Consider the following 56,772-nt stretch of genomic DNA (forward strand, 5'->3'; position numbering starts at 1 on the left):
GCGAAGGCACCGCTGCGACCGGGGGCATATCGGAACAGCACGATCGGTGGACATGGGCCGCTGTGGCCGCGGTCGTCGGAGACGATCGCCCAGAAGTAGCCCTTGTTCGTTTGGCCCCGCCCGGGATCGAGTACTGGGGCCGTGGTTTCGTCCATGAACAGACGATCCGCGATGGCCAGGCGGCGGCACATGTGGTCTGCGATGGGCTGAAGATGGAAGCAGGCGCGGCCGGACCAGTTGCCCATTGTCGCCCGATCAAGGCGGATGCCCTGGCGCGCATAGATCTCGGCCTGACGGTAAAACGGCGTATGGTCGCCAAACTTGGAGACGATCACGTGCGCGATGGCCGCTTCGGTCGGCAGCCCGCCGGGCACGACGTGCTCCGGTGCGTGCGCCTGCACGACGGTGCCCGAGCAGCGGCGACAGATATATTTCGCGCGGCGCGTGACCAACACCCGCCATTGCACTGGGATCACATCGAGGCGTTTGCTGACGTTCTCGCCAATCTTCGTCTTGGCGCCGCAACCCCACGGACAGAGCGTGCTCGCAGGTTCGATGATCCGTTCCACTCGCGGCAAATGGGCAGGCAAGCAGCCGGGACTGCGATGAGAACCTTGATCCGGCGCGCTCCGCGACCGACCCTGGATCACCGCCTCGGCTCTTTCCTGCGCGGCGTCCAGGATGCCTTGTGCGGTCTCCACGTCTTCGAGCGGCAAATGATATTGATCTGATCGTAGCTTCTCGGAGTTTGCGCCGAACTTGTCGCGTCGCAATTCGCCGAGAATGTGAAACGCCATCCGGAACTGCCCCCTCAGTTTTCCATGGCGCGCGACACCGAGAATGACCTCCAGCCGACGCCGCGCTTCCTCCGACGCCGCCAATGCCCCCTGATGCTCGCTCTAGGTCGCTTGCGTTTGCGCCACAAGCGCTTTCAGTTTTTCATTTTCGTCGCGCAGCGCCGCGATGCTCATGGGCTATTTCGAGCACATCGTCGCCGCGCATGCCACGTTCAAAATAGCTTCCGAGTCATTCTGCCGCAGTCATCCCGCCGCTTGCGGGCGTCGCGCTTCCTCCGGGCGGACCAGCCTCCATCCAGACCCTCGAATAAGGCCGCGAACATCGCCGGCGACATGCGCATCGCGCCGTCCGCGATCGCTGGCCAAACGAACTTGCAACCTTCGAGGCGTTTGTGCACCAACACCAGGCCCGTTTGGTCCCAGACCAAAATCTTGATCCGGTCCGCTCGTTTCGATCGGAACACGAAGGCTGCGCCACTGAATGGGTCGAGACGACACATCTCCTGCACCTTCGCCGCAAGCCCATCATGGCCACAGCGGAAGTCGATCGGCCGCGTTGCAGATCTTCAGATCAGCACCGGCCGCAATCATCGTGACGCTCGCAGCGCGCGGATCACCCGGGACAGCTGTTCGGCATCAATGGCCGTATCCGTTCCGCAGCACGACATCACCGATCGCGATCTCAAGCTTGATCGCCGGAGTCTGACGCTCCTCCAACGCAGCTTCCACGACCAGCGGCGCGAATGTCGGCGGGGACGCCCCGCACGGCGGCAACATGCCTCGCTGTCGAAACCGCCGCCGCCAATCGTAGATCTGCCAGCGCGTCGCTCCGTGCTTGCGCGCAACCTCGGACACCTGGGCACCGGGCAACAGACTCTCGGCGACGATCCGAGCTCTCTCAGCTTCCGAACGCACGCGGCGCCCCGACGGTCCTTCAAGAACTTCCAGCCGGCTCACCAACCGCGCCGATGGGCCGTCCGAATGGACGTCCTTTTCGCTGTCCAATCCCATCACAAACCTCCGTCCAAGCCGGAGGCTTCTTCGCATAGTTATCCATATCCCGAAGCAAGGGTTCCGGCTAAGCGCTTACAAAAGATCGCCGCTGCCAGGAGATTTACGACGCCACCAGCGATGTTCTCAAGGTGCTGCGAAGGGGGTTCACGAAGCTGGAAGCCGACGGATGGCAGATCGTGAACCCTGCCAAAGCCGGGGAGGCGACAGCTAGGGTAGATTAAGCCAGATCGGAAGGAATCTCTGAAACCGTATTGTCGGCGCGAAGGACACCAGCTTTGATTAAGACTTCGCGATACAAGCCGATAAACTGGCTTACAAGGCCCCATTCCTTACTAGGCATTTCTGCGCCGATCAGAATGACGAGGACCCAGAGCAGGTCGTGATAAGTCTGCTTAAACATGCCGATGAGTTCTTCGAGAGAATCGTCCATAACAATTTGGCCCCACGCATCAGTCGCGTAGAGAAGCTTGTTTCGGTAGTCGGCCCGTTCGAGCAAGAACTGCTTTAGCGTGAGGTTGCGGCTATCTCGGATGTTCTCCTCTAAGTCCGCCAGCAAGGATGGGATAACATCGTCACCATAGGTTTCGTCCTGAGAAATCATGACGGCAAGAGGGGTATGCCGGAAGATCTCCTCGCCCTTTGCCCCGTAAATCGACAGTTTGATGCTCGTCCCATCGATTACGGGTTTGGCGCTCCAACTGATGAACTCAAGGCCGCCTGGTGAAAAGTTCTTGAGCATATCTCCCAGGATGAAGCGAAATTGCGCAATCACCGGATAGACCGACAGCTTGACGACGTGGTTCTTGAATTTGCGAACAAAGTCTCTGTGTTCAGGGAACTTGTCATCGTTGAGCTTGAGCCACTCAAAGATTGCGACGACTAATTCTTCTTCAGCTGCAATCAGCCTAACGGCACCCGTTTCCTCATCAAGGCCGATCAAATCCGAGGCTCGGTTGTAGTGCGTGAGAGCCCTTGCGACTCGCGAGATTACTTTGGTTGGTGCATGGGCGAAGAGAAACGCGATGATGTCCTCCCCGACCAGCTCATCGAAAGCCGTCGTTTCGAGCGTCTTCGTTTCGGGTTTGGTATCTATGGATTCTGACATGAACGAATGCTTGGCAGGGGCAATTAGAAGTAGCCAATGGCCCTCAGCAGCCGCCGCACTTCCAGGTTAAGCAGCATATGCTCTTCGGAGGTCAGGATGCGCATGTGCGCCACTACGATGCGAATAGGGCGCAGGCGGTTGAACGCTTCACGTACGGCTTCCTGGCGCTTGAACGTCTCCTTGAAGCAGTCGCGCCAGTTAGCGTTGCCCAGGATAATGTCGTTGTAGTCGGCAAAGTCGGCATAGTGGATGATGGGCTGTTCAGGGCGTCCCTCCGCTATCTCCTTAGCTTTTCTCTCTTGCCACTGTTCGTACATGCCGCTCGGTAGGCGTTGCTCCCAGCGGGGGTGCACTGCCTGGAGTCGGCTGACGATGAAGGCGCGTAGCCGGGTCTCCAGGATATAGATCCAGTCATATCCTTTGCGATTGCCTTCCGGGACGTCCTCACTTGGTGGGGGCGCCAGATCTGCATGGACGGTGCCGAGGCTGATGTTGGTGGCGGCCAGTGTCGCATCGAAGCTCTGAGCCGGGAAATCCGTAAGCTCCGTGTTGAACCCTTGGCTCACATAGGCCGCAACCCGTGCGTCCGGATCGTCCAGCATTGCGGTCGGATCGAGGATGGTATCGCGCCAGTCGCCCAGGTCGACGCGGAGGCTCCTGACGAGCCCTGCATTGAACGGGGGCGCAATGTTGACCGCTGCGCCGATCGTGGATAGCTCGGCAATGGCGCGGGCGGAGTGCAAGCTGTCCTGAAGCTTGATGATCGGCAACGATAGCTTAGAGAGCTGGTCGAACTGTCGTGTGATTTCAGCGATGCCTTGCAGTGGCCGGCTTGCTGCGCTCACCATCTCGCTGATCCGTGTCCAGTCAGCCTGGTTTGCTACGCGGAATTGGTCGTTGAACATGCGTGCGTTAATTTTCACGCTTTCTAACGCTTCAGAAATCTGTTGAGCACTTGAGAAGCTCGTGCCGACGGGCGCGAGGGTGTCAGAGATTATGCGGGCGGCCTCGGCAAACCGTGAGGTTACGCTATTTACCCCAAATACCTCGTGGAGCTGTCTGGCACTGGCCACGCTGGCGTTGATTTGATCCAGCGGGCCTGTGATGCCTCGAATGGTTTCCGTGAGGCGTGAACCTATGCTGGCGGCTTCAATGAGCTTCCGTGTGTTATCGATGTCTCTCATTGCATTGGCCAGCGCAGAGCTCTCAGGGGAAAGATATTTCTGCAGTTCCATGGCCGTCGTTGCTCGACGCATCATGTCGAGCTGGTCCAATAGCTCAGCACTGGAATGGCCAGGGAGGGGGTCGTAGGGCGACTTCATGAGTCGGAGTTTGAGCCTGAGTCTGGCGCAGGTCAATCAAGCGGCCAAAACGGAGGCGCAGTTACCGGGTTTGGTTATTTGCGGCTAGCTCAGGGGGGGCACAGCTTGGGTGGCTGAGCGGATAGCCAAGGCGATAGCAGATATTCTCTCCCAGTCGGTGGCTCGTCTAAGTTGATTAATTGTGTGATCTATGTCACGTTCGGGTAGCTCACGTGGGTCAGCAGTGCGTCCGAGCCAACGATCCGGTTATGATTGCAGCCATCGCTCTCTCCCATGGCGTTAGGTGCACTGTCACCGCAATCTCGTAATGCCAAAATCACCAAAATCACCAAAGTCGATTGTCGAGCAAAATGAGCCACGCGTTACGCCCTACTAAAGAAGAGTTAGCAAAGGTGCGTGGGGTGTCTTTCGCGAATGCCATGGCGGGGATCACGAAAATAACAGTGCCGGGCGTAGTGGGGTTTCACACGCATTTCGAAATTACAGAGATATTTGAGTTCTCTAATACGACCCGCAAGGCAACCAATGTATTCACGATCATGGTGGCTGAAGAACACGCGGCCGACACCAGTGAGAGCCCGGTTTGGCTCGGCAAGCGCATGCACCTGCCTCACTTCAAGGACTCCTTTTTCGGCGTTCGCAGAACTGTAAAGCCGATTGCGGCTATACTGCCTCGTCTCAGCGACATCATTGATGGTAGTTGGCGGTCCTCAAGCGACACCATAGAACTCGGCGAGATGGGGGCGGGTGCACCTGCATTCGTGCCACCGGACAGTTCATTCGATGTCCCTTGGAACAGGCTGCTTAAAAACAATTTCGATAACGGGTCGCATATATTCGAATTTTTCGACCAGACTAAGCAAAGCTTACGTCCGTTCTTCGATACGCCTCGGTTACTATTAGACCTCTCCGCCAAAATCATGGAGCGTGTGCCGATCCGTATCGGTAGCATGTCGGATAAGCTAGGCAATATCGTCGTTCAGATACCTGTAAGCATCGTGTTGGCACGCTTTGCTCAGTTGCCTGCATCGGGAGATACTCACGTTACCCTTGCTTGGCACCCTAGTGCGACGCCGCGTCCATTGCGGGCGGTAAGCGCAACGGAGTTCGATAACGTCATCGACGGATATGCATCGCAAGACATCGCCTCGCCTCAAGCCACCTTGCCAACGGCGGCAGGCGATGGACAGATGGAGAGCTACCTCTGGGATGACCATGAAGGTATCCTTCTCGCGGCCCAGGGCCGCACAGGATTCATCAGGCAGATCAATTTTGGCATTCATACAGTATCAAGGAATGCGGAGCCTCGGGCCTTCAAGATCAGGGATGACGAGGGAAAATATCAGCTCGTAGAGATTCCTGTTTCAAGTGCGATCAATTCTACGGTTGGTCCGCTCACCGATCAGCGCGCCTTTGATTGGACGCGCGCGCGCATCTACCGCGAGGAAAATGCTCGCCTTCTTCAGGAAAGCTTGTTCAAGCAATATACGCCCGGAGAGGCGTCGTCATCTCATATGCATGAAGCGGCACTCGAGGATATACGTCGGCTAATCAACCGTCACGGTCGGCACGGTGCCTGGCTGTGGGACCCGTATCTTTCCGCCCATGACGTTCTAAAGACCCTGTTCTATTGCACGCACAGTGGAGCCGACCTGCGTGCCTTGACGGCGGCAAACGAGCCATTGCCGTCTGTTCGCACGAAGCCGACCGTCAGATCCCTCATGCTCCACGCTCTTGCGGTCCTTCACGCTAAAGTGCCGTATCTGCGGCCACCGCCCCCACTAAGCTTTGCTGAACGTCAACGGCAGGAACTCAAGGCCGCCGAATCGAATGATATTGGCCTTCGCTTTGAGTATCGAATGAAGGCAGGCCAGGAGGGTTGGCCCTTTCACGACCGATTCCTTATCTTTCCAAAAGAAGATGGTAGCGCGCTCGCATGGTCCCTGGGGATCTCCGTGAATCAGATTGGGCGCTCACACCATATTCTGCAGCGTGTTGATGATGGCCGTCGCATCATGGATGCTTTCCTCGACCTATGGGATGAATTGACGAGGTCCGAGCATCTGATCTGGAAAACTCTATGACCCATCCTGTTTTGGCGGACGTTCTGGCCGACGCACGCAGGGCGGGCTCTGCTACGGGCCCGAGAGATTTGTTGGCAGCCCTTGCAGGCATCAATCGACCAATGGACTTGCTGACCAGCTGGGATGCATGCGAGACGCTATGTAGCTCGTTTAGTGGCGAGTACAGCTTTATTCAGCTCGCCAGGGTGGCCGGGGTAAGGCCCTGTGCAGCTGATATGGAGAAATGGAGCGCGCTTTTACGGTGGATGGTTGAAGAACTGACAGGCTGGAGTCCGGCGGGCGACCCGCATCAACGGACACTTGCTACCGTTTTTGTGGCCGGGGCAATGAGCGACATCGACCATGAGCTATGGAAACTCTTGTCGAACCCCTTTGCGGCGAATCATCATCTCGTCGGAATACTGCAAGCCATACTTCGATCATGCAGCGTAACCATCGATGTTTCGCAAGGTACCCGATCTCCGATTTCCACAAAGGCCGCCGTGGAACGTTTGGCAGTCGCCAATGCGACGAAGGATTGGAAGGGGATCGACGAATGTCTGGATGGTTTCGGTGACTACATTTCTGCATCGCTTCTTCAAGCGCAGGCCACCCGTATTCTTATGCGATGCGGGCAAAATGACCTGCTGAGTGTTATCTCGGGAATTGACGAGGCTCTTCTTGCCGTCTCGTTTGTAAATGCTGTTGCTGATGAAGAGTCCTGTCTCACGCTGGCAGTTGCGTGTTCAAGTCCGTATTTTGAATTTGCCGTACTTCGGAGCGCTGTATATCGCGGCGGCCAGCCGACGCTTACAGTCCATGGGCTGGATGCATTACTCTTAAAAATGTCGGCTGAACCGAGCCGGTGGTGTACGCTCATGGATGTTTTCAATCGCTATCCGGTTCGGTATCCTCGACTACAGGAAGCGCTCGGTGCGGCTCTTGCGGGCGTCTCGTTGGGGGCGATGGAGTCATATATCGCTGCTATCCAATTAAATGATGTCGCGTTAAATGACGTAGGTAGAGAGAATGTAGCTACTTGCTTGCGTGCATTTCAAGCGCGTGCCAATCGCAGCCAACGCGAGGCCATGTGGCAATTGGCCTATGATCGTTGGTCGACATGGGGGTTCGATCGATCCGATCCCAGTGCTCATCTGCAAGAAATACGGGCGTCGCTCCTCGATTATGCGGTTGTCGGATATGCCATCGAATGCCTCGGGCCGAAAGCAGCGATACAGGCACGCACAGATATCGTGACGAAAGCCCTTAGCCTGCATCAGAACTGGTACGGCTCGTCATCGGAGATAATTACGGATTGGAAAAGGTCCTTGTCGTTGCTTCAGCCGTTTGCGCATGCCGAGTATGTTCTCGCAAACAGTCAAGAGGACTGGTTGTGCAAGACGAGGATGTATCTCCCAACCGACTCACAGACTGATTATCTCAAATTGAAGTATCGTATGCCGTGACAGCTTTGGTTCGACGAGCCGCGTATTCATGGCTAACGCCAAACTTCGCCGCCCTTGACCTTGAAGCTGATAGCTTCCGCGTAAGGTTGAATGACCTCGCTGGGAATCGCATAGGTGATTGGCATTGATTGGCCTGCCGTCTCAAGGCCGCTGGTCACCATGCCGAGAATGGTGCCTGAGGTCGGATCGCAGACGACTCCACCGCTTATGCCCCCCATCGAAATCGTGCTGATCTGGATGAGACGTGTCTCGGTTTCCTTGGTGGCCGGGATAATTGCGCTGACAATGCCGTCGTAGAAGGTCGGTTGGACGATGCCTCGATTAGTCGAGAGGGCCAGGAACATATCTTTCCCCAATGGATAGCCGCCTATAAGCACGCGGTCGCCGACTCCCAGTTGCGTGGAGTCTCCCCAAGTTACGGGGGGAACGTCATAGGGAATCGCGTCATCGCCGACCGCCGTGCTGATCAAGATACCGATATCGACATCAGGATTTCCCCTTTGGATGCGGGGATCGACGAAGCTGAACTGACTTTCAACGGGCCAATAGCCCTTGACCCATACGCCATCCGCGCGTTGATGCGTCGTTTGGATGTACGAATGGCCCTCTTTTACTTTGAGAGCTTCACAGACGTGCCAGCACGTCACCAGTTTTCCGCGCCCAACCTGGAAAGCCGTGCCCTGAATGTCCATCAGGTACTTTTCGTAGTCCGGCTCGCCTAGCGCAGCCATGATTCCGGCGTCCCGCGACGGCAATCGCCCTGGGAAATTGCCCCGGGCAGAACGGAACGGGCAAGAGTAGCCACAGGTGTCTGGCGGCCGAAAGAGGACCAGGGGATTTTTGAAAAGCGCTCTCGCAAAGTGTCCGTCATGCCGTAACTGCCGGTCCCGTGTAGAGGCGCGGAAACCACCTATCGACGACAGCGAGAGGGAAGCCCAGTCGCACAGCCGAGCGCGAGGTCGGAGAGACCAGGAAGCCTTTTGCAATAAGGGAGTTGAGGACCGTTCTGGCTTGGCGTTGCTGGTAGCCGGTAAGCTCGGGGGCTTTGCGGTGCCGAGCCGAAGTCAATCTTTCGCTGCACATCGATGTGAGCGCGGGCTTCGAGCTGGAGGTTGCGTTTCTCGGGCTCGGCACTGTAGTCCCCGGCCAGGGCGCGATCGATGTCGACCGGGTGGGTATGATGCCCCTCGATGAGGTTGCTGTAGTAGCAGTTCATCGACCGGACGAGGTCGCCGATGGCCTGCTGGATGACGGGGTGAAGGCGGCCCGCCAAGGCGTTGCCCTTGGCAACGAGGTCGGTGGCGAGGTCTGAGAGAGCCTTGTTCTCTTCGGGGAAGAGGGGCTCCATAGTGACGGGGGAAGTCAATTTTGCCGCTTTCTTTGCCGGTTAATCTCCGTATATTACAATAGCTTGTTGCCGCTTCTTCTGCCGGTTGGCAATTCAATTCGGAGGAGAGGGGAGGGTGCTGTCGCTTCCCGGAAGGACAAAGCTTCGGGCCCGATGAGCTCGGTAGCGAGCGATAACAAACCCCTCGCGCCCAGCTGGGAGGGTCGTCAAGGCGTTTGCCTAAAAGTGTGACATATGTCACATTCGGGTATATCTAAAGTGCTAATTTAGCACATATTCTAGCACAAAAATATTTTCATGGCGGTTTATGTAGAAATATCAGTTCATTAGTCCTATCGTTGGGCGGCTCATAACCTGAAGGTCATAGGTTCAAATCCTATCCCCGCAACCAGTACCCACTAGACTCTAGTGTCCTGAGTCACAAGTTCGCAATCATAGATTCGCAGTAGATTCGCGTCGCCGTGCCGGGGATGGAGGCTAGCAGCGACGGAGGATCTGATGGCGGTCCAGCAACTTGCACCCCTGACATTGAGCGATGAAGAGCGTGCCCAACTGAGGTCGCTGACGATGCGGCGGAAGACGGCGCAGGCGCTCGCTCTGAGAGCCCGGATCGTGCTGACCTGCGCGGAAGGCGGTCAGAACAAGGAAGTGGCGGCCAAGCTGGGCCTGGACCGATCGACGGTAGGCAAGTGGCGGCGGCGTTTTGTGGAGCGGCGCGTGGACGGGCTGCACGACGAGCCGCGCTCCGGGGCGCCGCGTTCGGTTGACGATGCCCGCATCGAAGCCGTGATCGTGAGGACGTTGGAGAGTTGCCCCGAGAACGCCACCCATTGGAGTTCCCGCGACATGGCGAAGGCCAGCGGCCTGTCGGTGTCGACGGTGCAACGCATCTGGCGGGCCTTCGGGCTCCAGCCGCACCGGATGGAGACGTTCAAGCTCTCGACCGATCCAAACTTCGTGGCCAAGGTGCGCGACGTTGTGGGCCTCTACGTCTCGCCGCCGGAGCACGCCATCGTTCTATGTGTGGATGAGAAGTCCCAAATCCAGGCGCTGGACCGCAGTCAGCCGATGCTGCCGATGCGTCCCGGCCAGCCGGCCCGAAGAAGCCATGACTACACAGGCACGGCACCACATCGCTGTTCGCCGCCCTCGACATTGCGAGTGGACGGGTCATCGCCAAGTGCTATGGACGCCACCGTGCTGCTGAGTTCCGCAAGTTCCTCGACGAGATCGAAGCTGCCGTGCCGCGTGAACTCGACGTTCATCTCGTCATGGACAATTACGCTACGCACAAGACCCCAATGATCCGGAGATGGCTGGCTAAACGGCCGCGTTGGCACGTGCACCTGACCCCGACCAGTTCGTCATGGCTCAACCAGGTCGAGCGCTTCTTCGCGCTCCTCACCGACAAGAAGATCAGGCGCGGCAACTATCGAAGCGTCGCCGCTCTCAGGGCTGACATCACTTCGTTCATCGAACGACACAACGCCAATCCAAAACCGTTCCGATGGACTAAGTCCGCCGATGACATCCTTGCTTCCATCGAACGCTTCTGCCGATACAATGCCCCCGCAAAACACGACCCAATGTCGCGAACTTCTGGTTCAGGACACTAGGCGGTTATCGTCAAGGCGGTACATGAAGGGGTGTCCACGGAAGCCGCCGCGCAGTCGGCGGACGTGAAGAAGCCTGCGATGGCGGAGGCCGCCGAGCGGTTGCCGGCCGACAGGGTTTGGTTGCCGCAGGTATTGCGTCTACCACATCGGACGCCGGCATCACACGGCGCATGATTTTAGACTGAGCAAGGGGCCAGGCCGCGCACGCGGCCTTAAATTCCCAAGGTTCAGCGCCTACCATCGCGTCCGCAAATCTTTCGTCGAATGCGCCACGGCCGGATTGACTTCCCTGCCTACGCGCAGCAAGTTACAACCTTTACGGGCAGCATCGAGCCTGCCTAATGTATTGAACAGTTTTACATTCGTTCGGGACGTGGGACCGGGGGGCCTCACCTTGCGTACAATTTTGCTTGCTACTGCCTCGGGGCTAGTTGTTTTTGCATGCGCCGCCAGTGGCTGCGTGCAAATCCCGCGCCGAGATGGAATCGCTGCCGTGGACGTCAATGCTGTCGTCAAACGGATTAAGTGCGACCTTAACAGGGCTGTTCTGGATAAGGCGTACACTCTCTTTCCGGAAGAAAAGCTACCCGAACGGCGGCAGCCCTTCCTCTTTTTGCGCTCGTGGGCCGCCAAGATTCGACTGACGGTCGCCATCGACGATAGCTTCCAGATCAATCCGGGGGCCTCGTATACGCAGCCACTCCGTACGGTGAACAACGTCGCCCAAACCTTCACGATCGGCGCGGGAGGTGGCTTGACGACGCAAGCGATCAGGCAGGAGGACGTAGAGTTTCTTATGTCCTTTAAGGATCTCGATGCGGAGAACGACAGCGGACGTTTGAAAACCGGGCTCTACGACTTCTGTCGTCCGGAGCCCGGATTGCTGCTTGAGAGCGACCTGGGTCTAGACCGTCTCATTGACGCGGCTCTTAAGCCCGTCGAGACCGGCGTCTTGCGACCAGGCAACAATTTTGGACCGGGCGCGTCGCCGCCTCCTGCCATTCCCAAACTGGACCTCCCGACAATCGTTGCCGAACGGCGAAAGGTCGATCCGAAAGCCATACCTGAGGATTCCATACGAACGATTGCGGCCCAGTCCGAAAAGATGAGGCAATTCTCAACTCAGCTCATTCAGAAATTCAACATTCCTGACCTGGCGGATAAGACCACCCAGGAACTGAAGGAGACACCGTCGCCGAAGAATGAAAGCGCGGAACGGATCAAACAGATTCTTGCGAACTCGGCCGAAGCCACCCGCATCGAGACGAAGACGCAGGCCATCATAAACAATGTGGTGAAGCCTCGTTACAGTATTGCGCAGGGAGCGCTCGACGGATCGTGTCTAAAGCCGGTCGCTGAAGCGCAATTTGAGGCCATTGCACAATCAGCCAACGTTTCGACGTTCGTAATCAACATCGACAAAGCAGCCGAACTCGCTTCCGACCGGCCGACTGCCGCACCGCCATCCAAAGCCGACGAGGAAAGATTGAAAGAAGCCGCAGAGCAATCCGCGGCTGATCTTAAAAAATTGATCGAGGCCCGCGACAAGGTCATCGTCGCCACCAATACGATGAGAGATGCCATGCTCACCTGTTTGGTCGAGACCAAGAAGATTCAAGAGGCAAAGAAGAGAGAAGGCCCGGCGGTCTTCGATCCGGTGTCAACCATAAGTGAAACAGTCAATTTCTATATAACACTGACGGGAGGCGTCACACCGACCTGGAAATTGGTGCGGGTGACCGCACCCACCTCCGGAAATTTCCTTTCAGGCACGCGCAAGGATACAAATACTCTGATCCTAAGTATGGGGCGCCCCACCCCTGGGTCCAGCGCCGGACCTACGTCCGCCATTGACCAACAGATTCTCTATTCGATCCTCGGACAGGCGATCCCGGCATCGAGGCCGTAGAACCATTTCGCTCGTGCTGGCTTACCATCGCGACGGAGAGCGTCGTGGATAGCCACGATGGCCAGCATCGCAGCGATAGCGCCGATAGGTGAACCTTGTTCACGGACGACTGCTTACTTGGCATGACCCTCTCGCGAGAAGGTGGAAGGACCACCGGGGTCACGCCTGAGTCACAAAACATCCTCGGATGAGTGCCCCGCGAGAACGTCTGATCGTGATCGAAGCGCTGAAACCAACGGCGGACGAGACCGCCACCCGCATGCCAAAGACGGGAGCCCTCGGGCGGAGCCTCCTTGCCTGCCCGCTCGGTCCTGCCGCCCTCGAATTCTCCCGACCAGCCGCGATGGCGCAGCCGATAACAACGGGAGAAACTCAAATGCTCAACGACACCCAAACCGATAAAATCCGCAGCCTTAACGACAGTCTCCGGCGCAACCTGTCATTGGCTGTAACGTCCTGCTTACCCCGGGGCATGACCTGCCTCGAACCGAATCGTCTGGCCGAGTTGCTCGAAGCGGTGCGCAGGTTCGACAGCTTCACGCGGGATAACGATCCGCACGGCGAGCACGACTTCGACGCCATTGACGGGAATCCCGAAGGTGCTGCGGGTCGCGCTGGAAGGGACGTAGAAATCTACGGTTGTTTACGCTATAGCCCTCCAACGCCCCAATGAAATCAAGGCGCTGTGTTGCGATTTCGGCAAGCCAGAGTTTTCCGGCATCGTCTATCACGCCAACTATTTGCGCTTCATGGAGCGCGGACGGACCAATCATCTGCGGCTGATGGGCGCCGAGCAGCAGGCATTGTTCGAGCAGGCCGAGGCGGAAGACACAAGCTTCGCCTTCGTGGTGCGCTCGATGCATCTGGATTTCCTCAAGCCTGCCCGGATGGACGACGTGCTCGATGTCGTGACTTGGCCGGTCGCGGTAAAGGGCGCCTCGATCATGCTGGCGCAGGAGGTGCGGCGCGGGGAAAACGTGCTGGTCAAAGCCGAGGTACGCGTCGCCTTCATCAGCGGCGGCCGCGCCCAGCCGATCCCGAAATCGATCCGCGCCTTGATGAAGGCTGATCTGATTTCGTGATCGGGCGATAGCGGGCGGCCCCTCGACTCCCCCGCGCGCGGCGATAGATTGCACTCCCGCCAACCGATGAGGTCCTCATGTCGCGCCCGCCGCTTCCGCCCTTTACCCGTGAGACCGCAGCGCAAAAGGCCCGCATGGCCGAGGATGCCTGGAATTCGCGCGACCCGGTGCGCGTCTCGCTCGCCTATACCGAGGACAGCCGCTGGCGCAATCGCTCCGAAATGTTTCAGGGGCGTGAAGCCATCGTCGCATTCCTCACCCGCAAATGGGAGAAGGAGCACGACTACCGCCTGATCAAGGACCTCTGGGCGTTCGACGAAAACCGCATCGCCGTGCGCTTCCAGTACGAATGGCACGATGCGAGCGGCCAGTGGTATCGCTCCTACGGCAACGAGCAGTGGGAGTTCGACGAGCACGGCCTGATGCGGCGGCGCGAAGCGTCGATCAACGACGTGGTGATTACGGAGAAGGACCGGCGGTTTCACTGGCCGGCACCGGGGCCGAGGCCGGCGGATGTGGCGGGGTTGGGAACCGATCCGTTCTGAGATTTCAAGCCTCATGGTGAGGAGCCGCGAAGCGGCGTCTCGAACCATGCGGGCCCCCGTTGCTGTAGCGGGGCCTCGATCCTTCGAGACGCGCGCAAATGGCGCGCTCCTCAGGATGAGGAGATGGGCCTGCGCGCCAGAAATCTCGTAATCGCCCCACCAAGCTTGGCGTGGTCCATCGGCTCCGCCAGCGACTCCTTCGCCGTGGCAACGACGGCGTCCGGCGCCTTGCCGTCGCGCAGCTCGCAGCACACTTGCGCAAACTCCACGTCGAACTCCGGATGCGGCTGCACGGTGAGCGTCGCGCCGTTGGCGTAGAGCAGGCCGGCGTGCGGGGTGAATTCGGAGGAGAGGATCGTCAGCGCATCGTTGGGCGGCTCGATCACCTGGTCCTGATGCGAGCAGGCGATGGCGACCGCTTCGCCGTCGACGACGCCGTTGTCCGGCAGCACCTGATAGACGTGCCGGCCGATGCCCCAGCCCTTCTCCGACTTGCGTACGGTGCCGCCGAGCGCCTGCGCGATCAGCTGATGACCGAAGCAGATGCCGACCATCGGTGTCCTGCTGGCGTAGGCCGTGCGCACGAAATCTTCCAGCGGCGCGATCCAGTCGAGCCCGTCATAGACGCCGGCGGCGGCGCCGGTGATCAGCACCGCCTCCAAATTGCGCGGATCGGGCAGCGCATCGCCGCTCGGGATGCTAACGATGTCGATCGTGGCTGTCGGATCCTCAGCGCGGACCATGCGCTTGAACATGTCGGGGAACGAACCGTGGCGCTCGCGATATTTCTGTGGGACCTGCCCGGTCTCGATGATAGTGATGCGTGCCATGCGCCCTCTGGTAAAGCTCAAGCCTGGTCGCTTTCTGACCCATGTTGCTGGTGTGGCGCTGTGCGCTCCAGCAGCACACTCTCTTTCCGGACCTCGTTGAGAAACGCCTTGGCCAGGCGCGACAGCGGCTCGGCTTCCGACCATAGCATATAGGCCACCGCGTGCGTCGTCGGCGCGAACGGCCGCACGACGAGGCCGGTCCCGCCGTTCTGCCGCGGCGAGAAGGGATCGACCACGGCGGCGCCGACGCCGGCGGCGGCGAGCACGCAGGCCGTGTTGCAGTAGCGCACCTCGACGGTCGGCTGGAACGGCGCGCCGGCGCGTGCGAAACTGTCGCGCACGGCCTCACCAAGCCGCGTGCCGCGCTCGAGCCCGATGAAGGGCAGGCCGGACAGGTCCGCGGCCGAGATCACGGGCCGGTCGGAGAGCGGGTGCTGCGGCGGCAGCACGCACACCATCTCGCCGGTGTGCACCACCTCATGGGCTATGCCCGGATGATGTGTCAGCCCGAGCGCGAAACCGAGCTCGGCGACGCGGTTGAGCACGCCTTCGATGATGCCCTCATAGCGCCGCACGTCGAAGAACACCCGCGTCTCCGGGCGGCGGCGCAGGAAGGCTGACAGTGCCGAAGGGATGATGCTGTAGGCGAGCGGCGGCGTCGCGACCAGCGCGAGATGCCCGGAGCGGTTCTCGCGCAGATCGCGCACGCGGTTCTCGAGCTTTGCGTGCAGCGCGAAGATCGCCTCGCTCTCCTTGTAGAGCGCCATCGCTTCCGTGGTCGGAAACAGCCGGTTGTTGACGCGTTCGAACAGCGCAAAACCCGCCTGCGCCTCCATCGTCTTCAGCGCGTTGCTGACGGCGGGCTGCGACAGCGCCAGTTCGTCGGCGGCCGCAACCGTGGTGCGGTGGCGGATGACGGCGCGGAGAATCTCGAGCTGGCGCAGGTTCATATCACTGCCGATTATACTCTGGGCCAAAACATCATAGCAGGACGAATTGATTTTGCAGCCCCGCTTCCGCGTAATGGCAGCGGATTTGCACGTCGCATCAAAGGGTTCATCCGCCCATTGAGGCGGCACTGCGCACAGATTGGAGGCAATCTTGGTTCGTGTCCTTCGCGCCGCCGCCGCACAGATGGGGCCGACGCAAAAAGCCGATACACGCGAGCATACGCTGTCGCGGATGCTCGCGCTGCTGGAGGAGGCGGCCGGCCGCGGCGCCAGCCTCGTGGTGTTTCCCGAGCTTGCCTTCACGACCTTCTTTCCGCGTTGGCTGCTCGAAGGCGAGGCGCTCGACCATTATTTCGAACGCGGCATGCCGAACCCGAACGTCGCCGCCTTGTTCGACCGTGCGCGTGCGCTGCGCGTCGGCTTCTATGTCGGCTATGCCGAGCTGACGCCGGATGGACGGCGCTACAATTGCGCCATCCTGGTTGACCGCGATGGCGAGCTGCTCGGCCGCTATCGCAAGGTGCATCTGCCGGGCTCGGTCGAGCCGCGACAAGGTGCGCGCTACCAGCAGCTCGAGAAACGCTATTTCGAATATGGCGATCTCGGCTTTCCGGCCTTCCGCTCCGGCTCGGCCTGGGCCCACGCCATCATGGGCATGATGATCTGCAACGATCGCCGCTGGCCGGAATCCTGGCGCGTGCTTGGCCTGCAGGGCGTCGAGCTCGTCTGCATCGGCTACAATTCGGCGGCCTATGATCCCAATGGCGGCAGCACGGAAGATGCCTCCTTGCGGACCTTCCACTCTACGCTGGTAACGCAGGCCAACGCCTACATGAACGCAACCTGGGCGATCTCGGTGGCGAAGGCGGGCGAGGAGGACGGCTCCGGGCTGATCGGCGGCTCCTGCATCGTCGATCCCAATGGCCGCATCGTGGCGCAGGCCGCAACGCTGACTGACGAGGTGATCGTCGCCGACATCGATCTCGACCTCTGCCGCCAGGGCAAGGACAAGATGTTCAACTTCGCCGCGCACCGGCGGCCGGAACAATACAGGGTAATCACCGAACGCGCCGGCGTCATCGAACCCGCGGTTCTCGACGCGGACTGACAGGATGTTCCAACAACGTTGGCAAAGGAGCCGATATGACGCGCCTCTCGTATTTCCTCGGCATCGCAGCGCTGGCGGCCGCGACGTCCGCGCAGGCGGCGGAGCTTCCGGCCGAGATCAAGCAGGCGGGCGCGTTGAAGCTCACGGTCAACTCCACTTACGCGCCGATGGAATATCGCGATCCCGCGACCAATGAGCTCGTCGGGCTCGACGTCGATCTGGCGAACGAGTTCGCCAAGCGCCTCGGCGTGAAGATCGTCTGGAGCGAGACGCCGTTCGCCGAATTGATCCCGTCGCTTCAGACCAAGCGCGCCGATTTCATCATCTCCGGCATCTCCGATCGCGCCTCGCGGCGCGAGACCGCAGATTTCGTCGATTATCTCGGGACCGGCCCACAGTTCTTCGTGATGGCGGAGAACGAAGCCAAAGCTGCGACCGATCTCTGCGGCAAGAAGGTCGGGACCACCCGCAGCACCAGCTTCCCGGTCGAGATCGAGAAGTGGAGCAAGCAGAATTGCGAGCCGGCCGGCAAGCCGGCGATCCAGTACGTCCCGGGCGAGAACTCGATCGACGTCCGCAACCAGCTCAAGCAGGGCCGCATCGACGCCGCGGTACAGGGCAGCGAGACGCTACCTTATGCGCAGACGCAGGAACCCGGCAGATACCGCGTGATCGGCGAGCCTTTTGCCAAAGGATATCAGGGCATCATGTTCCGCAAGGACGATTCGGCCCTGCGTGAGGTGGTGACCGAGAAGCTCACCGCGATGATAGCCGACGGCTCCTACAAGGCTGTCCTCGACAAATGGGGTCTCGGCGCCAACGCGGTCGCCCAGCCCATGCTGAACGCGGCGGCGCAATGATGCCGGCACCGGCACTCGCGGAGGGTTTTCCCGATCTGTCGGGGATGCGGATCGCGCGCAAGCCGCATTGGTTTCGCTGGCTCAGCGCAGCGCTGATCGTTGCTGTGCTCGCATTGATCGTTCGCGCCTTCGCGGGCGGCCAGATCGAATGGTCGTATGTCAGCCGCTTCCTGACCGTCAAGGTCATTCTGGAAGGCATCGTCAACACCATGGTGATGGCGGTTCTGGCAATGGCGCTCGGCATCTTCCTCGGCGTGGTCGTCGCGATCATGCGGCTGTCGCCCAATCCGGTGCTGAAGACCGTCGCCGCCGGCTACACCTGGTTATTCCGCGGTACGCCGCTGATCCTGCAACTGCTGCTGTGGTTCAATCTCGCGCTGGTGTTTCCGACCATCGGCATTCCCGGCCTGTGGAGCGCGCGCGCCGTCGACGTCATGACGCCGTTCCTTGCCGCGCTGCTCGGGCTTGGCATCAACCAGGGTGCCTATACCTCCGAAGTGATGCGCGCCGGCATGCTGTCGGTCGATATCGGGCAATATGAGGCGGCGCAGGCGATCGGCATGGGACGCTTGCGTGCGCTGCGCCGGATCGTGCTGCCGCAGGCGATGCGAGTGGTGATCCCGCCGCTCGGCAATGAGTTCATCGGCATGGTGAAGGCGACCTCGCTCGCCAGCGTCATCCAGTATCCGGAGTTGCTGCACAACGCCGAAAACATCTACTACGCCAATTCGCGCGTGATCGAACTCCTGATCGTGGCCGGGCTCTGGTACCTGCTCGTCGTCTCGGTCCTGACGCCGCTCCAGATGCTGCTCGAGCGCCGTTTTGCGCGCGGCACGTTGCGGCTCGCGCGATGACAAAACCCCTCGTCGCGATCCGCTCCGTCAGCAAGAGTTTTGGCGAGTTTCAGGCTCTCAAAAATGTCTCGCTCGACATCCGGCCCGGCGAGGTGATGTGTCTGATCGGCGCCTCCGGCTCGGGCAAGACCACGCTGCTCCGCTGCATCAACCAGCTCGCCGCGATCGACAGTGGCGGCATCTGGCTCGACGGCGAGCTCTTGGGCGTGCGGGAGCAGGGCGGCCGGCTGCATCGGCTCAGCGAACGCGAGATCGGGCGGCAGCGGCTGAAGACCGGCATGGTGTTCCAGCGCTTCAACCTGTTTCCACACAAGACCGCGCTCGAAAACATCACCGAAGGTCCGCTCCAGGTCCAGAGCCGAAAATCCGACGAGGTGCGTGCGGAGGCGATCGAGCTGCTGCGGCGCGTCGGATTGTCGGCCAAAGCGGACTCGTATCCCGCCCAGCTCTCCGGCGGCCAGCAGCAGCGCGTCGCGATTGCCCGCGCGCTTGCCATGAAGCCGATGCTGATGCTGTTCGACGAGCCGACCAGCGCGCTCGATCCCGAGCTCGTCGGCGAGGTCTTGGCGGTCATGAAGGAGCTGGCGCGAAGCGGCATGACCATGATGGTCGTGACGCACGAACTCGGCTTCGCACGCGAGGTCGCCGACCGCGTCGTCTACATGGACCAGGGCGCGATCATCGAGCAGGGGCGCGCATCCGATGTCTTGGGCGCGCCGCGCGAGGAGCGCACCAGGGCATTTCTTTCGGCAGTGATCTGAAATGGGGACGTGTTGATGAAGAGACTTTTGGTAGCTGTGGCGCTGTTCGGTGCCATGAGTGTCTCGGCGATGGCCATCGAGCTGCCGGCGGAGATCGCCAAGCGCGGCAGCATCAAGGTGGCGGTGGTGCCGAACTATCCGCCGATGGAGTTCCGCGATCCCGCCACCAACGCGCTGTCGGGCTTCGATATCGACCTCGGCGAGGCGCTCGGGCGCAAGCTTGGCGTCAAGATCGAATGGACCGAGACCAGCTTTGCCGAGTTCATGCCGTCGATTTCGACGGGCCGGGTGGATGCCATTCTGTCCGGCTTTACGGACTATGCCAGCCGGCACGAGATAGCATCCTTCGTCGATTATTTGCGCAGCGGTCCAAAGTTCTTCGTGCAGCAGTCCCGCGCGTCCGAGTTCAAGGACATGGCGGCGCTATGCGGCAAGAAGGTCGGCGCCAGCCGCCGGACCATGTTTCCGGCTGAGATCGACAAGTGGAGCCAGAAGAATTGCGGCAGCAATTCGATCCAGTTCGTCGGCACCGACGGCTCGGCCGATGCGCGTAACCAGCTCAGGCAGGGCCGTATCGACGCTGCCGTGCAGGGCAACGAAACGCTGCCCTATCTGATGGACCTCGAGCCGGGCACCTATGCGCCGGTCGGCGAGCCCTTCGCGACGCAGTTCACGGGCATCGCGCTGCCGGTCAAGGAAAAGGCGTTGCAGCAGGCGGTGGTCGAGGCGCTCGATGCGCTGATCGCTGACGGCATCTATCGTACCCTGCTTGCCAAGTGGAAACTGAACGACAACGGATTAGAGAAGGCAACCATCAATGCTGGACAGTAAGGCACTCAAGAGCATCCCGCTCGTTCCGGCCAACACCGCGGATCCCGCGCCGGAATACCCGTGGCCGAAGCCGTACAAATCGGCGATGTTCCTCTCCTTCGACGTCGACGCCGAGAGCGCGTGGACCAGCAAGGACGCCGTTCACGCCCAGCGGCTCATCACCATGAGCTATGGCGGCTACGAGGCGCGGGTCGGCACGCCAAAACTGCTGGAGCTGCTCGACCAGCTCGATCTCAAGGCGACGTTCTTCGTCACGGGCTGGTCGGTCGACGCGCATCCGGCAATGGCGGAATCCATCCTCAAGGCCGGTCACGAGATCGGCCATCACGGCTATCATCACTTGCTGCCTGATCCCGGCGATCCCTGGATCGAGGAGGAGCTGGAACGCGGCTTCGAGGCGCTGAAGCGCCGGCTCGGTGTCAGGCCGACCGGCTATCGCGCGCCTTACGGCGAGTTCACCGAGGAGCTGCGCGTCGCGCTGGTGCGTCATGGCATCGTCTACACGTCCTCCTTCCGTGATGACGTTCGGCCCTATCGCCATCGCCTTGCCGACGGCAAGCCCGGCACGATCGAGCTGCCGGTCACGGCGAGCTATGACGACTGGATGCACGGGCTCTCCGCGCGCTTCAGCCCGCGCTCGATCTTCCCCAAGGAACATGTGCTCTCGATCTGGAAGGACGAGCTCGACGAAACCAGAGACTGGGGCGCGATGGTGACGACGGTGCTGCATCCGCAATGCAGCGGCCGTCCGATGCGGCTGCGCCTGCTGCGCGAGTTCCTGACTTACGCAAAGTCGTGCCCGGATGTCTGGATCACGACCGGTGAGAAGATCGCGGCCAACTTCCTGCGCCACGAGGCCGGAAAAAGCTGAGCCACGCCATGACCCGCATCCTTGTCATCAACCCCAACTCCTCCGCGTCGGTGACGGCGGCGATCGACGACGCGGTCGCGCCGCTGCGCATCGCCGGTGGGCCCGACATCGAGGTGGTTGGCCTTGCCGAGGGGCCACCGGGCATCAGCTCGCAGCGCGATGCCGACAGCGTCGTGATGCCGCTGGTCAACCGCGTGTCGCGCGACAATGCGGATGCGTTCGTGCTCGCCTGCTTCAGCGATCCCGGCCTGCATGCGGTGCGTGAAGCCGCCGGCGGTCGCCCGGTGATGGGCATCGCCGAGTGCGGCATCTTTCGCGCGCTGATGCTGGGCGAACGTTTCGGAATCATCGCGCTGTCGCCATCGAGCATTCGCTGCCAGCAGCGGATGGTGCGGGTGATGGGCGTCGATAGCCGTTATGCCGGAAGCTGGTCGGTCGGCGCGAGCGCGGCGGAGACGGCAGGCGCGGACATCCGGGGACGGTTGATCGAAGCCGGCCGCGCGCTGGTCACCCAATGCCGCGCCGATGTCGTGGTGATGGGCTGCGCCGGCATGGCCTCGCATCGCGCAGCGATTGCGGAGGCCATCGGCGTTCTCGTGGTCGAGCCGACGCAACAGGCGGTCGCGGCCGCGATCGGTGCCGTCTTGCTCAACGGATGAGACGCGAGTGATGAGGTCTGGCTTTTCTGACACCGTTCTGGCCGCGCACTGGCTGCAACCTCTCCCGCTTGCGGGAGAGGTCGCGCCGAAGGCGCGGGTGAGGGCTCTCTGCTCTTGGGGGTCCTCGCCTGCGGAGGCACCCTCTCCCCAGCCCTCCCCCGCAAGCGGGGGAGGGGGCGCACCGACGCTGCGGCTGGACATCGCGTCACACAGGAGCCATCCGTAATGCCTATCTCTCGCCGCTCGCTCCTTAGGGCCGCAGCCGCTGTACCGGCGCTGTCATTCCCCGGCATCGCCCGCGCCGAATCCCAGACCACGCTGCGCTTCATTCCGGTGATCGACCTCGCTTTCGTCGATCCCATCTATTCCACGGCACAAGTGTCGCGAAACCACGGCTTCATGGTCTACGACACGCTCTATGGCATGAGCTCCTCCCTGCAAGTCTCGCCGCAGATGCTGTCGGGCCACGCCATCTCCGGTGACCAGCTCCAGTGGGATCTGACGTTGCGCGACGGCCTGTTCTGGCACGACGGTGAGCGCGTGCTCGCCCGCGACTGCGTCGCGAGTATCCGCCGCTGGGCCGCGCGCGACGGCTTTGGCGGTGAGCTGATGGAGGCGACCGACGAGTTGTCGGCCGCTGACGACCGCACCATCCGCTTCCGCCTCAAGCGTCCATTCCCGCTGCTGCCGCAGGCGCTCGGCAAGGCCGCGATCAACGCGTGCTTCATGATGCCGGAGCGGCTCGCGAGTCAGGACCCGTTCAAGCCGCTGACCGAAGTGATCGGCAGCGGCCCGTTCCGCTATCTCGCCGACGAGCGCGTGCAGGGTGCGCGCAACGCCTATGCCAGGTTCGAGCGCTATCAGCCGCGCACGGATGGCAAGCCGGATTGGACCGCGGGCCCGAAGATCGTGCATTACGATCGGGTGGTCTGGACCACCACGCCCGATGCCGGCACCGGCGTCGCCGCGCTTCAGACCGGCGAGCAGGATTGGCAGGAGACCACGCCGCACGATCTGTTGCCGATCATCAAGGCCGCCGGTGATATCGAGACGCGCATCCTCGATCCCCGCGGCTATGCCTGCATGCTGCGCCTCAACCATCTTCAGCCGCCGTTCGACAACCCTGCCGTTCGCCGCGCGCTCCTGGGGGCGATCGATCAATCCGCCTTCATGACCGCGGTGGCCGGTACCGACCCGAACTTTCAGGTCTCCCCGATCGGCTATTTCGCGCCGAATACGCCGATGGCGAGCGAGGTTGGCCTCGACGTGTTCCGCGGCCCGCGTGACTACGCCAAGGTGAAGGCCGACCTCAAGGCCGCGGGGTATAATGGCGAGAAGATCGTGGTGCTCGTCCCCACCAACTCACTGGCGCAGAAGCCGCTCGGCGAGATCGCCGTCGATTCCTTGCGCAAGGCCGGCATGAACGTGGAATATGCCGGACTTGATTTCGCCGTGGTGTTGCAGCGCCAGCTCAAGAAGGACCCGATCGGGCAGGGCGGCTGGAGCGCCGCGGTCGGCAACTGGCAGGGCATCGACTGGCTCAATCCGGCCGGCAACACCAACATCCGTGGCGAGGGCAAGGTCGCCGGCTGGTATGCGAGCGAGAAGATGGCCGGCCTGCGCAGCCAATGGCTCGCGGCCTCGGAGCTCGCCGAGCAACAGCGCACCTGCCGCGAGATCCAGGCGGTGGCTTTCCAGGAAATCCCCTATATTCCGATCGGCCTGTACAAGCAGCCGACTGCCTATCGCAAAGCTATCACCGGCATTCTCGACGGCACCGCCGTGTTCTGGAACGTACGCCCCGCATGAGCACCTCAGCAATTTTCGGCAGCTATGTGCTGTCACGCAAGGACGGCGCGCAGGACGTGTTGCGCGACCACTGGGTCCTGATCGAAGGCAAGACCATCGCCGCGGTCACGCGCGACAAGCCGCAGGCTGACGAGGTGCATGACCGCCCCGGCCGCTTCGTGCTGCCGGGCCTGTTGAACTTGCACAATCACTGCTTCTCGGAAGCGGTGGCGCGCAGCCACACCGAGGACGGCAATGGCCGCAAGAACAACCAGAGCATCGTCTACACGGTGCTGCTGCCGCTGACCAAGCGCGGCGCCGATATCTTGTCGGCGGAAGAGCGTATGGCGGTGGCGCGGCTCGGTATTCTTCAACTCCTGAAGGGCGGCGCCACCACGGCGATGGAGCCGTTCCGCAATTCGATCCCGGAGATGTTCGACGCCGCCGAGGAGATGGGAATTCGCTTCTACGGCGCGCCCTATCTGTTCTCGACGTCGGACGCCAAGGCCGGCCCCGATGGCATCGTGCACTATTCCGGTGATGACGGCACCGCCGACATGGCGACTTGGGATGCGCTCTACCAACGCTGGAACAATCGCGGCGACGGTCGCATCGGCCTTGCGATGAGCCCACACGCCACCGACACCTGCGGCCCCGATCTCTTGAAAGCCTGCGCCACGCGGGCGCGCGAGCTTGGGGTGCCCATCACGACCCATATGGCGCAGAGTCGCGCCGAGGTTGAAACGATCGGCAAACGCTATGGCGGCCGCACGCCGGCGCAATATCTCGACTGGCTGGGCCTGCTGGCGCCCGATCTGATGGCGGCGCACTGCATGTTCAGCACCGACGACGATCTCAAGCTGATGGCCGCGCGCGGCATGACGGTTCTCAACTGCCCGCGCGTGTTCGCGCGCGCCGGCGTTACCGCCGCGTTCAGCCGGTTTGCGGAACACGGCGTTCGCACCGTGGTCGGAACCGATGGCTACAACATGGACCTGCTCGGCGAACTCAATGCCGCGTCGTTGATCTCCAAGATCACCTCAGCGCGGGCCGATGTCGCGAACTCACCCGAATTGATCGAGGCGAACACGGCAATTGCCGCCGATGTCATCAAGCGGCCTGACCTCGGCCGCATCGAGCCCGGCGCGACCGCCGACCTCACGATCGTCGATCTCACCCATCCGCATCTTCAACCGCTGTTTGACCCGCGCCGTGCGCTGATCGCGCTCGCCAATCGCGCCAATATCGATCAGGTCATGGTGGACGGTCGCATGCTGGTCGATGCTGGCCGTTATCTCGGCGCTGACGAGGCGGCGATCACAGCTGCCGGCACCGCTGCGATCGGCAAGATCTGGGACCTGCCGGAGGCTCAGGCCGCGTTCACCGGCTGAGCGTTCTCCTGGGAGCCACGAAGAAGGTGCGCTCCCTCTCCCGCTTGCGGGAGAGGGCAGGGGAGAGGGCTCTCTCCATACTGGGACACTCCCGATCAGGAGAGAGCCCCCACCCGGCGCTTCGCGCCGACCTCCCCCACAAGCGGGAGAGGTTGCAGCGAGCCCGTGGCGAAATCGCTTCAACCCAAACGCGTTCTAATCCTCGAATTCGGCGAGCGCCTTGCGCATAGTCTCGACCAGATCCAGCGCCACCGGCGAGGGGCTGCGCTGCGCCGGAAAGACCGCCGAGAATTCGAAGTCGATGCGAGGCAGGAAGCGGCGCACGACGACGCCGCGGGTGGAAAATTCCTGCGCGGTGAAGGGATCGCAGATGGCGACGCCAAGCCCCGACGACACCATGCCGCACATGATCTCCGACAGCGTGGTCTCGACCCTGAGCACGCGGCGGACATCGTGGCGATGGAAGACCTGGTCGACGAGATGCCGGCTCGACGAGCCCGCCGACAACGAGATGAAAGTCTCGCCCTCGAAATCGCGGGGCTCCAGCACTTCCTTTTCTGCGAGGCGGTGACCGGTCGGCAGCACCGCGACGCGGGCCGGCGCTGGCAGCTTCTGGCTCGGCAAGCCGGAATGCGCGATCGGCACTTCGGCAAAGCCGACGTCGCATTGGTTGTTCAGCACCCAATCGACCACGATCGGCGAGATCACGCCGAAGAAGGCGAGGTTGAGGTTGGGCCGCTCCTTCAGGAAGTGCCCGGTGAGCCGCGGCAAATAGCCGTTCGACAGCGCCGGCAGCGCTGCGATCCGCAAGGAGCCGGTGCGCCGGCCACGGATTTCTTCTGCTGCCGCGGTGATGCGTTCGAGGCCGACGAAGGAGCGCTCCACCTCCGTGTAGAGCGCCATCGCCGCGGCGGTCGGCACGAGGCCGGTGCCGCGCCGCTCGAACAGCTCCATCTTCAACAGCGCCTGGAGGTCGCGCAGCAACCGGCTGACCGCCGGCTGCGTCACTTTCATCAGCGCCGCCGCCTCCGTCACGCTGCCGGTCAGCATCGTCGCCCGGAAGGCTTCCACCTGTCGCGAATTGATCCGCGCCATCCCGAATTCCATTCATAACATTTAGGCATGCAGAGGGTGCCATTATTCATTGGACGACGGAAGCCCGGGTTTGCGATCTTTTTCATCAGGACTGGAGACAGCCCGCTTTTTCGGCAGATTGGAGGGTTCGAGCCTCCGAATCGCGCCAAAATCCGCAGCGCAGGGGCCGGAGCCCTGGTCGGAGAGGGATCTGCGCGGAAGGAAATGCGGAAGACTTCGGCCAACGAGACTCGTCGGCACGTCACCTCATCCCGGTATGGAGATCGGACCACATGAAGACTTTTCGCCTTCTGACAGCGGTCAGCATCGCGGCCCTCATCGCCGCCCCGTCGGTCGCCACGGCCCAGCAAAAGACGCTCTATGTCGCCGGCTATGGCGGCTCGTTCGAAAAGACCATCCGCGACGAGGTGATCCCGGCTTTCGAGAAGGAGAACGGCGTCAAGGTCGAGTACGTCGCCGGCAATTCCACCGACACGCTGGCCAAGCTTCAGGCGCAGAAGGGCAACCAGCAGATCGACGTCGCCATCGTCGACGACGGCCCGATGTACCAGGCGATCCAGCTCGGCTTCTGCGGCAAGCTCGAGGGACTGCCGGCCGATCTCTACGACACGGCGCGCTTCAAGGACGATCGCGCGGTCGCGATCGGCATCGTCGCCACCGGCCTGATGTACAACACCAAGGTGTTTGCCGAAAAAGGTTGGTCGCCACCGATCTCCTGGAACGATCTGAAGGACACGAAATACGCCAAGCAGCTCGTGATCCCGCCGATCAACAACACCTATGGCCTCGAAGCGCTGGTGATGTTGTCGAAGATGAATGGCGGCGGCGAGTCCAATGTCGATTCCGGCTTCAAGATCTTCAAGGAGCAGATCAATCCGAACGTGCTGGCCTATGAGCCGTCGCCGGGCAAGATGACGGAGCTGTTCCAGTCCGGCCAGGCCGTGATCGCGGTGTGGGGCACGGGTCGCGTGCAGAGCTTTGCCAATACCGGCTTCCCCGTCGACTTCGTCTATCCGAAGGAAGGCGCCGCGACGCTGCTGACCACCGCCTGTCCGATCACCAAGCCGAACGCCTCGCCGCTTGCGTCCAGCTTCGTCAAGATGCTGCTCGAACCCAAGATCCAGCTCGTGATGCTGAAGGACTACGGCTATGGCCCGGTGCTGAAATCGCTGGTGATCCCGCCCGAGCTCGGCAAGATGGCGCCGATCGGCGAGCGCGCGGCAAAGCTCTATAATCCGGACTGGACCGTCATCAATGAGAAGCGCGAGGAATGGACCAAGCGCTGGAATCGCGAGGTCGAGCGCTGATCGGTCATACCGGAGACAGTGCGATGGCCTATCTCGAGCTCGAAGGGGTCGCCAAGCAATTCGGAGCGCAGACTGTCGTCGACGACTTCAGTCTCGCCGTCGGGAAGGGGGAGTTCGTCTCCTTTCTCGGCCCCTCCGGCTGCGGCAAGACCACGACCCTGCAGATGATCGCGGGCTTCCTCGATCCCAGCCGCGGCGCGATCCGGCTGGAAGGCAAGGATCTGACCGCGATCCATCCGGCCAAACGCGGGCTCGGGATCGTGTTCCAGAGCTACGCGCTGTTTCCGCACATGACCGCGGCCGAGAATGTCGCCTTCGGCCTCGAGATGCGCAATGTGCCGCGCGGCGAACGGACCGAGCGCGTTCGCGCCGCGCTCGCGATGGTCGGGCTTGCCGGCTACGAGGATCGCCATCCGCGCCGCATGTCCGGCGGCCAGCAGCAGCGCGTGGCGCTGGCGCGCGCGCTGGTGATCAAGCCGAGCGTGCTGCTGCTCGACGAGCCGCTGTCCAATCTCGACGCCAAGCTGCGCGAGGAGATGCAGATCGAGCTGCGCCAGATCCAGCGTACCATCGGCACCACCACGATCCTCGTCACCCACGACCAGAACGAGGCGATGTCGCTGTCCGACCGCATCGTGGTGATGAGCCAGGGCAAGATCGAGCAGATCGGCACGCCGCAGGAGACCTATGAGAAGCCGGCCTCGGCCTTCGTCTCGCAGTTTTTGGGCAAGACCAACGACTTTGCCGCGACGATAGATCGGGCGAGTGCGCCTGCGCGATTGATCGCCGGCTCGTGGAGTGCGCCTGCGCCTGCCGGGCGCAATGGTCCCGTCACCATCAGCATTCGCCCCGAGCGGATCGACTTTGGCGACGCAGGCCTCAGTGCAAAGATCGTCACGCGCATCTTCCAGGGCAATCACTGGCTGTTCCAGTGCGAGAGCGAATGTGGCCCGGCGACCGTGATCCGCCAGAATGACGGCCGGTCGCAGCCGGCCGAAGGCGAGGCAGTTCACCTCACCTGGCGGCCGGAGGACATGGGCGTGAGGGGCGTCGCATGAGCGCTTCCGCCGAGGAACGAAACGCACGCACGCCCTGGGCCCTGACCGCGCCGGCTTTGATGCTGTTCGTCGGCGTGCTCCTGATTCCGCTCGCAATGACCGTGATGCTGTCGTTCCACGATTGGGGCCAGTACAAGGGCATCGAGCCCGTCTTCATCCTCAAGAACTGGCACGAGATCGCAACCGATCCCTATTACGCCGAGATGTTCGGGCGGACGTTTCGCATCGCGATCCTGACCACGCTGCTCACCGCGCTGCTCGGTGCACCCGAAGCCTACATCCTCAATCGCATGGGCGGACGCTGGAAGAGCGTTTTCCTGCTGGTCATCCTGGGGCCGCTGCTGATTTCCGTGGTGGCGCGGACGCTCGGCTGGGCGCTGCTGTTCGGCGGTAACAACGGGCTGGTCAACAAGCTGTTGATGTCGGCCGGGCTGATCCGCGCGCCCATCCCCTTCATGTTCACCGAAACCGGGATGGTGGTCGCGCTTGCGCACGTGATGATGCCGTTCATGGTGCTGTCGGTGTGGGCGGCTCTGCAGCGTCTCGACCCGCAGATCGAGAATGCCGCGTTGTCGCTCGGCGCCGGCCCTGTGACCATAATCCGCCGCATCATCATGCCGCAGATCATGCCGGGCGTACTGTCAGGGGCGATCATCGTGTTCTCGCTCTCGGCCAGTGCGTTTGCGACGCCCGCCATCATTGGCGGCCGCCGGCTCAAGGTCGCGGCGACGCTCGCCTATGACGAGTTCCTCAACACGCTGAACTGGCCGCTGGGTGCGGCGGTCGCCACGCTGCTGCTGGCCGCGCTGGTCTTAATCGTCGTCGGCAGCAACGCACTGATCGAGCGTCGTTACGCGGAGGTGTTCCGATGAGCCGGAACGGCCCGCTTGCGCTGATCTTCCACACCGTCTTCGTCATCGTCATGGTGGCACCGATCCTCGTCGTCTGCCTCGTCGCGTTCACGCCAGAAGGCTTCCTGTCGCTGCCGACCAACGGCTTTTCGTTGCGCTGGTTCAGGGCGATCGCCAACTATCCCGAATTCGTCCATGCTTTCTGGGTCAGCCTTGGCCTTGGCGCATTATCGTCGTTCGTCGCGCTATTATTCGCGGTACCGGCGGCGCTCGCGATCGCGCGCTATCGGTTCCGCGGTCGAGATGCGCTCGCGGCCCTCTTTCTCTCGCCGCTGATGATCCCGCATGTCGTGCTCGGCATCGCCTTCCTGCGCTTCTTCACGTCGGCGGGCCTCGGCGGCAGCTTTGCCGCGCTGATCATCGCGCATGTCATCATCGTGTTTCCGTTCGCGCTGCGGCTGACGCTTGCGGCGGCGACCGGCATGGATTTGTCGGTCGAGATGGCGGCGGTCTCGCTCGGCGCCGGCGGCTGGACGCTGTTCCGCCGCGTGACGCTGCCGTTGATCCTGCCCGGCGTCATCAGCGGCTGGGCGCTCGCCTTCATCCAGTCCTTCGACGATCTCACCATGACCGTCTTCCTTGCGGCACCCGGCACCGAAACACTGCCGGTCCGAATGTTTCTGTACATCCAGGACAACATCGATCCGCTGGTGACGTCGGTCTCGGCCTGCGTGATCGCGATCACCATGACCGCCCTCATTCTGCTCGACCGCTTCTACGGGCTCGACCGCGTGCTCGCCGGCAAGGGCGATACAGGGCGATAGGAGAATCCATGCGAATAGATTACGACGTCGCCGTCGTCGGCGGCGGATTGCTCGGCTCCGCGATTGCGTGGGGCCTGGGAAGGCTCGGCAAGAAGGTGGCCGTGCTCGACGAAGGCGACATCACAAAGCGTGCTTCGCGCGCGAATTTTGCGCTGGTCTGGGTACAGAGCAAAGGGCTTGGCATGCCGGCCTATACCGTTTGGACGGTGCAGGCGTCGCAGGCGTGGAGCCGGCTCGCGTCCGAGCTGAAGCAGCAGACCGGCCTGGATGTCTCTCTTCAGCAGAATGGCGGATTTCATCTCACGCTCGGCGAGGACGAATTCGGCCAGCGCGCTGAGCTGGTCAAGCGCATGCACAACCAGACGGGCGCCGCCGACTACAAGATGGAGATGCTCTCCGCCTCCGAAGTGAAGAAGTCACTGCCGCTGATCGGCCCCGAAGTTTCCGGCGGAAGCTATTGCCCGCTTGACGGTCACGTCAATTCGCTGCGGACCTTTCGTGCGTTCCACACCGGCTTTAGGGCATTCGGCATCGACTATTTTCCGGAGCGTCCGGTCTCGGCGATCAGCAAGAGTGGCGACGAATTCCGCCTGACGACGCCGCAGGGCGAACTCCGTGCCGCCAAGATCGTGCTCGCCGCCGGCAATGCCAACCAGACGCTGGCGCCGATGGTCGGTCTCTACGCCCCGATGGGCCCGACCCGTGGCCAGATCGTAGTGACCGAACGCACCATGCCGTTCCTGCCGCATCCGCTGACCACGATCCGTCAGACCGACGAAGGCACGGTGATGATCGGCGACAGCAAGGAAGACGAGCTCGACGATCGCACGCTGAAGCACTCGATCAGCGCCGTGATGACCGATCGTGCCCAGCGCATGTTCCCGCATCTCGCGCGGCTTAACGTGGTCAGGAGCTGGGCCGGCATCCGCGTCATGCCGCAGGACGGCTTTCCGATCTACGACCAGTCGGAGACTCATCCCGGCGCCTTCGTCGCCTGCTGCCATTCCGGCGTGACGCTCGCCTCCAACCACGCCTTCGAAATCGCGCGCATGGTCGCGCAGGGCGCGCTCGAGCCGGAGCTGGTCGGCGCGTTCTCGGCCAGCCGGTTTGGCGGCGCGGGCGCTGCGAACAACAGCGGCTACTAGGGACATTGAAGGAACCAAGATGTTCAAACGATCCGAACAGGACAAGCGACCGCCAGTGCAGATCTTCGTCGACGGCGTTGCCGTCGCGGCGCGGCAGGGCGATACCGTCTCCGCGGCGTTGCTGGCCTCGAACTGCGATGCGCGCCGTTGGACCGCGGTGAGCGGCGCGCCGCGTCTGCCCTATTGCATGATGGGCGTGTGCTTCGACTGCCTCGTCACCATCGACGGCGTCGGCAACCGCCAGGGCTGCCTTGTGCCCGTCGCCGAGGGCATGCAGGTCGAGATCCAGAAGGGCAAGCGGGAGATCGGAAAATGACTGTGGCTCCCAAGCGCGAAGACTACGATGTGGTGGTGGTCGGCGCCGGGCCTGCCGGCCTCGCCGCCGCCGCGACATCCGCCGAAGCCGGCCTGTCGACGTTGCTGCTCGACGAGAATATCGGCCCCGGCGGCCAGGTGTTTCGTGCCATCGCCTCGACGCCCGTGACCGACCGCAAACAGCTCGGTGAGGACTATTGGGTCGGTTCCGATCTCGTGCAGGCGCTGCGCGCAGGCAGCGCGGAGGTCATTCACCGCGCCACGGTCTGGAGCCTCGACCGCAATCTCGACATCGCCGTCTCGATCGGCGGTGCGTCCGCCTTCGTCAAGGCCAGGCGCGTGATCCTCGCGACCGGCGCGCTGGAACGGCCTTTCCCGATTTCCGGCTGGACGCTGCCGGGCGTGATGACCGCGGGCGCCGCGCAGACCATGTTGAAATCGTCGGCCCTGGTGCCCGACGGCCGCACGGTGATCGCGGGGCAGGGACCGCTGCTCTGGTTGCTCGCCGCGCAGATTTTGCGTCTCGGCGGCCGCATCGATCGTATTCTCGACACCACCGAGCGCGGCAATTATTTTGCGGCTCTCCCCCACGCCTTCGCCTTCCTGACCTCGCCCTATTTCGCCAAGGGCCTGTCAATGATGCGCGAGGTGAAGGCGAAGGTGCAGGTCGTCTCCGGTGTCACCGGGCTTTCGGCATCTGGCGACGGCCAGCTCGCGAGCGTGAGCTATGTCGCCGGCGGCAAGCGAGAGACCGTCCTTGCGGATCTCTTGCTGCTGCACCAGGGCGTCGTGCCCAACGTCAATCTGGCGATGTCGGCCGGAATCGAGCATCGCTGGGATGATCTGCAATTGTGCTGGTCTCCGGTGCTCGATGCCAGCGGAAATTCGTCGGTCGCCGGCATTGCGATTGCCGGCGACGGCGCCGGCATCGGCGGCGCGAACGCAGCCGTGGTGCGCGGCCACATCGCGGCGCGCGCGGCGGTGGAAGCATTGGCGCCCGCGGCCGCTGCGAAGCTTCCAGCAATGGCGAGCCTCCGCGCCGATCTCGCCAAGGCCGAGCGTGGCCGCGTCTTCCTCGACACGCTGTTCCGTCCGGCGCCGCAGTTTCGCATTCCCGCTGGCGACACCATCGTCTGTCGCTGCGAGGAGGTCACCGCAAAGGATATTCTCGACGCCGTCGCGATCGGCGCGACCGGGCCGAACCAGCTCAAGGCTTATCGCCGCACCGGCATGGGGCCGTGCCAGGGCCGGCTCTGCGGCCTCACCGTCACCGAGCTGATGGCGCAGGCGCGGGGCAAGAGCCCGCAAGAGATCGGCTATTACCGGCTGCGCGCGCCAGTCAAGCCGATCACGCTCGCCGAGCTTGCCGCGGTTCCGAAGAGCGAAGACGACATCAAGGCGGTGGTGCGCGGATGACGAAAAACGTGGATGCGATCGTCGTCGGCGGCGGCATCCACGGGTGCTCGACTGCGCTGCATCTGTGTCTCGCCGGCCTGAAGCCCGTGCTGATCGAGAAGGACTATGCCGGCCGGCACGCCTCCGGCGTCAACGCAGGCGGCGTGCGCCAGCTTGCGCGGCACATCCCCGAAATCCCGCTTTCGATCCGCTCGATGGGAATCTGGGAGAAGATCACCGATCTCCTCGACGACGATTGTAGCTTTGAGAGCTATGGCCAGGTCCTCGTCGCCGAGAACGAGGAGGAACTCGCGGTGTGTCGCGCACGTGTGGCCGAGCTCAACGCGCTCGGCTTCACCCACGAGGAGCTGATCGATGCGGCCGAGCTGCGACGCCTCGTGCCCGCAGTCGCCGAGAGCTGTCCCGGCGGTGTGGTCTCGCGCCGCGACGGCGCCGCCAATCCCGCGCAGGCGACGACGGCGTTCCGTCGCAAGGCGGAGCAGCTCGGTGCGACCGTGCGCGAGGGCATTGCCGCCACGAACATCCGGCACACCGATGGCCTCTGGCACGTCGATGTCGGCGCCGAGAGCTTTGCCGCGCCGGTGCTCGTCAATGCCGCCGGCGCCTGGGCCGGGACCATCGCAGCGGCGCTTGGTGAGCCCGTTCCGGTCGAGACCGTGGCGCCGATGCTGATGATCACTTCGCGCGTGCCGCATTTCATCGACCCCGTCGTGATCCTGCGCGGGCGCAAACTGTCCTTCAAGCAATTCAAGAACGGCACGGTGCTGATCGGCGGCGGCCATCTGGCAACGCCCTACCAGGATCGTAACGAGACAGTGCTGGACTGGAAGAGCCTCGCGACCAGCGCCCGCACCGTGTTCGAGTTGTTCCCGGTGATGCGCAGCGCGACGATCGTCCGCGCCTGGGCCGGCATCGAGGCCAAGACGAAGGACGATCTGCCCGTGTTCGGGCCGAGCAGCCGCCACAAGGGCCTCTATCACCAGTTCGGCTTCTCGCTCCACGGTTTCCAACTCGGCCCCGGCGCGGGCGCCGTCATGGCGGAGCTGATTGTCAATGGCGGCACCCAGACCCGCATCGGCGATCTCGGCATCGACCGTTTCCATCCCTCCACGCTCTAGCAACAAGAGGACATCATGAGCATTACCCGCAGCATCCGCACGCCCATCATGCACCGCGCCGTCGAAGCCAACGGCTTCGTCTTCATTGGCGGCACCATCGCCGACGACACCTCGGTGTCGATGGGCGAGCAGACCCGCAACATCCTCGGCAAGATCGCGGGCTATCTGAAGGAAGCGGGCACCGACAAGTCGCGCGTTGTGAGCACCTCGATCTTTGTCACGGATCTTTCCAAGAAGAAGGAGATGGACGCGGTCTGGACCGAGTTCTTCGGCGACAATCTGCCGACCCGTGCCACCGTCGGCGTCGCCGATCTCGGCGGCAGCGCGCTGATCGAGGTCGTGGTCACCGCGCTCAAGGGCTGATCGCGCAAGCCGCGGCGGACGTCGGCGCTCCGCGCGCCGTCGCCCCTGCGAGCCTCGCCTTGATCTCGCGCTTTGATGGGACTAGTTAGAAGCTCCTCAAACAGGATATTCGAGAGCCATGGATTTTACCCCGACCGCAATGCCGACCTGCCTTGCTCACGGGGAATTCCATGCCTGCTTCAATCATCCTGTCGAACCTGTCGCTGTCCACGCCTGACGGCCGTCCTCTTCTCTCCGGCATCGATCTGACGTTCCGCGCCGAGCGGACCGGCCTCGTCGGCCGCAACGGCGTCGGGAAGACGACGCTGCTCGCGTCGATCTCGCGCGAGCACATCGCCCAGTCGGGGCGCATTGCCGTCAACGGTACGGTCGGTCTGCTGCGGCAGGACGTCCAGCCCTTTGCGGGCGCGAAGGTAATCGATCTGTTCGAGGCGCGAGCCGCGTTCGATCTTCTTCGTCGTGCCGAGCGCGGGGATGCCTCGGCTGAGGAGGTCTCGGATGTCGATTGGACCCTCGAAACGCGGCTTGCATCCGCCCTTGCGCGTGTCGGTTTCGACGTCGCTCCGGAGATCGAGCTCGCCGGCCTGTCGGGCGGGCAGATCACGCGGGTTCGTCTCGCCGCGCTGATCTTCGCGGAGCCGGACTTCCTGCTGCTCGACGAGCCCACCAACAATCTCGATCGGGAGGGGCGCGCGGCCGTGATCGATTTCCTTGGTTCCTGGCGCGGTGGGGCGATTGTCGTCAGCCACGATCGGAGCCTGCTCGAAACGATGGATGCGATCGTCGAGCTGACGTCGCTCGGAGCCACGCGATACGGCGGCAATTGGACCAGTTATCGCGGGCAGAAAGCCGTCGCTCTCGCGGCTGTCAGGCACGACCTCGCGCATGCCGAGAGGCGGCTGTCCGCGATCGATGGGAACGCGCAGCGGGCTGCGGAGAGGAAAGCGCGCAAGGACAGCGGGGGTAAGAAGAAGCGCGCCAAGGGCGACATGCCGCGAATCCTGGCCGGCGCGCGCAAGGACCGCAGCGAAGACACCGGCGGCAAGAACGCGCAGATCGCCGAGCGGCGGCGTGCGGATGCGCTTGAGGCCCTCGACACGGCACGCCGGCGCATCGAGATTCTTCAGCCGCTGTCGGTGAAGCTGCCCTCGACTCAGCTGCCGGCCGGCAGGGAGGTAGTCTGGCTCGATTGTGTCAGTGCCGGCTATCGGCCGGACCGGGAAGTCTTGCGCGAGCTATCGCTCGCGATCGTCGGTCCGGAGCGCTTGGCAATTGTCGGGCCCAACGGTTCCGGCAAGACGACGCTGCTGAAACTCATCGCTGGCGAACTACGTCCGCTCTCCGGCACCGTGCGGGTCAGGCCCGACCTTGCGCTGTTCGATCAGAAGGTCAGCCTGCTCGATCCCGCGGTCTCTATCCTGGACAATTTCAGGCGCTTCCATCCGAAGGCGGGTGCAAATGAATGCCATGCCGCGCTGGCCCGGTTCATGTTTCGCGCCGATGCCGCCTTGCAGATCGTAGGACATTTGAGCGGCGGGCAGATGTTTCGCGCCGGCCTCGCCTGCGTGCTGGGCGGAGCGATGCCGCCGTCCTTGCTGATCCTCGACGAGCCGACCAATCATTTGGACATTGAGGCAATCGAAGCCGTCGAAGCGGGCTTGAGGGCCTATGACGGCGCGCTGCTCGTCGTCAGTCATGACGAGGCGTTCTTGCAGGCGATCGGGATCACGCGCAGGGTCGAACTGGCCGGCTAAGTCCGCTGCCCATCGTTGATTAACAAAAACCCGACGCCCTGCCCCCAGCGCGTCGGGTGAAAAAATGACTATCAATCCGTGATCCCAACGCAGCAGTTGTGACTCGCGTTGCGCCAATTTACCACTCCGGGAAACTACCGCGTTGGAACCGGACTCCGCCAAACCTGCGCCCGGCCTAGGAGGCGGCGCTGCCGCCCGGTTCAAGCGCCTCACCCATCTCCAGCGGATGGGCCATGGTCTCGTGCAGCGCATCACGGTCGAGCTCGCCTTCGGAGATGCTGATGACGACGCAGGCGACGCCATTGCCGATCAGATTGGTGAGCGCGCGGCACTCGCTCATGAACTTGTCGATGCCGACCAGGATCGCGATCGACTGGATCGGGATGTCGGGCACGATCGAGAGCGTCGCTGCGAGCGTGATGAAGCCCGCTCCGGTCACGCCCGAGGCGCCCTTCGAGGTGATCATGGCGATGCCGAGAATGCCGAGCTCCTGCCAGATGGTCAGATGGGTATTGGTCGCCTGCGCCAGGAACAGCGTCGCCAGCGTCATGTAGATGTTGGTGCCGTCGAGGTTGAAGCTGTAACCGGTCGGAATGACGAGGCCGACCACCGAACGCGAGGCGCCGAGATGCTCCATCTTCTGGATCATCTGCGGCAGCACCGTCTCCGACGACGAGGTGCCGAGCACGATCAGGAGCTCGTCCTTGATGTAGGCGATGAAGCGCAGGATCGAGAAGCCGGCGAGCCTTGCGATCGCCCCCAGCACGACCAGCACGAACAGCATGCTGGTGAGATAGAACGTACCGATCAGGGCGGCCAGGTTGAGCAGCGAACCGAGGCCGTAGGCGCCGACGGTGAAGGCCATCGCGCCGAACGCCCCGATCGGGGCGACGCGCACGATGATGCGGATGATGCCGAAGAACATCTTTGCGGCCTTGTCGATCGCTTCCGCAATGGGCTCGCCGGCCTTGCCGAGAAAGGCGATGGCGAAGCCCGACAGGATCGAGATCAGCAGCACCTGCAACAGATCGCCGCGTGCGATGGCGCCCAGATAGCTGTCGGGGACGATCGCCATCAGATGGGCGACGATGCCTTCTTCCTTGGCCTTGGTGACGTAGGTCGCCACCGATTTCGGGTCGATCGTGGCGGGATCGATATTGAAGCCATGTCCGGGCTGGAGCACCTCGCCGACCAGCAGGCCGACCGCGAGCGCCACGGTCGAGACGGTCTCGAAATAGATCAGCGACTTCAGCCCAACCCGGCCGACGCGCTTGAGGTCGCCCATCGAGGAGATGCCGTGCACCACCGTGCAGAAGATCACCGGCGCGATCATCATCTTGATCAGCGCGATGAAACCGTCGCCGAGCGGCTTCAGGGCCTTGCCGAGATCGGGATAGAAATAGCCAACGAGCACCCCGAGCGCGATCGCGATCAGCACCTGGATGTAGAGAATCTTGTACCAGGGCTGGTGCCGGCGGTGGATGGCTGGCTGGATCGCGATCTGTGTCATAGAATAGGCCCCGGAACGTATTGATCTTGTTTGATTTGCATCATGTGATGGCCGCTGCAGAAGCGACAATCACATTTTTGTCTGTTCGCACGAAGATCGGTCGCTGCACCGCAACTGGGGGGAACATGCCGATTGCAACGGGCTCCGACGAGCGAGCGCAAGGCTATTTCCCGCATTGGACTCTGAAGTCCTCCGGCGTGATCATGCCCGAGGAGCGGCTGCCGCTTGGCCAGACCGTGGTCTCCGGTCTCCAGCATTGCGTCGCAATGTCGGGCTCGACGATCATCGCGCCGTTGCTGATGGGGTTCGATCCCAATGTTGCGGTGCTGTTTTCCGGCATCGGCACGCTGATCTTCTTCGTCATCGTCGCGGGGCGCGTGCCGAGCTATCTCGGCTCGAGCTTCGCGTTCATCGCGGTCGTGATCGCCGCAACCGGCTACGTTGGGCACGGGCCGAACCCGAACCTGTCGGTTGCGCTTGGCGGCATTGTCGGAGCCGGCGTCCTCTACGGCGTGATCGCGCTGATCGTGATGTGGTCGGGAGTTGGCTGGATCGAGAAGCTGTTGCCGCCGGCCGTCACCGGCGCCGTGGTCGCCGCGATCGGCCTTAATCTCGCGCCGGTGGCGGTGAAGGCCGTGAGCGCCAATGCGTTCGACACGGGAATCGGGCTCGCGACCGTTCTGATCATCGGCGTGGTTGCCGTTGACGCGCCTGGCCTGTGGCGCCGCCTGCCGATCATTCTCGGCGCGATCGGCGGATATCTTTTGTACCTGCTGTTCGCGAACGGCTTTGGCTTCGGCAAGCCGATCGACTTCACGCAAGTTTCGGCCGCGCCGTGGATCGGCCTGCCGAGTTTTACCACGCCGACCTTCCAGACCGATGCGATCGTTCTGATCGCGCCGGTCGCGATCATCCTCGTCGCCGAGAACCTCGGTCACATCAAGGCAGTCGGCGCCATGACGGGCCGGAGCCTCGATGACTATCTCGGCCGCGCCTTGCTCGCCGACAGCCTCGCGACCATCGTGGCGGCCTGCGGCGGCGGCACCGGCGTTACCACCTATGCTGAAAACATCGGCGTCATGGCGGCGACGAAGGTCTATTCGACCTTGCTGTTTGCCTTCGCGGCCCTGGTGTCGATCGTGCTCGGCTTCTCGCCGAAGTTCGGCGCGCTGGTCCTGTCGATCCCGGGCCCTGTCATCGGTGGACTCTCGATCGTGCTGTTCGGATTGATCGCCGCGATGGCCGGCCGGATCTGGGTCGAGAACAAGGTCGACTTCTCAAGTCCGGCAAACCTGATCACCGTCGCAGTCGCGCTGACCGCAGGCGCCGGCGACCTCACAGTCAAATTCGGCGCCTTCACGATCGGCGGGATCGGCACCGCAACCTTTGGCGCCATCATCCTGTACCAAATTTTGACATCGCCATTCGCGCGCCGCGCTGAATGAATCGCAGCGATGCGCTGAGGGATGGAACAAAAGGCCGGTTCCGTCGCTGATCAGGGCATCCCGGAGAGAACCCATGCCACAAACCGATCGCTCGACCTCGTTTCACTCGCGTCTTGTCGGCCAGTACGCGCTGGTGACCGGCGCCTCCCAAGGCATTGGCCGTGCCGTCGCAATCCGGCTCGCGCAGGAAGGTGCGACCGTCGCCATCAACTATGTCGATCACCCTGAAAAGGCCGAGGAGACGCTCGCGCTGGCACGGACGGCATCGAGCGATCGGGGCCACGGCAGGCTCGATCATGCAATCGTCAAGGCCGACGTGAGCAATGAGCAGGAGGTCGCGGCGATGTTCGAGATGGTTTTGGCGCGCTGGAAGCGCCTCGACTGCCTCGTCAACAATGCCGGCTTCCAGCGGGAATCGCCGAGCGAGTCGCTCGACATCGAAACCTATCGCCGCATCATCGACGTCAATCTCAACGGGGCCGTATTCTGCGCCCAGAAGGCGCTCGCGCATTTCGTGGCGCGCGGCGCAGGCGGCAGCATCATCAATTGCTCCAGCGTGCACCAGATCATCCCGAAACCCGGCTATCTCGCTTATTCCATCAGCAAGGGCGGCATGGCCAATCTGACGCGCACGCTGGCGCTGGAATTCGCGAGCCGTGGCATTCGCGTCAATGCGGTAGGTCCCGGCGCGATCGACACCCCGATCAACGCGGCCTGGACCGGCGATCCGGAAAAGCGCAGTGTGGTCACCAGCCACATTCCGCTCGGCCGCGTCGGCACGCCGGAAGAGATCGCCGCCGTGTTCGCCTTCCTCGCCTCCGATGAAGCCAGCTACATCACCGGCCAGACCATCTACGCCTGTGGAGGTCTGACGCTGTTTCCCGAGTTTCGCGACAACTGGGCGAGCTAGCGGGCGTCCTGGCCCATCTGGCAAAACCGAGTGCAGCAGACTACATCTGCGCCATGACAAATCATCCGCTCCGCGATTTCGTCGGCCGGCACGAAAATCTGTTCGTGCTGACCGGCGCCGGCTGCAGCACCAATTCGGGCATTCCCGATTATCGCGACAGTCACGGCAATTGGAAGCGGACCCAGCCCGTGAACTTCCAGGCTTTCATGTCGGAAGAGCATACGCGCCGGCGCTATTGGGCGCGCAGCCTGATCGGCTGGCGGCGGTTCGGCCAGGCGAGGCCGAACGATGCGCATCACGCGCTGGCCCGGCTCGAGGCGAGCGGGCGTTGCGGAATGCTGCTGACCCAGAACGTCGACCGGCTGCATCAATCCGCCGGCCACCGCCAGGTGATCGACCTGCATGGCCGGCTCGATCTGGTCCGCTGCATGGGCTGCGGAGCGAAGACGCCGCGCAATGAATTCCAGGACAAGCTCGGCCGCGCCAATGCCGCATGGCTCACGCTCGATGCCGCGGATGCGCCGGACGGCGACGCCGATCTCGAGCACGCCGACTTTTCGTCGTTCAAGGTGCCGCCTTGCGAAGCCTGCGGCGGCATCCTCAAGCCCGATGTCGTGTTCTTCGGCGAGAACGTCCCGCGCGACGTCGTCGCTACCGCGCAGGATCATCTGGCGCAGGCCGACGCCATGCTCATCGTCGGCTCGTCCCTGATGGTCTATTCCGGTTTCCGCTTCGTGCAGGCTGCCGCGCACCGGCAAATCCCGATCGCTGCGGTCAATCTCGGACGCACCCGCGCCGATGATCTCCTCACGCTGAAGGTCGAGGAGCGCTGCGAAGCGGCGCTTGCATTCCTGCTCTGATGGCGCAGGCTGCGAACGCGCCTTGCCTATTGCATAGGTGCCAAGCAGAATAGCTGGACACAGCATGTTCCTGTCGTCCATGGCATGGAAATTGCTGCGCTTTCGTCCTCAGTCTTGACGATCAGCACGGAGAATTTGGAATGCTTGAGGGAGCCGAGGTGCGGCTTGCCGTCGATATCGGTGGCACGTTCACCGACATCGTGCTGGACGTGGGTCAGGATCGCAAGACGCGCAAATTGCTGACGACGCCGCAGCGGCCCGAACAGGCGGTGCTCGACGGCATGCGGCTCATTCTCGCTGATGCGCGAGCGCATATCAGCGACATCGACGTCTTCATTCACGGCACCACGCTCGCGACCAACGCCATCATCGAGCGTCGCGGCGCCAAGACGGCGCTGATCGCGACGGAGGGCTTTCGTGACGTGCTCGACATCGGCACCGAGAGCCGCTACGACCAGTATGACCTCAGCATCGACAAGCCGAAGCCGCTGGCGCCGCGGTCCCTGCGCTTCACGGTGCCGGAGCGTATCGACGCCCACGGTGGCGTCCGCCTCCCGCTGGACGAAGCGGCGGTGCGCGCGCTCGCGCCGAGATTGCGCGCGCTGAACGTCGAGAGCGTCGCTGTCGCCTTCCTGCACTCCTACGCCAATCCCGAGCACGAACGCCGCACGGCCGCGATCATCAGCGAGGAGATGCCCGGCATTTCCGTGACCGTGTCTTCCGCGGTGTGCCCGGAGATCCGGGAATATGAGCGGACATCGACTGCGGTGGCCAACGCCTATGTGCAGCCGCTTATCGATGGTTATCTCGCCCGCATGTCCGACGCCCTGCAGGTCGAGCAGTACCGCGGCGCGATCTATCTCGTCACCTCCGGCGGCGGTGTCACCTCGATCGAGACGGCGCGGCGTTTTCCGGTGCGTCTCGTCGAATCCGGTCCGGCCGGCGGCGCCATTTTCGCGGCGCAGATCGCGGCGCGTCTCGGCGAGAGCAAGGTGCTGTCCTTCGACATGGGCGGCACCACGGCAAAGATCTGTCTGATCGAAAAATACCAGCCCGAGACCTCGCGCGTGTTCGAGGTCGATCGCGCCGCGCGCTTCCTGAAAGGTTCGGGTCTGCCGGTGCGGATTCCCGTGATCGAGATGGTCGAGATCGGCGCCGGCGGCGGCTCGATCGCCCATGTCGACGCGATGAAGCGCGTCACGGTCGGCCCCGAGAGTGCCTCCTCGGAGCCCGGACCCGCCTGCTACGGCCGCGGCGGCCTGCGCCCCGCCGTGACGGATGCCGACGTTGCGCTCGGCCTGATCGACCCCGACGCTTTTGCGGGTGGAACGATCAAGCTCGACCCTGAGCTATCGAAGCAGGCGCTGCTGCGCGCCGTGGGCGAGCCGCTGGGTCTGTCGGCTGAGACTGCGGCCTATGCCGTGCACGAGGTCGTCTGCGAGAACATGGCGAGTGCGGCCCGCGTGCATGCGGTCGAGCGCGGCGAGATTGTCGGTCAGCATACGCTGATCGCCTTCGGGGGCGCGGCACCGCTGCATGCGGCGCGCGTCGCCGAGAAGATCGGCGTCTCCCGCGTGATCGTCCCTTCCAATGCCGGCGTCGGCTCGGCCGTCGGCTTCCTTGCGGCTCCGATCGCCTATGAACTGGTGCGCAGCCGTCATGTCCGACTCGACGATTTCGACACCGATGGTGTTTCCGACCTGCTCCAGGAGATGGTGACCGAAGCGCGTGCGCTGGTCGAGACGGGTGCGGCCGGTGCGCCGGTGCGCGAGCGCCGCGCCGCCTTCATGCGCTATGTCGGCCAGGGCCATGAGATCTCGATCGAACTGCCGAACCGCCGGTTGGCGACGGCCGACCTGGCCGGCCTGCGCCAGAAGTTCGAGGCGGATTATGCGGCGATGTTCGAGCGGTCGATCCCGGGTGCGGCAATCGAGGTGTTGAGCTGGTCCGTGCTCGCGACGACCGAGGCGCGCAATCCGGCTATTGTCGCGGCCGTTACGCGCAAGCCCGCCGGGAAGGCGACCGGCAGCCGCAAGTTCTTCGATGGCAGGGCCGGGGAGGTGATCGAGATCCCGCTCTACCGCCGCGAGGACATGGCGCCTGGCGCGACGATTGCAGGCCCCGCCGTGATCGCGGAGGACGAGACCTCGACGTTCGTCTCTAACAGTTTTGATGCCCATATCGACGGTGCTGGCAGCATCGTCATGGAACGGAAGGCGGCCTGATCATGAGCAAGGCAAGCGGCGCGAGCCTGATCGACCTTCAGATCATGTGGCACCGGCTGATCGCCGTGGTCGAGGAGCAGGCGCAGGTGCTGCTCCGCACCGCCTTCAGCCCAATCGTGCGCGAATGCGGTGACCTTTCGGCCGGCGTGTTCGACCTCAAGGGCCGGATGCTGGCGCAGGCGGTGACCGGCACGCCCGGCCACGTCAACTCGATGGCGGAATCGGTCAAGCACTTCATCGCCCACTTTCCGATCGAGACGATGAAGGAGGGCGATGCTTACATCACCAACGATCCCTGGATGGGCACCGGCCATCTCAACGATTTCGTCGTCACCACGCCCTGCTTCAAGGACGGCAAGCCGGTGGCGCTGTTTTCCTGCACCAGCCATCTCATGGACATCGGCGGCATCGGCTTCGGGCCCGACGCCACCGACGTGTTCATGGAGGGGCTCTACATCCCCATGCTGAAGCTGATCGACCAGGGCGTCGTCAACGAGACGCTGATGGCGATGATCCGCACCAACACGCGGCTGCCGATCGACACCGAGGGCGACACCTACTCGCTCGCCGGCTGCAACGACGTCGGCTGCGAGCGCCTGGTCGAGATGATGACCGAGTTCGGCATCGACACGCTCGACGCACTCGGCGACTACATTTGCGACCGCTCGCGCGAGGCCGTGCTGGCTGAGATCGCCAAGCTGCCGAAGGGCACCTGGCGCAACACCATGGTGGTCGACGGCTATGATGCGCCGGTCTCGCTTGAGGCGACGCTGACCATCTCGGACGCGGGCATTCACGTCGATTTCGACGGCACCTCGGCCGCGTCCAGGTTCGGCATCAACGTGCCTCTGTCCTACACCATCGCCTACACCGTGTTCGGTCTCGGCTGCGTCGTCGCCTCCCAGATCCCGAACAATGCCGGCTCGCTCTCGCCGCTGACGGTGTCGGCTCCCCCTGGCGCGATCCTCAATGCGCCGAAGCCGGCGCCGGTCGCCTCGCGTCACATCATCGGCCAGATGCTGCCCGACGTCGTGTTCGGCTGCCTGCGCCAGATCATTCCCGAGCGCGTGCCCGCGGAAGGCACCTCGTGCCTGTGGAATCTCAACGTGCGCGGCCAGACCCGCTCGGGTGCCGGCGGCAATTACGGATTCTCGATGGCGGTGACCTCCAATGGCGGCACCGGCGCGCGCTTCGCGAAGGATGGGCTGTCGGCGACTGCCTATCCCAGCGGTGTGCGCGGCACGCCGGTCGAGATCGCCGAGACGCAGACGCCGCTGATCTTCTGGCGCAAGGAGCTGCGTCCGGATTCCGGAGGGGCAGGGCGCACCCGCGGCGGCCTTGGCCAGATCATCGAGGTCGGCAGCGGCGTCGATGCGCCGTTCGACATTCTGGCGGCGTTCGACCGCATCGATCATCCGCCACGCGGCCGCGATGGCGGCAAGAACGGCGAGGCCGGCTATGTCGGCCTGAAGTCCGGCAAGAAGCTGCGTGGAAAAGGCTTTCAGCAGGTGCCACCGGACGATCGGCTGGTGGTGCTCACACCAGGCGGCGCCGGCATCGGCGATCCCAGGGAGCGCGCGCCGACAGCCGTCAACGACGACATCGAAAGCGGCCTCGTGTCGGCCGACAACGCGGTTGCGGTTTATGGGCATACGCGATGACGCTTCAGGCGTCGTGCGCGTAATAAACGGAGGGGCTCAATGATCACGCGACGGACTTTTACCGCGGGCGCAGCGACGCTGCTCGCAGCCGGCCACATCTCGACCCGCGCGCGAGCTGCGACGGTGAGCTGGGACATGTCGACGGTATGGCCCGACGGCAATTTCCACACCCAGAACGCGTTTGCCTTCGCCGACGAGGTGAAGAAGCAGACGGGTGGCTCGGTCGCGATCACCGTGAAGGCCGGCGGACAGCTCGGCTTCAAGGGCCCCGAGCATCTGCGCGCCGTGCGCGACGGCCTGGTGCCGCTTGCCGACGTCCTCAACATCCAGCAGGTCGGCGACGAGCCCTTCATGGGCGTCGAAAGCATTCCCTTTCTCTGCGGCTCCATGGACGAATTGAAGGTGCTGCACAAATATGTGCGGCCCGAATACGAGAAGGTCGCCGCGCGCAACAACCAGAAGATCCTCTACATCGTGCCCTGGCCGACGCAGTATCTGCACCTCAAGGTCAAGGTCGCCGATGTCGACGGCTTGAAGAACATCAAGATCCGCGTGCCCGACAAGAACGCCGTCGACATGCTGGCCGTGGTCGGCATGGCGCCGGTGATGATTCCCTGGGGCGAGACCATCCCGGCGCTGGCGTCGGGCGCAGTCTCCGGCGTATCGACCTCGGCGGTGTCGGGCGTCGACGGAAAATTCTGGGAATTCTTGAAATACATCTACCCGACCAATCACGTCTGGTCGTCGCAGATGCTCACCGTCAACCTCGATTCCTGGAAGGCGCTGAGTGCCGATCAGCAACAGCTCGTCGCGGGCATTGCCGCCAAGATGGAGCCGGGCTTCTGGGCGAACTCGCTCAAGGCCGACGTCGACAGCCTCAACCGGCTCAAGGAAGGCGGCATGGAGGTGGTGCCGGTCTCGGAGGCCATGATCACGGACATTCGCGCCAAAACCGCGCCGCAGCTTGACGCTTTCGTCAAGCGCGTGCCGGCGGCCGACAAGCCGGTGCGGGCCTATCTCGCCGAAATGAAGCGCTGAGGACGGGCCGTGGTCAGCGTTTCGCCCGCAGCTCCGCATAGTCTCAACGCAGCGGCGCCGGCGCCGCTGCGCATCCTGCTCGACGGCATCGACCGTCTTGGACGGCTCGACGGCTGGATCGGTGGCGGCTGCCTCTTGATGCTGACGCTGCTGATGCTGTGCGAGGTCGCAACGCGCTTCCTCTCGAACTTCCTGCCGTTCTTCCCGCCCACGATCTCGATCGCGTGGGAGTATTCCTCCTATCTGATGGCGGCGTCCTTCACCTTCGGCGCCGCCATGACCCTGCGTGTCGGCGGCCATATCCGTGTCGTGCTGCTGCTGAAGAACGTCCCCGCTCCGTTTCAGCGCGCGATCGAAATCCTGTCGGCCGCCGCCGGCTTCGCCTTCATGGCCTTCCTGACATCCTCGATGGCGAAGTTCGCCTTCGGCGCCTATGTGCGCGGCCAGCTTTCGACCTCGAGCGACACTCCGCTGTGGTTTCCGCAGGCCGTCGTCACCTTCGGCATGTTGCTGCTGACGCTCCAGTTCCTGGCCCGCGCGATCCAGGCCGTGCTCGGCCTGCCGCTGGAGGATCACCGCATGAAGGCCTCGCCCGTCGAATGATCGCCCACGCGCCAGCCAGCGGACACCGCATTTCATGACCATCGAAGTCGTTGCTCTCTTTGCGATCCTGTTTGCGCTTCTGGCGTGCGGCGTATGGATCGGCCTGACGCTTGCGCTCACTGCGACTCTGCTGCTGGCGATGTTCCGCTCGATCCCGCTGGACAAGCTGCTGCCGCAATACGCCTGGAACATCTTGACGACGCAGGAGCTGCTGGCGCTGCCGCTGTTCATCCTGATGGGCGAGCTGCTGTTTCGCACCCGTCTGTCACGTTCGCTGTTCCAGGGGCTCGCGCCCTGGGCAGGGCTCCTGCCGGGTCGTCTTCTGCATGTGAACGTGATCGGCTGCACCATCTTCGCGGCGATCTCCGGCTCGTCGGCGGCGACGACTCAGGTGATCGGCCGCATGTCGCTCAACGAACTCACACGCCGCGGCTATTCCCGCGACATCGCGATCGGCTCGCTCGCCGGCGCCGGCACGCTCGGCTTTTTGATCCCGCCGTCCAACATCATGATCATCTATGGCGTGCTCGGCGACGTTTCTATTCTCAAGCTCTTTACCGCCGGCGTGCTGCCCGGCCTCCTGCTGGCGGCCACCTTCATGGGATGGGTGATGCTGCACACGACGTTCAACCGCACGCTGGTGCCGGAGTCCGAGGCAAAGCTCTCGCAGGTGCCGTGGCGCGAACGTTTTGCGGCGCTGAAGGACCTCGCGCCGGCGCTGTTCCTGATCGCCTGCGTGCTCGGCTCGATGTATGGCGGGCTGGCCACCCCGTCGGAGGCCGCCGCGGTCGGCGTGCTCGGCGCGGCACTGGTCGCCTGGGCGCAGGGCTCGATGTCGCAGCAGGTGATCCGCGACGTGCTGATCGGCTCGGTCGTGACCTGCTCGATGATCGCACTGATCGTGCTCGGCGCCTCGATCCTCGGCAACGCCGCGGCCTTCCTCGGAATCCCGCAGGCGGTCGCCGCCTTCGTGAAAGGCTTGGGGCTATCGCCCTTAATGCTGATCGTGGTTCTGATTATCTTCTACCTGATCCTCGGCTGCTTCCTCGACGGCTTCTCGATGATCGTGATGACGCTGCCGATCGTGCTGCCGATCGTGAAGGGCGCGGGCTTCGACGAGATCTGGTTCGGCATCTTCCTCGTGCTCGCCGTCGAGATGGCCCAGATCACGCCGCCGGTTGGTTTCAACCTGTTCGTGATCCAGGGCTTGACCGACGACGGCCTCGGCTACATCGCGCGGGTCACGATGCCGTACCTGCTCATCATGGTCGGCTTCGTTCTGCTGCTGACGCTCTGGCCCGGCATCGTCACGATCCTCCCGAGGGTGCTGTACGGATAGATTGCGCCGCCCCGGCCGCTCAGCCGGGACGGCGCCTCAATCGTCAAAGCTTACGCCGCGGCCTTCTTCCGCGCCTGCTCGGCCTTGTACAGCTCGAACTCTTCCGCGATCGCCTTGGCGATCGACGGCCGTTGACGCAGGCGTTCGTAATAGGCCTTCACATTTGGCCATTTCGCGAGCTCGATCGGCGGCGTCGCCATGGTCCAGTTGATGACCGTGATGAGATAGGCGTCGGCGACGCTGAAATGGTCGAGCAGGAAGTCGCGCCCCTTCAGGTAATTGTCGAGATAGTCCAGCCGCGACAGGTTCTTCTCCAGCGCATACGCTTTCGTTTCCTGCGGCGCCTTGCGGTCGAGCACCGGGATGAACAGGCCCTTGTGCAGTTCGGTGCCGATGAAGCAGAGCCATTGATGCAGCCGCGTGCGATCGATGCCCGCTGCAGCGCCGAGGCCCGATTGCGGGAAGCGGTCGGCGATGTATTGCAGGATCGCGGCGTTTTCGGTCAGCACCACGCCCTCGTCGGTGCGCAGTGTCGGCACGAGGCCGATCGGATTCACGGTTCGGAAGTCAGTGCCGTCGCTCAGCACTGTCTTGGTCGGCGGATCGACTTCGAGATAATTGGCTTCGGCGCCGGCTTCATACAGCGCGACGCGGCTCGCCATCGAACAGGCGAGCGGCGAGAAATAAAGATCCATCTTGAGCCTCCTTGGGCAATTCTTCGATGTGACTTTTGGAGTGTCGCTCAACCCGGCCAGATTGATTTTTGTACTGTCTTGCATATTATGGGGGCGGTCAAGGATTAAATTGCGAAATGGTACAAAAATCGAAGCCGCCAACTGCTGCCACGGAGCCTAAACGCCGCGGCCGTCCGCGCGCTTATGAACCCGACATCGCGCTTGGCAAGGCGCTCGACCTGTTCCGCACGCAGGGTTTCGCGGCGACCTCGCTCGACGATCTCAGCGAAGCCACCGGCATGAATCGCCCGAGCCTCTATGGCGCCTTCGGCGACAAGCGCGAGCTCTACATCAAGAGCTATCAGCGCTACCGCGAGGAAGCGCGCGCATCGATGGTGGAGATCTTTCGCAAGGAGATGCCCGTGCGCCGGCGGCTGGAGCGCATCTTCGCTTCCGCGCTGAACATTTATCTTTCCGGCGAAACCGGCCCGCGCGGCTGCTTCACCGTGGTCACGGCGGCCTCCGAGGCGGTCGGCGATCCCGACATCCGCGCCATGGTGCTGGATGGCCTGTCTGAGCTCGACAAGGCATTTGCGAGTTGCTTCCGCCGCGCCAAGGAGAAAGGCGAGTTGCCCGACAGCGCCGATCCCGCCGTGCTGGCGCAGCTCGCTTCAGCGACCGTGCACTCAATTGCCATCCGCTCCCGCGCGCGTGTGTCGCGGAAGGAGCTCGAGGCAATCGTGAAGGGGGCGATCGACCTGATGCTGGGAGGAAAGAGCTAGGCGGTTGCGTGGCGCGAGCTATCTCCCAAACGTCGTCCTGGCGAAAGCCAGGACCCATAGCCACCGAGTCTGGTTTGGCGAAGATTCGGAGTTCCCGCCGTCGCGCCGCAGCTTCAGGACGACATTGAGTTTGTAGCCCCGCCTACGCCGCGCGAATATGCGCCAGGAAACGATCCACCTCATCGCGCAGCCGCTGCGATTGTTTCGACAGCTCGATCGCCGAGCCCAGGACTTCCTCCGCCGCTGTTCCCGTCGCGGCGATGCCGGCGGTGACGCCCGCGATGTTTTGCGAGACCTCGCCGGTGCGGGCGGCCGCCTGCTGGACGTTCTGCGCGATCTCCTGCGTCGCGGTGCCCTGCTGGCCGACGGCGGCGGCAATCGCGGCGGAGATCTCGTCGACTTCCTGGATCGTTGCGCAGATCGATTGGATGCCGTCCACTGCGCCGGTGGTCTCGCCTTGTACCGCCGTCACCTGGGCGCCGATCTCCTCGGTCGCCTTGGCGGTCTGGGTTGCCAGCGCCTTCACCTCGGAGGCAACCACCGCAAAGCCGCGGCCGGCTTCGCCCGCGCGCGCCGCCTCGATCGTCGCGTTGAGTGCCAGCAGATTGGTTTGCTCGGCGATGCCGCTGATGAAGGAGACGACGTCGCCGATTTTTTGCGCAGCGTCGGCCAGACTCTGCACGCGCTCGTTCGACCGTCGCCCGTCGCTCGCAGCTTTGCCGACTACCGCGGTCGCGTGCGCAAGGCGCCGGCTGATCTCGGCCATCGACGACGACAGCTCTTCCGCGGCGGCAGCAACCGTCTGCACATTCTCCGAGGCGAGCGCCGAGGCCGACGACACCGTGCCGGTTTGCTGCCGCGACCGCTCGACGATATCAGACATCGAGCGCGCGGTGTTCTCCATCTCGACCGCGGCCGAGGAGACCGTGGTGACGACGTCGCGGATGCTGGCTTCGAAATTGTCGGCGAGAGCGGCGAAGGCGCGCCGTTTCTCCGCTTCGGATTGCGTCTTAGTGTCGGCCTGTTCGGTCTGGAGCCGGTTGAAGTTGACGGCGTTGTCGCGGAACACCGCGACAGCCTTGACCATCGCGCCGACCTCGTCATTCGCTTTGCTGACGGGGACAGTGACATCGAGGTGTCCGTCGGCCAGCTCGCGCATCACGGTGGTGATGGAGATGATCGGACGGGAGATGCTGCGGGCGATGAGATAGCCGACGATGGCCGCGAGCACGAGCCCGAGCGCGGCGATGCCGAATGCCAGCAGCCAGGCTCGGTCGGCGGAGGCCACATAGTCGGCATTGTCCATCACCAGTTCGACCGCGCCGAGGGACTTACCGGAAAAATCCCTGATCGGCCCGAGCAGCGCCGCTACCGGCGCGGTGTCGAGCTTGGCCTGTCGTATCGTGAAGTCGCCGCCGGCGGCGCGGCCGTAATCGGCCGCATCGAAGAAGCTCTTACCCTTCAGCGTGCCGCCGAACAGCTTGAAGCCGCCGCCGTCCGCGAGATGGAAGGCGATGTCGACATGGCGGTTGGTCTTGAAGTCGTCCAGGAAGGACTGGCCGAAGGTCAGGCCAAACTCCACCGAGCCGAGATGCTTGCCGGCTTGCGCGATCGGCACCACGCCGCGGATACCGAGCCCGGCCAAGCCGCCCTCGAGGCCGACCACGACCTTGTGCTCCTGGTTGGCCATGATCACGGTCCTGCGGAAGCCCGAGAGGTCGTCGCCAAATTTAGCAGGCTGGTGTACGCGCAGGAACGAGGTCGCGGGCGCCACATGGAACTGGAACTGTTCGATGCCGTACTCCGATTTGGTCGCGGCAAACACCGGCCCGAACAGGCCGATCAAAGCGTTGCGATCCTGTTTGGCCATCGCGTCCTGCGTCGCCGGTATTGCGGCGACGACGGCGCTCATGGCGGCGGCACGCTGGGATTCCTCGGCAATTCGCGACTGGAGCGCGTCGTAATGGCTGCGCAGCTCGCGCTGATCGGCGCGGTCGATGATGCCGGAAATGATCCACATCGCCCCGAGCACGGCGAACAGGGCGGTCGCCGCCGCCGTCACCGCCAGCGCAACCGTGATCCGCATCCTGAGGCCGAGCGTGAAGCGCATGTCCGACTCGTTCGTTGAGCGTTGATTAACAACGCCTATCAACTTCTCGCTAAGAGAGGGTGAACGGGATACCGGCCGACGATCAGTGATTTTACGGGCTCGATGGCACGTGAGGTCTCAATACCCCCGCGTCCGGTCCACCACGTTCTCCAGCACGCCACCGGCCTCGAACCGCGCGATCTGCTCGGCGACATAGGCCGAGATCGCGTCGGCGTCGGTGTCGGCGGCGTTGTGCGGGGTCAGCAGCACCTTGGGATGGGTCCAGAACCGGCTGTCCGCCGGCTGCGGCTCCTGCACGAAGACGTCGAGCGAGGCGGCGCCCAGCGTGCCGTCGTCGAGGCAGGCCAGGATGTCGGCTTCATTCTGAAGGCCGCCGCGGCCGGCGTTGATCAGCACGGGCGCACCGAGCGGGCTTTTGCGGTTGAGCTTGGTGAAGACATCGCGGTTGAGGATGCCGTGTGTATCAGGCGTCAGCGGCAACAGGCTGACGAGGATATCGGTCGTGCGCAGGAATGCATCGATCTGCCCGGCGCCATGGAAGCATTCGACGCCCGCGATGGTGCGCGGGCTGCGGCTCCAGCCGGCGACGCGGAAACCAAGCCGCCGCAGCACATCGGCCGCGTCGGCGCCGAGCGTGCCCAGTCCCATGACACCGACCGTGACGGCGCTCGCCGGCCATTGATAGGTCGGCTCCCAGCGCTTTTCGCGCTGCGACTGGCGCAGATAAAGCTCCTGGCGGTGGTGCATCAGCACGTGCTGCACGACGTATTCGGTCATGCGGCCGGTCAGATCGGGCACGGCGACACGCACGAGCGGCACGTTCGGCAGGCTCTTGTCCGCCATCAGCGCATCGACGCCGGCGCCGAGATTGAAGATCGCCCGCAGATTGGGGAAGGAGCCGAGGTCGCCCGGCACCGGCTTCCACACCGCGGCATAGTGCACCTCGGCCGGATCGAGCCCGGCATCGGGCAGCAGCACGACGCGGCGGCCGCCGCAGACCGCGTCGAACCGGCCCTTCCAGCGCTCCGGCAGCCAGTTTTGCTGCGTGCTGTTGATCAGGACGGCCAGTGTGCCTACGGTCATTCGAGTGCCTCTATAGGTTCCGCTTTTGAGGGCCCTCCTTGGCACGATCTTCCGGATTTTTCTTGCAAATTTTTTCCGCAGCCCTGTCGGGGCGAGGCATATTGGATCGTCTTCAAAACAAGAGGTCAGGGAAGGTACTGCCCATGCTTTATGCGATCCTTTGCTATCACGACGAGGACTTCGTCGGCTCCTGGAGCAAGGACCAGGACGAAGCCGTGATGAAGAAGCTCGCCGTGGTGCAAGAGAAGCTCACGAGCCAAGGCCGGCTCGGTCCGGTGGCGCGGTTGCTGCCGACCACCGCGGCCGCGACGCTGCGTAAAGAGGACCCGCCGCTGGTGCTCGACGGCCCCTATGCGGAGACCAAGGAGCAGTTGCTCGGCTTCTATATCGTCGATTGCAAGAACCTCGACGAGGCGCTCGATGTCGCCCGCGACCTCGGCGCGGCCAATCCCGGCGGCGCCTATGAAGTGCGGCCCGTGGGCGTGTTCAGGCCCGGAGGAAATCTGACGTGAGCGAGGCCGATACCGCCTGGATCGAGACCGCGCTGACCTCGGCGCGCCCCCAGGCGGTCGGCGCGCTGCTGCGCTATTTCCGCGATCTCGACACCGCCGAGGAGGCATTCCAGAACGCCTGCCTGCGCGCGCTGAAGACATGGCCGCAGAACGGGCCGCCGCGGGATCCCGCGGCCTGGCTGATCATGGTCGGCCGCAACGTTGCGATCGACGAGGTGCGCCGCACCCGCAAGCAGCAGCCGCTGCCGGAGGACGACCAGGCGATCTCCGATCTCGACGACGCCGAGGGCGCGCTCGCGGAGCGGCTCGACGGCTCGCACTACCGCGATGACATTCTGCGGCTGATGTTCATCTGCTGCCATCCAGGGCTGCCGGCGACGCAGCAGATCGCGCTGGCGCTCCGTATCGTCTGCGGCCTGACCGTGAAGCAGATCGCGCGCGCCTTCCTGGTGTCGGAAGCGGCGATGGAGCAGCGCATCACGCGTGCCAAGGCCAAGGTCGCGGAGGCCGGGACGCCGTTTGAAACGCCGGGCGCGGTCGAGCGCGCGGAGCGGCTCGCTGTTGTCGCCGCGATGATCTATTTGATCTTCAACGAGGGCTATTCGGCGAGCGGCGACACCGCCGAAATCAGGAAGCCGCTGTGCGAAGAAGCGATCCGGCTGGCGCGGCTGCTGTTGCGGCTGTTCCAGAGCGAGCCGGAGATCATGGGGCTCACGGCGCTCATCTTGTTGCAGCATGCGCGCAGTGCCTCGCGCTTTGCCGCGGATGGTTCGCTGATCCTGCTGGATGACCAGGATCGTTCGCTGTGGAACGGCACCATGATCGCGGAAGGCCTCGCGCTGATCGACAAGGCGATACGCCATCGCCGCAGCGGGCCCTATCAGATCCAGGCCGCGATCGCCGCGCTGCATGCCCGCGCGGCGACGCCCGAGGAGACCGACTGGGCGCAGATCGACCTGCTCTATGGCGCGCTGGAGGTGGTGCAGCCCTCGCCGGTGGTGACGCTCAACCGCGCGGTCGCGGTTTCCAAGGTGCGCGGACCGCAAGCCGCGCTCGACCTGATCGAGCCGCTGGCGCCAAAGCTTGCCAACTACTTCCATTTCTACGGCGTGCGCGGCGCCTTCCTGATGCAGCTTGGCCGCAACGACGAAGCCCGCATCGCCTTCGACCGCGCCATCGCCCTCGCCAACACGTCCGCAGAAGCCGCTCACATCCGCATGCATCTCGATCGCCTGATCCGCGACAGCCAGCCGAACGGCGCAAATGGCGGCGCCAGGCAGGGCGCGAAGGTCGAAGGCGCCAAGGTGAAGTAGGGAGCGCCTGCTTCGGGCGTCGCAAAAATTTTCGCTTCGCCTTGTCGGGCCCGGTCCCCTCCCTTCGTCCTAGGTGCGTATCCAGGGAGCCATTCATGCTGAAAGCCATTGCCATCATCGCCGTCGTGCTCGCTGTCGGACTCGCGGGTGTCCTCGTCTTCGCATTGACGAAACCCGGCACCTTCCGCGTCGAACGTAGCCTCGCCGTGAAGGCGCCCGCCGATGCGATCTATCCGCTGGTCGCCGATTTCCATCGCTGGACCGCCTGGTCACCTTACGAGGGCCGGGACCCCGCGATGAAGCGCAGCTTCGGCGGAACTGCGCCGGGCAAGGGCGCGACCTATGCCTGGGACGGGAACAACAATGTCGGCGCCGGCCATATGGAGATCCTCGAGGCGAGTGCGCCGTCAAAACTCCGGATCAAGCTCGACTTCGAGCGGCCTTTCGAAGGCCACAACACCGCCGAGTTCACCTTTGTGCCGCAAGGCGATGCCACACTGGTCACGTGGGCGATGTCCGGTCCGGCGCCGTTCCTGTCCAAGGTCATGCAGGTGTTCATCAACATGGACAACATGATCGGCAAGGATTTCGAGGCGGGCTTGGCCAGCCTGAAGAAGCTCACCGAGAAGTAGCGCCGTCACCCCGAATGAAAGCAAAACGGAGAGAAACGATGCTCAATCCCTATCTGTTCTATCAGGACACCTGCGAAGCGGCGTTCAACTACTACGCCAAGGTCTTGGGCGGCAAGATCGATGCGATGATGCGCGCCTCGGATGCGCCGCCGGAGGTGCCCGCCACGCCCGGCCGCGAGAAGATCATTATGCATGCGCGGATGTCGCTGCCAGACGGCAGCGTCCTGATGGCCTCCGACGCACCAGGCGAGCATTTTCACAAGCCGCAGGGCTTTTCGATCTCGCTCACGGTCGCGGATCCCGCGGACGGCGAGCGCAAGTTCAATGCGCTCGCCGATGGCGGCAACGTCACCATGCCCTTCAGCAAGACCTTCTGGGCCAAGGGTTTTGGCATGTGCGTCGACAAGTTCGGCATTCCCTGGATGGTGAACTGCCCGGCCGAGGGAATGTGACAGGCGCGATCGCTTGACGCGCCAAGCGGCGATCCCCTCTCCCTGACGATGCGGAGAGGGGCGCGCATGAGACGTTGCGTCATGTGCCGATCGACCGCGTGCCGCTCTCAGCGGATCGATCCGGTCACGTCATTGCTCGGTGGTTGCGAGGAGGGAACGCAGCGCGGACAGATCACGAGCTTTGTCCCGAGCTGCCTGTCATTCTCAGCTTCGATTTCGTCATGGATTGCCCACCACGCCGCGGAGTACGGGCGCAAGGTGCCGAGGACTCTCTCCCGCTCCTGATTCGGATCACTCGCCGCAGGAGCTTGGGTCGCCACGCGACGCTTGATGACGGAGGGACGGTTCGGATCCTGACCGAGGCCGTCCCATGCGATCGGACGGCGTTCCTGAGCAGGCGCGACCACGCATCCCATGAGCGTTGCGCAAAACGTGAGCAAGACAAAGCCGTGTCGCATCATGCCGAACCCTTGGGTGTTGTATGCGACGCGCCAAATACGCTTGCCGAAGCTTGCGTCGCACCGCTCAAATGGAACCTAAGGGAAACGCCTGGCCGACACGGCCGAATATAGATGTTGCTGTCGCACCACATTGCGAGAGCAGTGAGGCCGCTTCGTGAAATCATGCGGACCGCATCGCACAACAACTGGCGCAATATTAGGCTGTGAACTGCGGGACAGAATCGTTATTTATTTCGTCATAAATTCTAAAAACTGGGGCGGGCGGACTTGGAAGGGGAGCGACCGATGGCGGCGGCGCTGCAGATCAACTTTGCACTTTGGGGTATGCTCATCTGCGCGAGCATGGAATTGACCCAGCTGATCCAGAGTTTTTATTAGGCCTCACGAAGCAGGTGACCGGCGCGATTTGGCGGGCGCTTGCGTCCGCTGATCGTCACCGGCAGCGCGGATAGATCGCGGCGAGGTCGCGTCCCTTCAACAGAAGCAACCGCGACGAGAGGCCGCCGCGGCGACTGATCCAGTCGCGCACCGGGCCGGGATAGGCCGCAAGCACCGCATCGGATGCTTCCGGCTCGGCGTAGAAGCGTCCGCGCCGGTCGACCGAGCGCGCCGCATGAAAGCCAAGCACGGCACGCTTGGTGACGCATATCCGCTCGCCCGGCACGATGCTCAGCACCAGCGTGCAGGCGGACAGGCAGGGACCGTCGATCACCACGCGCTCGCCGCTCTCGCGCACCTTCTCGAAC

The 56,772-nt window shown here is 63.2% G+C and carries 54 protein-coding genes and 1 pseudogene (2 of these 55 cut by a window edge); 39 read left to right on the forward strand and 16 right to left on the reverse strand.

What is annotated here, in order from left to right; translation table 11 throughout:
• The 5 genes from tnpC to ABIB91_RS11510 all read right to left on the reverse strand — a co-directional run.
• A protein-coding gene (gene tnpC, locus ABIB91_RS11490; RefSeq protein WP_354167953.1) for an IS66 family transposase crosses the window boundary here: on the reverse strand, positions 1-881 show its 5' portion. 676 nt of this gene lie to the left of the window's left edge; 881 of the gene's 1,557 nt are visible here — the first part of the coding sequence; the start codon lies at positions 879-881; its stop codon lies off the left edge, out of view.
• A 128-nt stretch (positions 882-1,009) separates the two neighbouring features.
• Positions 1,010-1,345 (reverse strand): IS66 family insertion sequence element accessory protein TnpB, encoded by a 336-nt coding sequence (tnpB, locus tag ABIB91_RS11495; RefSeq protein WP_354168089.1) that lies wholly within the window; start codon positions 1,343-1,345, stop codon positions 1,010-1,012.
• An 88-nt stretch (positions 1,346-1,433) separates the two neighbouring features.
• Positions 1,434-1,808, reverse strand: a complete 375-nt coding sequence (locus ABIB91_RS11500) for a transposase (protein WP_354253255.1) — start codon at positions 1,806-1,808, stop codon at positions 1,434-1,436.
• A gap of 220 nt (positions 1,809-2,028) precedes the next feature.
• Positions 2,029-2,916 (reverse strand): hypothetical protein, encoded by an 888-nt coding sequence (locus ABIB91_RS11505; protein WP_354167959.1) that lies wholly within the window; start codon positions 2,914-2,916, stop codon positions 2,029-2,031.
• 23 nt (positions 2,917-2,939) lie between these two features.
• Positions 2,940-4,238 (reverse strand): Swt1 family HEPN domain-containing protein, encoded by a 1,299-nt coding sequence (locus tag ABIB91_RS11510; RefSeq protein WP_354253257.1) that lies wholly within the window; start codon positions 4,236-4,238, stop codon positions 2,940-2,942.
• A 419-nt stretch (positions 4,239-4,657) separates the two neighbouring features.
• Here ABIB91_RS11510 and ABIB91_RS11515 point away from each other — a divergent pair, with 419 nt between their 5' ends.
• Both ABIB91_RS11515 and ABIB91_RS11520 read left to right on the forward strand, forming a co-directional pair.
• Complete coding sequence (locus ABIB91_RS11515) at positions 4,658-6,322, forward strand: VPA1262 family N-terminal domain-containing protein (RefSeq protein ID WP_354167965.1); 1,665 nt, start codon at positions 4,658-4,660, stop codon at positions 6,320-6,322.
• Positions 6,319-7,767, forward strand: coding sequence for a hypothetical protein (locus ABIB91_RS11520; RefSeq protein WP_354167968.1), 1,449 nt, complete (start codon positions 6,319-6,321; stop codon positions 7,765-7,767). Before ABIB91_RS11515 ends, ABIB91_RS11520 begins: the two co-directional genes overlap by 4 nt.
• A 32-nt stretch (positions 7,768-7,799) precedes the next feature.
• Here the strand turns inward: ABIB91_RS11520 and ABIB91_RS11525 are convergent, their stop codons facing one another.
• Both ABIB91_RS11525 and ABIB91_RS11530 read right to left on the reverse strand, forming a co-directional pair.
• The gene (locus ABIB91_RS11525) at positions 7,800-8,498 is read right to left on the reverse strand and encodes a trypsin-like peptidase domain-containing protein (RefSeq protein ID WP_354167970.1); all 699 of its coding nucleotides are present in this window, start codon (positions 8,496-8,498) and stop codon (positions 7,800-7,802) included.
• A 179-nt stretch (positions 8,499-8,677) separates the two neighbouring features.
• The gene (locus ABIB91_RS11530) at positions 8,678-9,133 is read right to left on the reverse strand and encodes a Fic family protein (RefSeq protein ID WP_354167972.1); all 456 of its coding nucleotides are present in this window, start codon (positions 9,131-9,133) and stop codon (positions 8,678-8,680) included.
• 480 nt (positions 9,134-9,613) lie between these two features.
• Between ABIB91_RS11530 and ABIB91_RS11535 the strand changes: the two are divergent.
• From ABIB91_RS11535 to ABIB91_RS11555, 5 genes and pseudogenes are all read left to right on the forward strand, one after another.
• Positions 9,614-10,731 (forward strand): annotated as a pseudogene (locus ABIB91_RS11535) (IS630 family transposase).
• A gap of 493 nt (positions 10,732-11,224) precedes the next feature.
• A complete protein-coding gene (locus ABIB91_RS11540) occupies positions 11,225-12,640 on the forward strand; it encodes a hypothetical protein (protein ID WP_354167974.1) in 1,416 nt (471 codons plus the stop codon).
• Between the two features lie 214 nt (positions 12,641-12,854).
• Entirely contained in the window at positions 12,855-13,313 is a 459-nt protein-coding gene (locus ABIB91_RS11545; protein ID WP_354167976.1) for a DUF3768 domain-containing protein, read from the forward strand.
• Positions 13,291-13,722 (forward strand): YbgC/FadM family acyl-CoA thioesterase, encoded by a 432-nt coding sequence (locus tag ABIB91_RS11550; protein ID WP_354127285.1) that lies wholly within the window; start codon positions 13,291-13,293, stop codon positions 13,720-13,722. Before ABIB91_RS11545 ends, ABIB91_RS11550 begins: the two co-directional genes overlap by 23 nt.
• A gap of 77 nt (positions 13,723-13,799) precedes the next feature.
• Positions 13,800-14,267, forward strand: a complete 468-nt coding sequence (locus ABIB91_RS11555) for a nuclear transport factor 2 family protein (RefSeq protein WP_007596408.1) — start codon at positions 13,800-13,802, stop codon at positions 14,265-14,267.
• A 110-nt stretch (positions 14,268-14,377) separates the two neighbouring features.
• Here ABIB91_RS11555 and ABIB91_RS11560 read toward each other — a convergent pair whose 3' ends face one another.
• Both ABIB91_RS11560 and ABIB91_RS11565 read right to left on the reverse strand, forming a co-directional pair.
• Positions 14,378-15,097, reverse strand: a complete 720-nt coding sequence (locus tag ABIB91_RS11560; protein WP_007596407.1) for a type 1 glutamine amidotransferase — start codon at positions 15,095-15,097, stop codon at positions 14,378-14,380.
• 17 nt (positions 15,098-15,114) lie between these two features.
• Positions 15,115-16,047 (reverse strand): LysR family transcriptional regulator, encoded by a 933-nt coding sequence (locus ABIB91_RS11565; RefSeq protein ID WP_007596406.1) that lies wholly within the window; start codon positions 16,045-16,047, stop codon positions 15,115-15,117.
• A 151-nt stretch (positions 16,048-16,198) separates the two neighbouring features.
• Here ABIB91_RS11565 and ABIB91_RS11570 point away from each other — a divergent pair, with 151 nt between their 5' ends.
• The 9 genes from ABIB91_RS11570 (at position 16,199) to ABIB91_RS11610 (ending at position 25,170) form a co-directional block, all read left to right on the forward strand.
• Positions 16,199-17,155: an N-carbamoyl-D-amino-acid hydrolase gene (locus tag ABIB91_RS11570; RefSeq protein ID WP_007596405.1), complete on the forward strand. Its 957-nt coding sequence runs from the start codon at positions 16,199-16,201 to the stop codon at positions 17,153-17,155.
• A gap of 35 nt (positions 17,156-17,190) precedes the next feature.
• Positions 17,191-18,015, forward strand: coding sequence for an ABC transporter substrate-binding protein (locus ABIB91_RS11575; protein WP_354167980.1), 825 nt, complete (start codon positions 17,191-17,193; stop codon positions 18,013-18,015).
• The gene (locus tag ABIB91_RS11580) at positions 18,012-18,869 is read left to right on the forward strand and encodes an amino acid ABC transporter permease (RefSeq protein WP_035993541.1); all 858 of its coding nucleotides are present in this window, start codon (positions 18,012-18,014) and stop codon (positions 18,867-18,869) included. Before ABIB91_RS11575 ends, ABIB91_RS11580 begins: the two co-directional genes overlap by 4 nt.
• Positions 18,866-19,630 (forward strand): amino acid ABC transporter ATP-binding protein, encoded by a 765-nt coding sequence (locus ABIB91_RS11585; protein WP_219683521.1) that lies wholly within the window; start codon positions 18,866-18,868, stop codon positions 19,628-19,630. Before ABIB91_RS11580 ends, ABIB91_RS11585 begins: the two co-directional genes overlap by 4 nt.
• Positions 19,631-19,645: 15 nt before the next feature.
• Entirely contained in the window at positions 19,646-20,461 is an 816-nt protein-coding gene (locus ABIB91_RS11590) for an ABC transporter substrate-binding protein (protein WP_354167983.1), read from the forward strand.
• A complete protein-coding gene (locus ABIB91_RS11595) occupies positions 20,448-21,332 on the forward strand; it encodes a polysaccharide deacetylase family protein (RefSeq protein ID WP_354167985.1) in 885 nt (294 codons plus the stop codon). Before ABIB91_RS11590 ends, ABIB91_RS11595 begins: the two co-directional genes overlap by 14 nt.
• 8 nt (positions 21,333-21,340) lie before the next feature.
• A complete protein-coding gene (locus ABIB91_RS11600; protein ID WP_354167987.1) occupies positions 21,341-21,991 on the forward strand; it encodes an aspartate/glutamate racemase family protein in 651 nt (216 codons plus the stop codon).
• A 225-nt stretch (positions 21,992-22,216) separates the two neighbouring features.
• Positions 22,217-23,800, forward strand: a complete 1,584-nt coding sequence (locus ABIB91_RS11605; RefSeq protein ID WP_354167989.1) for an ABC transporter substrate-binding protein — start codon at positions 22,217-22,219, stop codon at positions 23,798-23,800.
• Complete coding sequence (locus ABIB91_RS11610; protein WP_354167991.1) at positions 23,797-25,170, forward strand: amidohydrolase family protein; 1,374 nt, start codon at positions 23,797-23,799, stop codon at positions 25,168-25,170. Before ABIB91_RS11605 ends, ABIB91_RS11610 begins: the two co-directional genes overlap by 4 nt.
• A gap of 195 nt (positions 25,171-25,365) precedes the next feature.
• On the opposite strand, the gene ABIB91_RS11615 is transcribed toward ABIB91_RS11610, so the two are convergent.
• Positions 25,366-26,265, reverse strand: a complete 900-nt coding sequence (locus ABIB91_RS11615; RefSeq protein WP_354167993.1) for a LysR substrate-binding domain-containing protein — start codon at positions 26,263-26,265, stop codon at positions 25,366-25,368.
• 272 nt (positions 26,266-26,537) lie between these two features.
• Between ABIB91_RS11615 and ABIB91_RS11620 the strand changes: the two genes are divergently transcribed.
• The 10 genes from ABIB91_RS11620 to ABIB91_RS11665 all read left to right on the forward strand — a co-directional run bounded on the left by ABIB91_RS11620 (position 26,538) and on the right by ABIB91_RS11665 (position 36,416).
• A complete protein-coding gene (locus ABIB91_RS11620; protein ID WP_354167995.1) occupies positions 26,538-27,572 on the forward strand; it encodes an ABC transporter substrate-binding protein in 1,035 nt (344 codons plus the stop codon).
• 23 nt (positions 27,573-27,595) lie between these two features.
• Positions 27,596-28,630, forward strand: a complete 1,035-nt coding sequence (locus ABIB91_RS11625; RefSeq protein WP_354167997.1) for an ABC transporter ATP-binding protein — start codon at positions 27,596-27,598, stop codon at positions 28,628-28,630.
• Positions 28,627-29,502, forward strand: coding sequence for an ABC transporter permease (locus ABIB91_RS11630; RefSeq protein WP_354167999.1), 876 nt, complete (start codon positions 28,627-28,629; stop codon positions 29,500-29,502). Before ABIB91_RS11625 ends, ABIB91_RS11630 begins: the two co-directional genes overlap by 4 nt.
• Positions 29,499-30,305: an ABC transporter permease gene (locus tag ABIB91_RS11635; RefSeq protein ID WP_219681720.1), complete on the forward strand. Its 807-nt coding sequence runs from the start codon at positions 29,499-29,501 to the stop codon at positions 30,303-30,305. The genes ABIB91_RS11630 and ABIB91_RS11635 overlap by 4 nt, the downstream gene beginning before the upstream one ends.
• 8 nt (positions 30,306-30,313) lie before the next feature.
• Complete coding sequence (locus ABIB91_RS11640; protein ID WP_354168002.1) at positions 30,314-31,450, forward strand: NAD(P)/FAD-dependent oxidoreductase; 1,137 nt, start codon at positions 30,314-30,316, stop codon at positions 31,448-31,450.
• A gap of 19 nt (positions 31,451-31,469) precedes the next feature.
• A complete protein-coding gene (locus ABIB91_RS11645) occupies positions 31,470-31,766 on the forward strand; it encodes a (2Fe-2S)-binding protein (protein WP_354168004.1) in 297 nt (98 codons plus the stop codon).
• Positions 31,763-33,181, forward strand: coding sequence for an FAD-dependent oxidoreductase (locus tag ABIB91_RS11650; protein WP_354168006.1), 1,419 nt, complete (start codon positions 31,763-31,765; stop codon positions 33,179-33,181). Before ABIB91_RS11645 ends, ABIB91_RS11650 begins: the two co-directional genes overlap by 4 nt.
• Positions 33,178-34,299 (forward strand): NAD(P)/FAD-dependent oxidoreductase, encoded by a 1,122-nt coding sequence (locus tag ABIB91_RS11655; RefSeq protein WP_354168008.1) that lies wholly within the window; start codon positions 33,178-33,180, stop codon positions 34,297-34,299. The genes ABIB91_RS11650 and ABIB91_RS11655 overlap by 4 nt, the downstream gene beginning before the upstream one ends.
• A gap of 15 nt (positions 34,300-34,314) precedes the next feature.
• Complete coding sequence (locus tag ABIB91_RS11660; RefSeq protein ID WP_007596366.1) at positions 34,315-34,662, forward strand: RidA family protein; 348 nt, start codon at positions 34,315-34,317, stop codon at positions 34,660-34,662.
• Between the two features lie 170 nt (positions 34,663-34,832).
• Complete coding sequence (locus ABIB91_RS11665; RefSeq protein ID WP_354168010.1) at positions 34,833-36,416, forward strand: ABC-F family ATP-binding cassette domain-containing protein; 1,584 nt, start codon at positions 34,833-34,835, stop codon at positions 36,414-36,416.
• A gap of 175 nt (positions 36,417-36,591) precedes the next feature.
• Here ABIB91_RS11665 and ABIB91_RS11670 read toward each other — a convergent pair whose 3' ends face one another.
• Positions 36,592-37,926 (reverse strand): dicarboxylate/amino acid:cation symporter, encoded by a 1,335-nt coding sequence (locus tag ABIB91_RS11670; RefSeq protein ID WP_354168012.1) that lies wholly within the window; start codon positions 37,924-37,926, stop codon positions 36,592-36,594.
• 125 nt (positions 37,927-38,051) lie between these two features.
• On the opposite strand from ABIB91_RS11670, the gene ABIB91_RS11675 reads away from it, so the two are divergent.
• The 8 genes from ABIB91_RS11675 (at position 38,052) to ABIB91_RS11710 (ending at position 48,007) form a co-directional block, all read left to right on the forward strand.
• Positions 38,052-39,371, forward strand: coding sequence for a solute carrier family 23 protein (locus ABIB91_RS11675; RefSeq protein WP_354168014.1), 1,320 nt, complete (start codon positions 38,052-38,054; stop codon positions 39,369-39,371).
• 73 nt (positions 39,372-39,444) lie between these two features.
• On the forward strand, positions 39,445-40,281 hold the full coding sequence (locus tag ABIB91_RS11680; RefSeq protein ID WP_007596359.1) for an SDR family oxidoreductase: 837 nt from the start codon (positions 39,445-39,447) through the stop codon (positions 40,279-40,281).
• 53 nt (positions 40,282-40,334) lie between these two features.
• Positions 40,335-41,141: an NAD-dependent protein deacetylase gene (locus ABIB91_RS11685; protein ID WP_354168017.1), complete on the forward strand. Its 807-nt coding sequence runs from the start codon at positions 40,335-40,337 to the stop codon at positions 41,139-41,141.
• Between the two features lie 140 nt (positions 41,142-41,281).
• Positions 41,282-43,366: a hydantoinase/oxoprolinase family protein gene (locus tag ABIB91_RS11690; RefSeq protein ID WP_354168019.1), complete on the forward strand. Its 2,085-nt coding sequence runs from the start codon at positions 41,282-41,284 to the stop codon at positions 43,364-43,366.
• A 2-nt stretch (positions 43,367-43,368) separates the two neighbouring features.
• Positions 43,369-45,027, forward strand: coding sequence for a hydantoinase B/oxoprolinase family protein (locus ABIB91_RS11695; protein WP_354168021.1), 1,659 nt, complete (start codon positions 43,369-43,371; stop codon positions 45,025-45,027).
• Positions 45,028-45,066: 39 nt separating this feature from the next.
• Positions 45,067-46,065, forward strand: a complete 999-nt coding sequence (locus ABIB91_RS11700) for a TRAP transporter substrate-binding protein (RefSeq protein ID WP_354168023.1) — start codon at positions 45,067-45,069, stop codon at positions 46,063-46,065.
• A gap of 9 nt (positions 46,066-46,074) precedes the next feature.
• Positions 46,075-46,668 (forward strand): TRAP transporter small permease subunit, encoded by a 594-nt coding sequence (locus ABIB91_RS11705; RefSeq protein ID WP_354168026.1) that lies wholly within the window; start codon positions 46,075-46,077, stop codon positions 46,666-46,668.
• 34 nt (positions 46,669-46,702) lie between these two features.
• Complete coding sequence (locus tag ABIB91_RS11710; protein WP_354168028.1) at positions 46,703-48,007, forward strand: TRAP transporter large permease; 1,305 nt, start codon at positions 46,703-46,705, stop codon at positions 48,005-48,007.
• 50 nt (positions 48,008-48,057) lie between these two features.
• On the opposite strand, the gene ABIB91_RS11715 is transcribed toward ABIB91_RS11710, so the two are convergent.
• Complete coding sequence (locus ABIB91_RS11715) at positions 48,058-48,702, reverse strand: glutathione binding-like protein (protein WP_007596345.1); 645 nt, start codon at positions 48,700-48,702, stop codon at positions 48,058-48,060.
• 116 nt (positions 48,703-48,818) lie between these two features.
• Here ABIB91_RS11715 and ABIB91_RS11720 point away from each other — a divergent pair, with 116 nt between their 5' ends.
• Positions 48,819-49,463 (forward strand): TetR/AcrR family transcriptional regulator, encoded by a 645-nt coding sequence (locus ABIB91_RS11720; RefSeq protein ID WP_354168030.1) that lies wholly within the window; start codon positions 48,819-48,821, stop codon positions 49,461-49,463.
• A gap of 142 nt (positions 49,464-49,605) precedes the next feature.
• On the opposite strand, the gene ABIB91_RS11725 is transcribed toward ABIB91_RS11720, so the two are convergent.
• A complete protein-coding gene (locus tag ABIB91_RS11725) occupies positions 49,606-51,573 on the reverse strand; it encodes a methyl-accepting chemotaxis protein (protein ID WP_354168032.1) in 1,968 nt (655 codons plus the stop codon).
• Positions 51,574-51,690: 117 nt separating this feature from the next.
• The gene (locus ABIB91_RS11730) at positions 51,691-52,656 is read right to left on the reverse strand and encodes a 2-hydroxyacid dehydrogenase (RefSeq protein WP_354168034.1); all 966 of its coding nucleotides are present in this window, start codon (positions 52,654-52,656) and stop codon (positions 51,691-51,693) included.
• Positions 52,657-52,799: 143 nt separating this feature from the next.
• Between ABIB91_RS11730 and ABIB91_RS11735 the strand changes: the two genes are divergently transcribed.
• The 4 genes from ABIB91_RS11735 to ABIB91_RS11750 all read left to right on the forward strand — a co-directional run bounded on the left by ABIB91_RS11735 (position 52,800) and on the right by ABIB91_RS11750 (position 55,565).
• Positions 52,800-53,168, forward strand: a complete 369-nt coding sequence (locus ABIB91_RS11735) for a YciI family protein (protein WP_007596340.1) — start codon at positions 52,800-52,802, stop codon at positions 53,166-53,168.
• Positions 53,165-54,481 (forward strand): RNA polymerase sigma factor, encoded by a 1,317-nt coding sequence (locus ABIB91_RS11740; protein WP_007596339.1) that lies wholly within the window; start codon positions 53,165-53,167, stop codon positions 54,479-54,481. Before ABIB91_RS11735 ends, ABIB91_RS11740 begins: the two co-directional genes overlap by 4 nt.
• A gap of 95 nt (positions 54,482-54,576) precedes the next feature.
• The gene (locus ABIB91_RS11745) at positions 54,577-55,113 is read left to right on the forward strand and encodes an SRPBCC family protein (protein ID WP_219681705.1); all 537 of its coding nucleotides are present in this window, start codon (positions 54,577-54,579) and stop codon (positions 55,111-55,113) included.
• A 38-nt stretch (positions 55,114-55,151) separates the two neighbouring features.
• Positions 55,152-55,565 (forward strand): VOC family protein, encoded by a 414-nt coding sequence (locus ABIB91_RS11750; RefSeq protein ID WP_354168038.1) that lies wholly within the window; start codon positions 55,152-55,154, stop codon positions 55,563-55,565.
• A 107-nt stretch (positions 55,566-55,672) separates the two neighbouring features.
• Here ABIB91_RS11750 and ABIB91_RS11755 read toward each other — a convergent pair whose 3' ends face one another.
• Together ABIB91_RS11755 and ABIB91_RS11760 are read right to left on the reverse strand one after the other, a co-directional pair.
• Positions 55,673-56,026 carry a hypothetical protein gene (locus ABIB91_RS11755; RefSeq protein ID WP_354168040.1) on the reverse strand — a complete coding sequence of 118 codons (354 nt, stop codon included), beginning with the start codon at positions 56,024-56,026 and terminating at the stop codon, positions 55,673-55,675.
• A 433-nt stretch (positions 56,027-56,459) separates the two neighbouring features.
• Positions 56,460-56,772 carry the 3' portion of a hypothetical protein gene (locus ABIB91_RS11760; RefSeq protein WP_354168042.1) on the reverse strand. Its footprint extends 125 nt past the window's final position, so the window shows 313 of its 438 coding nt (coding positions 126-438); its start codon lies beyond the right edge, outside the window — the gene reads right to left on this strand; it ends in the stop codon at positions 56,460-56,462.

The organism is Bradyrhizobium sp. JR4.3, assembly GCF_040547695.1.
GTDB classification, from domain to species: Bacteria; Pseudomonadota; Alphaproteobacteria; order Rhizobiales; family Xanthobacteraceae; genus Bradyrhizobium; species Bradyrhizobium canariense.

Bases quoted from the DNA above. Each gene is read 5' to 3' on its own strand.
- ABIB91_RS11500 (WP_354253255.1), bottom strand. From the start codon at position 1,808: ATGGGATTGGACAGCGAAAAGGACGTCCATTCGGACGGCCCATCGGCG.
- ABIB91_RS11505 (WP_354167959.1), bottom strand. From the start codon at position 2,916: ATGTCAGAATCCATAGATACCAAACCCGAAACGAAGACGCTCGAAACG.
- ABIB91_RS11510 (WP_354253257.1), bottom strand. From the start codon at position 4,238: ATGAAGTCGCCCTACGACCCCCTCCCTGGCCATTCCAGTGCTGAGCTA.
- ABIB91_RS11515 (WP_354167965.1), top strand. From the start codon at position 4,658: ATGGCGGGGATCACGAAAATAACAGTGCCGGGCGTAGTGGGGTTTCAC.
- ABIB91_RS11520 (WP_354167968.1), top strand. From the start codon at position 6,319: ATGACCCATCCTGTTTTGGCGGACGTTCTGGCCGACGCACGCAGGGCG.
- ABIB91_RS11525 (WP_354167970.1), bottom strand. From the start codon at position 8,498: ATGGCTGCGCTAGGCGAGCCGGACTACGAAAAGTACCTGATGGACATT.
- ABIB91_RS11555 (WP_007596408.1), top strand. From the start codon at position 13,800: ATGTCGCGCCCGCCGCTTCCGCCCTTTACCCGTGAGACCGCAGCGCAA.
- ABIB91_RS11560 (WP_007596407.1), bottom strand. From the start codon at position 15,097: ATGGCACGCATCACTATCATCGAGACCGGGCAGGTCCCACAGAAATAT.
- ABIB91_RS11565 (WP_007596406.1), bottom strand. From the start codon at position 16,047: ATGAACCTGCGCCAGCTCGAGATTCTCCGCGCCGTCATCCGCCACCGC.
- ABIB91_RS11575 (WP_354167980.1), top strand. From the start codon at position 17,191: ATGACGCGCCTCTCGTATTTCCTCGGCATCGCAGCGCTGGCGGCCGCG.
- ABIB91_RS11580 (WP_035993541.1), top strand. From the start codon at position 18,012: ATGATGCCGGCACCGGCACTCGCGGAGGGTTTTCCCGATCTGTCGGGG.
- ABIB91_RS11585 (WP_219683521.1), top strand. From the start codon at position 18,866: ATGACAAAACCCCTCGTCGCGATCCGCTCCGTCAGCAAGAGTTTTGGC.
- ABIB91_RS11590 (WP_354167983.1), top strand. From the start codon at position 19,646: ATGAAGAGACTTTTGGTAGCTGTGGCGCTGTTCGGTGCCATGAGTGTC.
- ABIB91_RS11595 (WP_354167985.1), top strand. From the start codon at position 20,448: ATGCTGGACAGTAAGGCACTCAAGAGCATCCCGCTCGTTCCGGCCAAC.
- ABIB91_RS11600 (WP_354167987.1), top strand. From the start codon at position 21,341: ATGACCCGCATCCTTGTCATCAACCCCAACTCCTCCGCGTCGGTGACG.
- ABIB91_RS11605 (WP_354167989.1), top strand. From the start codon at position 22,217: ATGCCTATCTCTCGCCGCTCGCTCCTTAGGGCCGCAGCCGCTGTACCG.
- ABIB91_RS11610 (WP_354167991.1), top strand. From the start codon at position 23,797: ATGAGCACCTCAGCAATTTTCGGCAGCTATGTGCTGTCACGCAAGGAC.
- ABIB91_RS11615 (WP_354167993.1), bottom strand. From the start codon at position 26,265: ATGGCGCGGATCAATTCGCGACAGGTGGAAGCCTTCCGGGCGACGATG.
- ABIB91_RS11620 (WP_354167995.1), top strand. From the start codon at position 26,538: ATGAAGACTTTTCGCCTTCTGACAGCGGTCAGCATCGCGGCCCTCATC.
- ABIB91_RS11625 (WP_354167997.1), top strand. From the start codon at position 27,596: ATGGCCTATCTCGAGCTCGAAGGGGTCGCCAAGCAATTCGGAGCGCAG.
- ABIB91_RS11630 (WP_354167999.1), top strand. From the start codon at position 28,627: ATGAGCGCTTCCGCCGAGGAACGAAACGCACGCACGCCCTGGGCCCTG.
- ABIB91_RS11635 (WP_219681720.1), top strand. From the start codon at position 29,499: ATGAGCCGGAACGGCCCGCTTGCGCTGATCTTCCACACCGTCTTCGTC.
- ABIB91_RS11640 (WP_354168002.1), top strand. From the start codon at position 30,314: ATGCGAATAGATTACGACGTCGCCGTCGTCGGCGGCGGATTGCTCGGC.
- ABIB91_RS11645 (WP_354168004.1), top strand. From the start codon at position 31,470: ATGTTCAAACGATCCGAACAGGACAAGCGACCGCCAGTGCAGATCTTC.
- ABIB91_RS11650 (WP_354168006.1), top strand. From the start codon at position 31,763: ATGACTGTGGCTCCCAAGCGCGAAGACTACGATGTGGTGGTGGTCGGC.
- ABIB91_RS11655 (WP_354168008.1), top strand. From the start codon at position 33,178: ATGACGAAAAACGTGGATGCGATCGTCGTCGGCGGCGGCATCCACGGG.
- ABIB91_RS11660 (WP_007596366.1), top strand. From the start codon at position 34,315: ATGAGCATTACCCGCAGCATCCGCACGCCCATCATGCACCGCGCCGTC.
- ABIB91_RS11665 (WP_354168010.1), top strand. From the start codon at position 34,833: ATGCCTGCTTCAATCATCCTGTCGAACCTGTCGCTGTCCACGCCTGAC.
- ABIB91_RS11670 (WP_354168012.1), bottom strand. From the start codon at position 37,926: ATGACACAGATCGCGATCCAGCCAGCCATCCACCGCCGGCACCAGCCC.
- ABIB91_RS11675 (WP_354168014.1), top strand. From the start codon at position 38,052: ATGCCGATTGCAACGGGCTCCGACGAGCGAGCGCAAGGCTATTTCCCG.
- ABIB91_RS11680 (WP_007596359.1), top strand. From the start codon at position 39,445: ATGCCACAAACCGATCGCTCGACCTCGTTTCACTCGCGTCTTGTCGGC.
- ABIB91_RS11685 (WP_354168017.1), top strand. From the start codon at position 40,335: ATGACAAATCATCCGCTCCGCGATTTCGTCGGCCGGCACGAAAATCTG.
- ABIB91_RS11690 (WP_354168019.1), top strand. From the start codon at position 41,282: ATGCTTGAGGGAGCCGAGGTGCGGCTTGCCGTCGATATCGGTGGCACG.
- ABIB91_RS11695 (WP_354168021.1), top strand. From the start codon at position 43,369: ATGAGCAAGGCAAGCGGCGCGAGCCTGATCGACCTTCAGATCATGTGG.
- ABIB91_RS11700 (WP_354168023.1), top strand. From the start codon at position 45,067: ATGATCACGCGACGGACTTTTACCGCGGGCGCAGCGACGCTGCTCGCA.
- ABIB91_RS11710 (WP_354168028.1), top strand. From the start codon at position 46,703: ATGACCATCGAAGTCGTTGCTCTCTTTGCGATCCTGTTTGCGCTTCTG.
- ABIB91_RS11715 (WP_007596345.1), bottom strand. From the start codon at position 48,702: ATGGATCTTTATTTCTCGCCGCTCGCCTGTTCGATGGCGAGCCGCGTC.
- ABIB91_RS11720 (WP_354168030.1), top strand. From the start codon at position 48,819: ATGGTACAAAAATCGAAGCCGCCAACTGCTGCCACGGAGCCTAAACGC.
- ABIB91_RS11725 (WP_354168032.1), bottom strand. From the start codon at position 51,573: ATGCGCTTCACGCTCGGCCTCAGGATGCGGATCACGGTTGCGCTGGCG.
- ABIB91_RS11730 (WP_354168034.1), bottom strand. From the start codon at position 52,656: ATGACCGTAGGCACACTGGCCGTCCTGATCAACAGCACGCAGCAAAAC.
- ABIB91_RS11735 (WP_007596340.1), top strand. From the start codon at position 52,800: ATGCTTTATGCGATCCTTTGCTATCACGACGAGGACTTCGTCGGCTCC.
- ABIB91_RS11745 (WP_219681705.1), top strand. From the start codon at position 54,577: ATGCTGAAAGCCATTGCCATCATCGCCGTCGTGCTCGCTGTCGGACTC.
- ABIB91_RS11750 (WP_354168038.1), top strand. From the start codon at position 55,152: ATGCTCAATCCCTATCTGTTCTATCAGGACACCTGCGAAGCGGCGTTC.
- ABIB91_RS11755 (WP_354168040.1), bottom strand. From the start codon at position 56,026: ATGATGCGACACGGCTTTGTCTTGCTCACGTTTTGCGCAACGCTCATG.